This is a genomic window from Fructilactobacillus sp. X2R5C2, assembly GCF_059901375.1.
In genome coordinates this window covers 288,358-346,028 of the sequence record NZ_JBWXUX010000002.1, presented here as the reverse complement: position 1 = coordinate 346,028, position 57,671 = coordinate 288,358, and the positions used below count along the sequence as shown (strand labels likewise).

The 57,671-nt window shown below is 36.2% G+C and carries 60 protein-coding genes, 2 tRNA genes and 2 other annotated features (2 of these 64 only partly in view); of the genes, 50 read left to right on the top strand and 12 right to left on the bottom strand.

What is annotated here, in order from left to right:
* Positions 1-1,402, top strand: partial view of an MDR family MFS transporter gene (locus AC6UD2_RS04315; protein WP_010021719.1) — the 3' portion only. 68 nt of this gene lie to the left of the window's left edge; only the last 1,402 of its 1,470 coding nucleotides appear in the window; its start codon lies beyond the left edge, outside the window; its stop codon occupies positions 1,400-1,402.
* Here the strand turns inward: AC6UD2_RS04315 and mnmM are convergent.
* On the bottom strand, positions 1,399-1,974 hold the full coding sequence (gene mnmM / locus AC6UD2_RS04310) for a tRNA 5-(aminomethyl)-2-thiouridylate-methyltransferase MnmM (RefSeq protein ID WP_500698131.1): 576 nt from the start codon (positions 1,972-1,974) through the stop codon (positions 1,399-1,401). The two genes, AC6UD2_RS04315 and mnmM, sit on opposite strands and share 4 nt — an antisense overlap.
* Before the next feature lie 87 nt (positions 1,975-2,061).
* Positions 2,062-2,255 (top strand) — a binding site (T-box leader).
* 55 nt (positions 2,256-2,310) lie between these two features.
* Here mnmM and leuS point away from each other — a divergent pair.
* Both leuS and AC6UD2_RS04300 read left to right on the top strand, forming a co-directional pair.
* Positions 2,311-4,728, top strand: a complete 2,418-nt coding sequence (gene leuS / locus AC6UD2_RS04305) for a leucine--tRNA ligase (protein ID WP_500698130.1) — start codon at positions 2,311-2,313, stop codon at positions 4,726-4,728.
* 82 nt (positions 4,729-4,810) lie between these two features.
* Positions 4,811-6,493, top strand: coding sequence for a putative polysaccharide biosynthesis protein (locus AC6UD2_RS04300; RefSeq protein ID WP_191978914.1), 1,683 nt, complete (start codon positions 4,811-4,813; stop codon positions 6,491-6,493).
* A gap of 51 nt (positions 6,494-6,544) precedes the next feature.
* Here AC6UD2_RS04300 and AC6UD2_RS04295 read toward each other — a convergent pair whose 3' ends face one another.
* A complete protein-coding gene (locus AC6UD2_RS04295) occupies positions 6,545-7,369 on the bottom strand; it encodes an NAD(P)H-hydrate dehydratase (RefSeq protein WP_500698129.1) in 825 nt (274 codons plus the stop codon).
* 111 nt (positions 7,370-7,480) lie between these two features.
* Here AC6UD2_RS04295 and pepV point away from each other — a divergent pair, with 111 nt between their 5' ends.
* Positions 7,481-8,884 (top strand): dipeptidase PepV, encoded by a 1,404-nt coding sequence (pepV, locus tag AC6UD2_RS04290; RefSeq protein ID WP_500698128.1) that lies wholly within the window; start codon positions 7,481-7,483, stop codon positions 8,882-8,884.
* 40 nt (positions 8,885-8,924) lie between these two features.
* Here pepV and AC6UD2_RS04285 read toward each other — a convergent pair whose 3' ends face one another.
* Complete coding sequence (locus AC6UD2_RS04285) at positions 8,925-9,557, bottom strand: deoxynucleoside kinase (RefSeq protein WP_500698127.1); 633 nt, start codon at positions 9,555-9,557, stop codon at positions 8,925-8,927.
* Positions 9,558-9,744: 187 nt separating this feature from the next.
* Here AC6UD2_RS04285 and AC6UD2_RS04280 point away from each other — a divergent pair, with 187 nt between their 5' ends.
* The 3 genes from AC6UD2_RS04280 to AC6UD2_RS04270 are packed head-to-tail and all read left to right on the top strand — an operon-like array spanning position 9,745 to position 11,542.
* Positions 9,745-10,401 (top strand): CPBP family glutamic-type intramembrane protease, encoded by a 657-nt coding sequence (locus tag AC6UD2_RS04280; protein WP_500698126.1) that lies wholly within the window; start codon positions 9,745-9,747, stop codon positions 10,399-10,401.
* 11 nt (positions 10,402-10,412) lie between these two features.
* The gene (locus AC6UD2_RS04275) at positions 10,413-11,042 is read left to right on the top strand and encodes a hypothetical protein (protein ID WP_500698125.1); all 630 of its coding nucleotides are present in this window, start codon (positions 10,413-10,415) and stop codon (positions 11,040-11,042) included.
* On the top strand, positions 11,042-11,542 hold the full coding sequence (locus AC6UD2_RS04270) for a phosphatidylglycerophosphatase A family protein (RefSeq protein ID WP_010021706.1): 501 nt from the start codon (positions 11,042-11,044) through the stop codon (positions 11,540-11,542). The genes AC6UD2_RS04275 and AC6UD2_RS04270 overlap by 1 nt, the downstream gene beginning before the upstream one ends.
* Before the next feature lie 33 nt (positions 11,543-11,575).
* On the opposite strand, the gene AC6UD2_RS04265 is transcribed toward AC6UD2_RS04270, so the two are convergent.
* Positions 11,576-11,803, bottom strand: a complete 228-nt coding sequence (locus AC6UD2_RS04265; RefSeq protein ID WP_500698124.1) for an SH3 domain-containing protein — start codon at positions 11,801-11,803, stop codon at positions 11,576-11,578.
* 565 nt (positions 11,804-12,368) lie between these two features.
* Between AC6UD2_RS04265 and AC6UD2_RS04260 the strand changes: the two genes are divergently transcribed.
* The 3 genes from AC6UD2_RS04260 (at position 12,369) to AC6UD2_RS04250 (ending at position 14,213) form a co-directional block, all read left to right on the top strand.
* Positions 12,369-12,605 carry a hypothetical protein gene (locus AC6UD2_RS04260; protein ID WP_039143860.1) on the top strand — a complete coding sequence of 79 codons (237 nt, stop codon included), beginning with the start codon at positions 12,369-12,371 and terminating at the stop codon, positions 12,603-12,605.
* 316 nt (positions 12,606-12,921) lie between these two features.
* On the top strand, positions 12,922-13,080 hold the full coding sequence (locus AC6UD2_RS04255) for a hypothetical protein (RefSeq protein WP_500698123.1): 159 nt from the start codon (positions 12,922-12,924) through the stop codon (positions 13,078-13,080).
* Between the two features lie 287 nt (positions 13,081-13,367).
* The gene (locus AC6UD2_RS04250; RefSeq protein WP_500698122.1) at positions 13,368-14,213 is read left to right on the top strand and encodes a glycosyltransferase family 8 protein; all 846 of its coding nucleotides are present in this window, start codon (positions 13,368-13,370) and stop codon (positions 14,211-14,213) included.
* Positions 14,214-14,510: 297 nt separating this feature from the next.
* On the opposite strand, the gene AC6UD2_RS04245 is transcribed toward AC6UD2_RS04250, so the two are convergent.
* A tRNA-Leu gene (locus AC6UD2_RS04245) sits at positions 14,511-14,594 on the bottom strand.
* 131 nt (positions 14,595-14,725) lie between these two features.
* On the opposite strand from AC6UD2_RS04245, the gene AC6UD2_RS04240 reads away from it, so the two are divergent.
* The 4 genes from AC6UD2_RS04240 to AC6UD2_RS04225 all read left to right on the top strand — a co-directional run bounded on the left by AC6UD2_RS04240 (position 14,726) and on the right by AC6UD2_RS04225 (position 18,912).
* A complete protein-coding gene (locus AC6UD2_RS04240) occupies positions 14,726-15,184 on the top strand; it encodes a MarR family winged helix-turn-helix transcriptional regulator (RefSeq protein WP_010021627.1) in 459 nt (152 codons plus the stop codon).
* A 207-nt stretch (positions 15,185-15,391) separates the two neighbouring features.
* A complete protein-coding gene (locus AC6UD2_RS04235) occupies positions 15,392-16,939 on the top strand; it encodes a UDP-N-acetylmuramoyl-L-alanyl-D-glutamate--2,6-diaminopimelate ligase (protein ID WP_500698121.1) in 1,548 nt (515 codons plus the stop codon).
* On the top strand, positions 16,929-18,185 hold the full coding sequence (locus tag AC6UD2_RS04230) for a carboxylate--amine ligase (protein WP_500698120.1): 1,257 nt from the start codon (positions 16,929-16,931) through the stop codon (positions 18,183-18,185). Before AC6UD2_RS04235 ends, AC6UD2_RS04230 begins: the two co-directional genes overlap by 11 nt.
* 4 nt (positions 18,186-18,189) lie before the next feature.
* A complete protein-coding gene (locus AC6UD2_RS04225) occupies positions 18,190-18,912 on the top strand; it encodes an aspartate/glutamate racemase family protein (RefSeq protein WP_500698119.1) in 723 nt (240 codons plus the stop codon).
* Between the two features lie 15 nt (positions 18,913-18,927).
* Here AC6UD2_RS04225 and AC6UD2_RS04220 read toward each other — a convergent pair whose 3' ends face one another.
* Complete coding sequence (locus AC6UD2_RS04220) at positions 18,928-19,263, bottom strand: DUF1516 family protein (protein WP_010021621.1); 336 nt, start codon at positions 19,261-19,263, stop codon at positions 18,928-18,930.
* Between the two features lie 92 nt (positions 19,264-19,355).
* Here AC6UD2_RS04220 and AC6UD2_RS04215 point away from each other — a divergent pair.
* From AC6UD2_RS04215 to AC6UD2_RS04185, 7 genes are all read left to right on the top strand, one after another.
* Positions 19,356-19,426, top strand: a tRNA-Gly gene (locus AC6UD2_RS04215).
* 223 nt (positions 19,427-19,649) lie between these two features.
* Positions 19,650-21,341: an arginine--tRNA ligase gene (argS, locus tag AC6UD2_RS04210; RefSeq protein ID WP_500698118.1), complete on the top strand. Its 1,692-nt coding sequence runs from the start codon at positions 19,650-19,652 to the stop codon at positions 21,339-21,341.
* Positions 21,342-21,445: 104 nt separating this feature from the next.
* The gene (locus tag AC6UD2_RS04205) at positions 21,446-23,563 is read left to right on the top strand and encodes a transglycosylase domain-containing protein (RefSeq protein WP_500698117.1); all 2,118 of its coding nucleotides are present in this window, start codon (positions 21,446-21,448) and stop codon (positions 23,561-23,563) included.
* Between the two features lie 53 nt (positions 23,564-23,616).
* Positions 23,617-23,964 (top strand): YlbF family regulator, encoded by a 348-nt coding sequence (locus tag AC6UD2_RS04200; RefSeq protein WP_010021616.1) that lies wholly within the window; start codon positions 23,617-23,619, stop codon positions 23,962-23,964.
* 59 nt (positions 23,965-24,023) lie between these two features.
* Positions 24,024-25,235 (top strand): metallophosphoesterase family protein, encoded by a 1,212-nt coding sequence (locus tag AC6UD2_RS04195; RefSeq protein ID WP_500698116.1) that lies wholly within the window; start codon positions 24,024-24,026, stop codon positions 25,233-25,235.
* Positions 25,225-27,789 (top strand): AAA family ATPase, encoded by a 2,565-nt coding sequence (locus AC6UD2_RS04190; protein ID WP_500698115.1) that lies wholly within the window; start codon positions 25,225-25,227, stop codon positions 27,787-27,789. Before AC6UD2_RS04195 ends, AC6UD2_RS04190 begins: the two co-directional genes overlap by 11 nt.
* 15 nt (positions 27,790-27,804) lie before the next feature.
* Complete coding sequence (locus AC6UD2_RS04185; RefSeq protein WP_500698114.1) at positions 27,805-28,764, top strand: 3'-5' exoribonuclease YhaM family protein; 960 nt, start codon at positions 27,805-27,807, stop codon at positions 28,762-28,764.
* Positions 28,765-28,798: 34 nt separating this feature from the next.
* On the opposite strand, the gene AC6UD2_RS04180 is transcribed toward AC6UD2_RS04185, so the two are convergent.
* From AC6UD2_RS04180 to AC6UD2_RS04170, 3 genes are all read right to left on the bottom strand, one after another.
* Positions 28,799-29,683 carry a peptidylprolyl isomerase gene (locus AC6UD2_RS04180; protein ID WP_010021610.1) on the bottom strand — a complete coding sequence of 295 codons (885 nt, stop codon included), beginning with the start codon at positions 29,681-29,683 and terminating at the stop codon, positions 28,799-28,801.
* A gap of 119 nt (positions 29,684-29,802) precedes the next feature.
* Positions 29,803-30,099 carry a hypothetical protein gene (locus AC6UD2_RS04175; protein ID WP_500698113.1) on the bottom strand — a complete coding sequence of 99 codons (297 nt, stop codon included), beginning with the start codon at positions 30,097-30,099 and terminating at the stop codon, positions 29,803-29,805.
* Between the two features lie 3 nt (positions 30,100-30,102).
* Complete coding sequence (locus AC6UD2_RS04170; RefSeq protein WP_039143884.1) at positions 30,103-30,543, bottom strand: HIT family protein; 441 nt, start codon at positions 30,541-30,543, stop codon at positions 30,103-30,105.
* 120 nt (positions 30,544-30,663) lie between these two features.
* On the opposite strand from AC6UD2_RS04170, the gene AC6UD2_RS04165 reads away from it, so the two are divergent.
* Genes AC6UD2_RS04165 through trmB form a run of 3 tightly spaced genes read left to right on the top strand, consistent with a single transcriptional unit; the run spans position 30,664 to position 33,259 of the window.
* Positions 30,664-31,401 carry an ABC transporter ATP-binding protein gene (locus AC6UD2_RS04165; RefSeq protein ID WP_500698112.1) on the top strand — a complete coding sequence of 246 codons (738 nt, stop codon included), beginning with the start codon at positions 30,664-30,666 and terminating at the stop codon, positions 31,399-31,401.
* Entirely contained in the window at positions 31,394-32,608 is a 1,215-nt protein-coding gene (locus AC6UD2_RS04160) for an ABC transporter permease (protein ID WP_500698111.1), read from the top strand. Before AC6UD2_RS04165 ends, AC6UD2_RS04160 begins: the two co-directional genes overlap by 8 nt.
* A gap of 9 nt (positions 32,609-32,617) precedes the next feature.
* On the top strand, positions 32,618-33,259 hold the full coding sequence (trmB, locus tag AC6UD2_RS04155; protein WP_039143890.1) for a tRNA (guanosine(46)-N7)-methyltransferase TrmB: 642 nt from the start codon (positions 32,618-32,620) through the stop codon (positions 33,257-33,259).
* Here the strand turns inward: trmB and AC6UD2_RS04150 are convergent.
* Positions 33,256-33,624 (bottom strand): hypothetical protein, encoded by a 369-nt coding sequence (locus tag AC6UD2_RS04150; protein WP_147299363.1) that lies wholly within the window; start codon positions 33,622-33,624, stop codon positions 33,256-33,258. The genes trmB and AC6UD2_RS04150 overlap by 4 nt on opposite strands.
* A gap of 45 nt (positions 33,625-33,669) precedes the next feature.
* Between AC6UD2_RS04150 and AC6UD2_RS04145 the strand changes: the two genes are divergently transcribed.
* The 25 genes from AC6UD2_RS04145 (at position 33,670) to rpmF (ending at position 56,032) form a co-directional block, all read left to right on the top strand.
* Complete coding sequence (locus AC6UD2_RS04145) at positions 33,670-33,993, top strand: thioredoxin family protein (protein WP_010021602.1); 324 nt, start codon at positions 33,670-33,672, stop codon at positions 33,991-33,993.
* 18 nt (positions 33,994-34,011) lie between these two features.
* Positions 34,012-34,650, top strand: a complete 639-nt coding sequence (gene ytpR / locus AC6UD2_RS04140; protein WP_500698110.1) for a YtpR family tRNA-binding protein — start codon at positions 34,012-34,014, stop codon at positions 34,648-34,650.
* A 44-nt stretch (positions 34,651-34,694) separates the two neighbouring features.
* Positions 34,695-37,022: a DNA translocase FtsK gene (locus tag AC6UD2_RS04135; RefSeq protein ID WP_500698109.1), complete on the top strand. Its 2,328-nt coding sequence runs from the start codon at positions 34,695-34,697 to the stop codon at positions 37,020-37,022.
* Positions 37,023-37,100: 78 nt separating this feature from the next.
* Entirely contained in the window at positions 37,101-38,432 is a 1,332-nt protein-coding gene (gene murC / locus AC6UD2_RS04130) for a UDP-N-acetylmuramate--L-alanine ligase (protein ID WP_029327102.1), read from the top strand.
* A 13-nt stretch (positions 38,433-38,445) separates the two neighbouring features.
* On the top strand, positions 38,446-39,147 hold the full coding sequence (locus AC6UD2_RS04125; protein WP_010021598.1) for a Bax inhibitor-1/YccA family protein: 702 nt from the start codon (positions 38,446-38,448) through the stop codon (positions 39,145-39,147).
* A gap of 95 nt (positions 39,148-39,242) precedes the next feature.
* Positions 39,243-41,906, top strand: a complete 2,664-nt coding sequence (gene polA, locus AC6UD2_RS04120) for a DNA polymerase I (RefSeq protein ID WP_500698108.1) — start codon at positions 39,243-39,245, stop codon at positions 41,904-41,906.
* Positions 41,907-41,918: 12 nt separating this feature from the next.
* Positions 41,919-42,761: a DNA-formamidopyrimidine glycosylase gene (gene mutM, locus AC6UD2_RS04115; protein WP_039143902.1), complete on the top strand. Its 843-nt coding sequence runs from the start codon at positions 41,919-41,921 to the stop codon at positions 42,759-42,761.
* Positions 42,754-43,344 carry a dephospho-CoA kinase gene (gene coaE, locus AC6UD2_RS04110; protein WP_500698107.1) on the top strand — a complete coding sequence of 197 codons (591 nt, stop codon included), beginning with the start codon at positions 42,754-42,756 and terminating at the stop codon, positions 43,342-43,344. Before mutM ends, coaE begins: the two co-directional genes overlap by 8 nt.
* Positions 43,345-43,361: 17 nt before the next feature.
* Positions 43,362-43,853 carry a transcriptional regulator NrdR gene (gene nrdR / locus AC6UD2_RS04105; protein WP_010021591.1) on the top strand — a complete coding sequence of 164 codons (492 nt, stop codon included), beginning with the start codon at positions 43,362-43,364 and terminating at the stop codon, positions 43,851-43,853.
* Positions 43,850-45,193, top strand: coding sequence for a DnaD domain protein (locus tag AC6UD2_RS04100; protein ID WP_500698106.1), 1,344 nt, complete (start codon positions 43,850-43,852; stop codon positions 45,191-45,193). The genes nrdR and AC6UD2_RS04100 overlap by 4 nt, the downstream gene beginning before the upstream one ends.
* Before the next feature lie 2 nt (positions 45,194-45,195).
* On the top strand, positions 45,196-46,122 hold the full coding sequence (gene dnaI / locus AC6UD2_RS04095) for a primosomal protein DnaI (protein ID WP_500698105.1): 927 nt from the start codon (positions 45,196-45,198) through the stop codon (positions 46,120-46,122).
* Positions 46,123-46,382: 260 nt separating this feature from the next.
* A complete protein-coding gene (thrS, locus tag AC6UD2_RS04090; RefSeq protein WP_040472242.1) occupies positions 46,383-48,362 on the top strand; it encodes a threonine--tRNA ligase in 1,980 nt (659 codons plus the stop codon).
* 17 nt (positions 48,363-48,379) lie between these two features.
* Positions 48,380-48,504 (top strand) — a sequence feature (ribosomal protein L20 leader region).
* A gap of 38 nt (positions 48,505-48,542) precedes the next feature.
* The gene (gene infC, locus AC6UD2_RS04085) at positions 48,543-49,049 is read left to right on the top strand and encodes a translation initiation factor IF-3 (RefSeq protein WP_010021584.1); all 507 of its coding nucleotides are present in this window, start codon (positions 48,543-48,545) and stop codon (positions 49,047-49,049) included.
* 41 nt (positions 49,050-49,090) lie between these two features.
* The gene (rpmI, locus tag AC6UD2_RS04080; RefSeq protein ID WP_010021583.1) at positions 49,091-49,285 is read left to right on the top strand and encodes a 50S ribosomal protein L35; all 195 of its coding nucleotides are present in this window, start codon (positions 49,091-49,093) and stop codon (positions 49,283-49,285) included.
* Between the two features lie 34 nt (positions 49,286-49,319).
* Positions 49,320-49,676, top strand: coding sequence for a 50S ribosomal protein L20 (gene rplT / locus AC6UD2_RS04075; RefSeq protein WP_010021582.1), 357 nt, complete (start codon positions 49,320-49,322; stop codon positions 49,674-49,676).
* 102 nt (positions 49,677-49,778) lie between these two features.
* On the top strand, positions 49,779-50,324 hold the full coding sequence (locus AC6UD2_RS04070; RefSeq protein WP_328284172.1) for a YqeG family HAD IIIA-type phosphatase: 546 nt from the start codon (positions 49,779-49,781) through the stop codon (positions 50,322-50,324).
* The gene (yqeH, locus tag AC6UD2_RS04065; protein ID WP_500698104.1) at positions 50,324-51,442 is read left to right on the top strand and encodes a ribosome biogenesis GTPase YqeH; all 1,119 of its coding nucleotides are present in this window, start codon (positions 50,324-50,326) and stop codon (positions 51,440-51,442) included. The genes AC6UD2_RS04070 and yqeH overlap by 1 nt, the downstream gene beginning before the upstream one ends.
* A 12-nt stretch (positions 51,443-51,454) precedes the next feature.
* Positions 51,455-51,766 carry a ribosome assembly RNA-binding protein YhbY gene (gene yhbY / locus AC6UD2_RS04060; protein ID WP_500698149.1) on the top strand — a complete coding sequence of 104 codons (312 nt, stop codon included), beginning with the start codon at positions 51,455-51,457 and terminating at the stop codon, positions 51,764-51,766.
* An 11-nt stretch (positions 51,767-51,777) separates the two neighbouring features.
* Entirely contained in the window at positions 51,778-52,347 is a 570-nt protein-coding gene (locus tag AC6UD2_RS04055) for a nicotinate-nucleotide adenylyltransferase (RefSeq protein WP_500698103.1), read from the top strand.
* Positions 52,340-52,939 (top strand): bis(5'-nucleosyl)-tetraphosphatase (symmetrical) YqeK, encoded by a 600-nt coding sequence (gene yqeK, locus AC6UD2_RS04050; protein WP_500698102.1) that lies wholly within the window; start codon positions 52,340-52,342, stop codon positions 52,937-52,939. Before AC6UD2_RS04055 ends, yqeK begins: the two co-directional genes overlap by 8 nt.
* Positions 52,940-52,950: 11 nt before the next feature.
* Positions 52,951-53,310, top strand: coding sequence for a ribosome silencing factor (rsfS, locus tag AC6UD2_RS04045; protein WP_039143918.1), 360 nt, complete (start codon positions 52,951-52,953; stop codon positions 53,308-53,310).
* Position 53,311: 1 nt separating this feature from the next.
* On the top strand, positions 53,312-54,049 hold the full coding sequence (locus AC6UD2_RS04040) for a class I SAM-dependent DNA methyltransferase (protein ID WP_500698101.1): 738 nt from the start codon (positions 53,312-53,314) through the stop codon (positions 54,047-54,049).
* Positions 54,050-54,051: 2 nt separating this feature from the next.
* Positions 54,052-55,173 (top strand): nucleotidyltransferase, encoded by a 1,122-nt coding sequence (locus AC6UD2_RS04035; RefSeq protein WP_500698100.1) that lies wholly within the window; start codon positions 54,052-54,054, stop codon positions 55,171-55,173.
* 82 nt (positions 55,174-55,255) lie between these two features.
* On the top strand, positions 55,256-55,810 hold the full coding sequence (locus AC6UD2_RS04030; RefSeq protein WP_039143925.1) for a YceD family protein: 555 nt from the start codon (positions 55,256-55,258) through the stop codon (positions 55,808-55,810).
* 42 nt (positions 55,811-55,852) lie between these two features.
* On the top strand, positions 55,853-56,032 hold the full coding sequence (rpmF, locus tag AC6UD2_RS04025) for a 50S ribosomal protein L32 (RefSeq protein ID WP_010021570.1): 180 nt from the start codon (positions 55,853-55,855) through the stop codon (positions 56,030-56,032).
* 86 nt (positions 56,033-56,118) lie between these two features.
* Here the strand turns inward: rpmF and yidC are convergent, their stop codons facing one another.
* Together yidC and AC6UD2_RS04015 are read right to left on the bottom strand one after the other, a co-directional pair.
* On the bottom strand, positions 56,119-57,084 hold the full coding sequence (yidC, locus tag AC6UD2_RS04020; protein ID WP_500698099.1) for a membrane protein insertase YidC: 966 nt from the start codon (positions 57,082-57,084) through the stop codon (positions 56,119-56,121).
* 70 nt (positions 57,085-57,154) lie between these two features.
* Entirely contained in the window at positions 57,155-57,439 is a 285-nt protein-coding gene (locus AC6UD2_RS04015) for an acylphosphatase (RefSeq protein WP_010021567.1), read from the bottom strand.
* A gap of 85 nt (positions 57,440-57,524) precedes the next feature.
* Here AC6UD2_RS04015 and AC6UD2_RS04010 point away from each other — a divergent pair, with 85 nt between their 5' ends.
* Positions 57,525-57,671, top strand: the 5' portion of a protein-coding gene (locus tag AC6UD2_RS04010) for a TrmH family RNA methyltransferase (RefSeq protein WP_010021566.1). Its footprint extends 621 nt past the window's final position; the window shows 147 of its 768 coding nt (coding positions 1-147); the start codon lies at positions 57,525-57,527; its stop codon lies beyond the right edge, outside the window.

The following is a 57,671-nucleotide window of genomic DNA, read 5'->3' as shown; positions in this document are numbered from 1 at the left end:
TGAGGGAACCATTGTATCGACCGCTATGCCTACGATTGTTGGGGATCTTCACGGAGTTTCATTAATGAACTGGGTTTTTTCAATTTTTCTATTGACAAACTCAATTGCAACTCCTATTTATGGTAAGTTAGCTGATCAGTTAGGTCGTAAATCAGTCTTTATCTTTGGACTTGTAGTTTTTGTTATTGGGTCCATGCTGTCGGGAATGTCCAATAGTATGGGGACTTTGATTTTGTGGCGTGCGGTTCAAGGAGTTGGTGCTGGTGTGATTATGCCGGTTTCATTTACCATTATTGCTGACATGTATTCTTTTGAAAAGCGAGCTCAGATCGTTGGATTGAATGGTTCAGCATGGGGGATTGCTTCCGTGGTTGCACCATTACTTGGTGGTTTTTTAGTTGATAATCTATCATGGCACTGGGTCTTTTTCATTAATGTTCCCATTGGAATTTTAACGATTGTTTTAATTGCACTATTTTTGCATGAACCAAAACGGAAAATTGAAAGTAAAATGGATCTCCCGGGAGTGGTTTTAATTGCCGTGCTCTTATTTTCAATAATGTATATGTTTCAAGTTTTGAGTGAAGCTCCAATTAATTGGGCCATGGTAATTGGATGTCTAATTGTTGCCCTGGTGAGCGGTTTCTTATTTTATAAACAAGAAAAGCGCGCTGCTGATCCCTTGATCCCAATTCAAATGTTTAAAAGTCGGACTTTTGTCACGCAAAATTTAATTGCTGCTTTGATTAGTGGGTTTATTTTTGGTTATGAGGTCTATCTTCCAGATTGGACACAAGGAATTTTAGGATTGAAAGCCACCATGGCCGGCTTTGCCATCACGCCAAGTTCGGTTCTCTGGTTAATTGGTTCTTTTGTATCAGGGAAGATGATTTTGAAGTACCGGCCACAACAAATTATGAATTTTAGTTTATCCTTTATTTTAGTTGGGGCTATTTGTATGGTATTTTTACCAATTACTACGCCATTCTGGATTTTCTTTGTTCTATCGGCTGTCCTAGGAACTGGATTTGGAATTACCATTACGACATCAACCGTTACGGTTCAAAATGAAGTGCCACCAGAACACGTGGGAGTAGCGTCGTCATTTAATACATTGAGTAGAACACTAGGCCAGACGATCATGATCTCTATCTTTGGGATTGTGATGAATACTTCTATGGCGAAGGGTGTAAGTAACCATCCGGGAACTAGTTTAAAAATGATGAATACTTTAATTAATCCTCAGACGGCGGTAAATCTTTCTGAAAAAGTACTGCCTGTTCTTCATGAGATTCTTTATACAGCGATTCATAACATCTTTATTTTGGCCCTATTATTGGTTATTCTATCGTATGTTGTTAACTGGTTTGATCATAAAAAAATGCAAAAGAAAACGAACTAAGATGACTTAGTTCGTTTTTGAATTGCAATTAATATTGGTGGATCATTAATTTGATTGATAAACTGATATTTCAAGACGTTGTATTGATGTTGATCAAGGTTACCTGCAAAGTCTAAGACCTGATTTTTTTCTTCTTTACCACCAGGATGTCCATAGTATAAAACTAAAATAATAATGCCATTTGGGGTTAAATTATTTAGAATGGCCGAAACGGCTTTTAGAGTTGTTGCCGGTTTAGTTATGATGGTTTTATTTCCAGTGGGTAAGTATCCCAGGTTAAAGATAGCGGCAGAAATTGGTTGATCATTAATGTACTTCTTTACGTTTTCGTGTCCGTCATGAATAACTTCACACTGATGTTGAACCTCATTTTCGTTTATTCGATGGTTAGTGGCATCAATGGCACTTTGCTGAATGTCAAAGCTAAAGACTTTTCCCTTTTGACCAACAAGTTGGGCTAAAAAGAGGGTGTCATGTCCCAATCCGGCGGTTCCGTCAATGATATTATCACCAGGATTAACCGCTTTTTTAAGTAGGGTATGACTAAAATTTAACGCTGATTGTAGTTTCATTGTAAACACCTCAATCATCATTATATCAGGAATCAAGATTGGCTTGTTTTTTTATAGAAAATTTGGTAGAGTTTATTTATTCATATATTAATATTGTTGAGATGAACTATTAGATTGATTTCATTTTTCAGAAACCAAGTGGGTGATGTAAACTTGGATTTGAAATAATTGAACTTATCATCGAATTTTAACCGAATTAAAAGTTAAACGTTTTCCGCGTTATGGAATCAAGAGTCTCTTATGAGAAATTTAGGTGGTACCGCGGAATCCTCGTCCTATAGAATTGTGTTTCTATAGGCTTTTTTTATGGCAATTTTTACTAAGGAGTGAACTTTAATGGCTTACGATCATTCAAAGATTGAAAAGAAATGGCAAAAATACTGGGAAGATCATCAAACCTTTAAAACCAGTGATAAACAAGAAAAAGATAAATACTATGTTTTAGATATGTTTCCTTATCCATCTGGTCAAGGACTTCATGTTGGTCATCCGGAGGGATATACGGCAACTGATATCATGGCCCGTTTTAAACGGATGCAGGGCAAAAACGTGTTGCATCCAATTGGTTGGGATGCTTTTGGCTTACCAGCTGAGCAATATGCCTTGAAGACAGGACATAATCCGCGGGACTTCACTAAGAAAAACATTGAGAATTTTAAACGACAAATTAAATCATTAGGATTTTCTTATGATTGGGATCGGGAAGTGAATACTTCTGACCCTAGCTATTATAAGTGGACTCAATGGATTTTTGAACAACTATATAAGATGGGACTTGCCTATGAAGACGAGATTGAAGTTAATTGGGCACCTGACTTTATGGGTGGAACTGTCGTTTCAAATGAAGAAGTTGTCAACGGGAAAACCGAACGGGGTGGTTATGACGTTTACAGAAAGCCCATGAAGCAATGGGTTTTAAAGATTACCGCGTACGCCGATCGCTTACTTGATGATCTTGATGATTTAGACTGGCCTGAAAGTATTAAACAAATGCAGCGGAACTGGATTGGTCGTTCGGTAGGAGCCAGCATTTCATTTGATGTCAATGAAGAAGATCAGAAGATCGAAGTGTTCACCACTCGACCGGACACAATTTATGGAGTATCCTATTTAGTTCTGTCCCCAGAAAATCCAATCGTTGATCAGATCATGACGCCAGAGCAGAAATCTGAAGTTGAGAATTATCGGGCCAAGATTGCTTCTAAGTCTGATTTGGAACGGACTGATTTAAATAAGGATAAATCAGGAGTATTTACTGGTGCATACGCTATTAATCCCGTTAACGGAAAAAGAATTCCAATCTGGATTGGGGACTATGTTCTTCCAAGTTATGGAACTGGAGCAGTAATGGCGGTTCCGGCACACGATCAACGTGATTTTGATTTTGCTAAAAAATTCGATTTGCCAATCGTTCCAGTTATTGAAGGTGGCGACGTTAGTGAGGCAGCTTACACTGGTGATGGAGTTCACATTAATTCTGGTTTTCTTGACGGGATGGATAAAAAACAAGCCATTGACAAAATTATCGAATGGTTAAAAGACCATCATGCTGGAAACAAGAAGGTTAATTATCGTTTACGTGACTGGATCTTTAGTCGTCAACGTTATTGGGGTGAACCCATTCCAGTAATTCATTGGGATGATGGCACTACCTCACTTGTTCCAGAAGATCAGCTTCCATTAAGATTACCTAAGACTGCTGACATTCAACCATCTGGAACTGGTGAAAGTCCACTTGCTAACCTGACAGACTGGGTTAACGTTACCGATAAAAATGGACGTCACGGAAGGCGAGAAACTAACACGATGCCACAATGGGCAGGAAGTTCTTGGTATTACTTAAGATACGTTGATCCTCATAATGATAAGATGATTGCCGATCCAGAAAAACTTAAGTACTGGCTTCCAATTGATTTATACGTTGGTGGGGCTGAACATGCAGTTTTGCACTTACTCTACGCTCGTTTCTGGCATAAGGTACTTTATGATTTAGGGGTCGTTCCTACTAAAGAACCATTTCAGAAATTAGTTAACCAGGGAATGATTTTAGGGACTAATCACGAAAAGATGTCTAAATCTAAAGGCAATGTGGTTAACCCAGATGACATTGTTAAACAGTATGGGGCAGACACATTGCGATTATATGAAATGTTCATGGGCCCACTTTCTGAATCTAAACCATGGAATACGGATGGAATTGTTGGAGCTAATCGATGGATCAAACGAATTTGGCGTCTTTACATGAATGATGATAATACGCTTAGTGATGTGATTGTTGATGATAATGATGGAAGCCTAGATAAGATTTATAACCAAACCGTTAAGAAAGTTACTGACGATTTTGAAAACATGCGTTTTAACGTTGCCATTTCACAAATGATGGTTTTCATTAATGAAGCGTATAAAGCTAACAAATTACCCAAGAAGTATGCGGAAGGCTTTATTAAACTGCTTTCACCAATCACTCCTCACGTGGCTGAAGAATTGTGGCAACAATTGGGTCATGATCGCTCAATTGAACTTTCACAATGGCCAGAAGTTGATGAAAGTAAACTGCAAGAAGATCAAGTTGAACTAGTTGTTCAGGTCAATGGTAAAGTGCGTGGTCATATTAAAGTGAGCGTCGATGCTGGCAAAGATGAGACCGAACAAATTGCTTTAGATGATGAAAACGTTAAATCATTCCTTGATGGGAAGACGGTTAGAAAAGTGATCGTTGTTCCAAAGAAAATCGTTAATATTGTTGCAAAGTAAAAAGGTTATTCATTGAAAATTTGATATTATTTTTTGAAATGTTTAAAATTTATATTTGTAACGTGAAAGTAGGGGAAAATTTGTGAACAACGAGTTTGAACAAGATGAATTAGAAAAAGATGAAATTGAAGATAGTGAAAAATCTCAAGGTAAGATGGTTAAAGGATCAGCTTGGATGACCATTGGTAGCATTCTTTCTCGAATCCTTGGTGCCATTTATATTATTCCTTGGCGTTTGATTTTTGGAGCTTCATTGTTCCCGCTTGCTAATACGTTGTATACCATGGGTTACAATATTTATAGTGAATTTCTGACGATTGCTATTGCTGGAATTCCCTCAGCTGTTGCCAAAGAAGTTGCGCATTACAATGCTCTAAATGAGTATGGAGTGAGTGCCAAGCTTTATAAAAAGGGAATTACGCTTTCGGTTGTGACCGGAGTTGTTTGTGCTCTTTTGATTTATTTTTGTGCGCCTATCTTAGCTGGTAGTGGTGGAAAAAATGCCATTCCAGTTATTCGTTCATTGGCATGGGCAATTTTAATCATTCCAGCCATGAGTTTGACCCGTGGATACTTTCAAGGGTTCCAACAGATGGCTCCTTCTGCCATGTCTCAATTTGTTGAGCAATTAGGACGTGTCATTTATATGTTGGCCTCCGCCTTTTTCATTATGGTGATTATTCATGGTAGTTGGGTAACGGCCGTTACCCAATCGACGTTTGCGGCCTTTGTTGGTGCAGTCTTTGGTTTTCTGGCTCTTGGCTGGTACTACTGGCGCCGACGTGATCATTTTCAAGGATTGATTGCTTCAAGTGATAATGCCATCAACGTTAAGACTAATGACCTCTATAAGGAGATTATTAGTCAAGCGGTTCCTTTTATCATTCTAGGTTCTGGCATTACTATCTTTCAGTTAATTGATCAATACTCATTCTTTAACATTATGCATTGGGCAACTAATTACACTAATACTAATCTTCAATATATCTATGCAATTTTTGCTGCCAACGCTAATAAATTAATTATGATTGTGGTGTCGTTAGCATCTGCTTTAGCAATTACCGTAGTGCCATTGTTATCAGAAGCCCGCACTAAGGGTGATAATCACTCGATTAGTAAACAACTTAGTAATGCGTTGATTTTGTTTGAATTTGTGATGTTCCCAGCAGCATTAGGAATGGCTGCCATTGCTGGACCGATTAACCGAACTTTTTACGGGACGGCTAATATGGATCTTGGGGCAGACGTTTTAACATTTTCCGCCATTGTTTCGATCAGTCTTGGACTATTTACCGTTGTAACCGCATTAATGCAAGGAATTTCGGAGAACAAACGTGCTGTTAAATACTTTGTGGTAGGGACCATCATTAAATTAGTTACTCAAGTTCCGCTTGTATACTTTTTCGGTGCATTTGGTGCTTTGATGGCTACTGCAGTTGGATTTACAATTGCTAATTATCTGATTATTCATTCTCTTAAACGTGAATTCGGATTGGAAATAGATGATATTAAAACTAACTCAGTTAAAATTTTAACGTTTGCACTAATCACATATCTGGTGGCTTTGATTGTTGTATACGGAGCTAACTTTGGACTTGGATTGATATTTAATTACAATAGTTCACTGATTAGTTTGTTTGTTTCTGTTTTAGCAACAGCAGCTGGTGGCTTTGTGTACTTATTCTTAGTACTAAGGAGCCGGGTTGCGGATCGAGTTTTAGGAAATAAAATGAAGAGTGTTAGAAGATTATTACACATTCGATAAAATTAAAAAATGACAGGATTTAAATCCTGTCATTTTTTATTATGATTAATTTCATGCTTCGTGTTCATGCATAAATTGGGGAAGTCTCTTTGAAATCTGATGAGGAAGGACAACATACTGTGTATTTGCCAATTCGTCAGCAATGGCACTATGAGAATAAACCGCGGCTAAAACCGCGTCAACTTCGTTATCAAATTGGGCTACAAATCCACCGATAATTCCAGCAAGGGTATCACCCATACCACCAGTTGCTTGAGCAGGCGTTCCAGTCGTATTTTGATAGACTTCATCGGGAGTGTAAACTTCAGTTCGATCGGATTTGAGAACGACAATTCCACCGATCTTGTCACGAGCGGCCTTATTACGTTCTTCGGTTTGATCTGCCATCTTAATTTCTGAAAGACGCTGCCATTCCATCTGATGTGGCGTAAAAATTAATTTAGCATCTGGAAGTTTGAGGCCGCGTTCAGCAACCATGGTAATGGCTGACCCATCGATTAGTAAAATTTGATCTGGAGTAACAGTATCAAAGACGGTTTCCATGATTTCGCAACTATGATCATCAGTTCCAAGACCAGAACCAATCGTAATGACCTTCATTGATTTAATTAATTGAACCATTTGATCAGTATCGTTATAATCTGCAAACATGGCTTCTGGTAGCCAAGCGTGAAGAGAACTTTGATTGGTGGGATCTGTGATAGTGGTAGTGAGTCCAGCGCCTGAGTAAACTGCTCCAAGTGAGCTCATGATAATTGCACCACCAAAGTTTTCATTACCACCAACTAGAGCAATTTTGCCGTAAGTTCCCTTAAAACTATTTTTAGGACGGATTCGAATGGTTTTAGTTAAGATTGATTTGTCAATTTTTTTCATTTTATTCACCTCGTTTGCATTATATCATTCAGAGATTGAATGTTGGTTAAACGAGTTGCTGCTTTCTTGATTATGTTAAAATAAGAAATAATGACGTAGGAGGATTTTAACATGGCAATTGACTGGAAAAGTAAAGCACAAGATTATAAAAATGATTATTTAAATGATTTAAAAAAATTAGTTTCAATTGATAGTTCTAGAGATCTCGACAACGCAACGGATGAGTTCCCGTTAGGACCAGGTCCAGCACATGCACTACAACAATTTCTTGAATTTGGTGATCGAGATGGCTTTACCACCAAGAACATTGATAATGTAGTTGGTTACATTGAATATGGTTCTGGAGATGAAACCATGGCAATTTTGTCACATGCAGACGAAATGCCTGGTGGAGCTGGTTGGGATACTAATCCATTTGAGTTGAAAATCGATGGAGATAATGCAATTGGACGAGGTGTCTCTGATGATAAGGGGCCTGGACTTGCAGCTTACTATGGACTTAAAATGCTTAAGGATGAGGGAATTGAACCTCAAGTGAAGATTCGTTTGATTATTGGAACTGATGAAGAATGTGATTGGACTGGTATGAAACGTTACTTTGAAGTCGAGCCAACTCCTTCGTTTGGCTTTTCACCGGATGCAGAGTTCCCTTTAATCAATGGTGAAAAAGGGAATGTTACCCTTGAAACTCATTTTGATTCCAATCAAAGTGATGGAGATAATACTCTGATTAACTTTAAAGCTGGATTACGTGAAAACATGGTTCCGCGAGATGCTGAAGCTGAGGTTACGGCGGCCAATGTATCTAATATGGCAGATCAGTTTGAGCAATACTTAGATAAAGTCCCAGTTACTGGAAGTTATGAAATTGAGGGTGACAACATCAAACTAACCGTCGTTGGTAAAGCTGCTCATGGGATGGAACCTAAGAATGGAATCAATGCCGGGACTTATTTGGCAGATTTTCTGGTGGATTACAGTTTTGATACTAGCGGTGCCAACATTATTAATTTCATTGATGAAAAGCTTCATGATGATTCTCGGGCCCATAAACTCGGACTTAATTTTACGGATGATGTAATGGGTGAATTAACCATGAATGTTGGATTAATGAACTTTAGTCACAAAGACGGAGGAATGGTCAACACTAATTTCAGGTATCCTAAGGGAATTACTACTGATACAATCCTAGCTAAGATGCAGGATGCGGCAGATCGTTTCAATGGAACAACTAAGCAAATTTCACAAATGGATCCCCACTTTGTTGATGAAAAGGATCCAATTGTTAAGAAATTAATGGGAATCTATCGAGAACAAACCGATCAGGATGATGCTCAACCAGAAGTTGTTGGTGGTGGAACGTATGCCCGAATGATGAAGCGTGGCGTAGCATTTGGGGCACTTTTCCCTGGAGCTGAAGATACAATGCATCAGGCTAATGAGTATTCGCCAGTTAATGATTTGATTCTGGCAATGTCCATTTATGGTCAATCAATTTATGAATTATCTAAGTAAGATACAAAAAGAACCTCGATCAAAATGATCGAGGTTCTTTTTATCTGATGGTTTTTAATTTGTCGTCAATTTGATTCAAAATTATCTTTACGTTTTTGGGATCTTCTAGATCATATTTTTGCAGATCTACTTTCATCTTAGGACTAATGTCATAGTCTGCATACCATTTTTGGTATGCTTTCCACATTTTGTAGTAATATTCTTCCAGGCCAGGATCGTTATCCCACTGTTCGTAATCACGACCACGTTTCTTAATGCGATATAGAATCGTATCAAAATCACTATAAGCATAGACCAACAGATCAGGATTCTTTTTTGGAAGTTCCTTTAATTCGGCCATCATGTTATCTAATAATTTTAAGTACACTTCAAGTTCAACGTCTGAAATGTTTCCTTCGGCGTTGTTTTCTTTGGTAAATAAAGCATCTTCGTAAATTGAACGGTCAAGCACATTATTATCTTGTTTTAATGCCTTCTTAATCATCGAGAACCGTTTATTTAAGAAATAAATCTGAAGTAAAAATCCATACTGCTTTGGATCCTTATAGTAAAGTGGCAAGACAGGATTGTCACCTACTGGCTCATAGAAGGGCTCTGTTCCGTAATGTGCAGCGATTTTTCCCGTTAAGGTGGTTTTCCCCACACCAATCATTCCAGCTGTAATAATCACCATGCTTAGCTCCTCTTTTAGTTTAATAACGTCTTTTAGTATATCATTTCAAATCTTTAAGGTTAATGATGGATATGAAGTCAAAATTACCCCCTTTGTCTGAGAGATTGGTATTATGGTATTCTATGTAAGTGAGAAAATTTGGAGATGAATTTAATTAATGAAATGGGAAATGAATCTAATTAATTTTTTGAAAAGAGCAGTCATTTTTATTGGTTTAATCCTATTGATTTTTGCCGTCCAAATACCGGTGCAGTTGATTGGGATTAAAAATTATCATGGGATAAAAGCATTTCTTTGGGGTGCCTTTTACCTTGCTCTTTTTTTAGTGATCATTGGTTTGGCATTCTGGGCTTATCGAAGTGTGTACCGTCAGCATAGCCATAAGATTACTTTTCATGATTTAAAAATTATTTTAATGGCAATTTTGAGTTTCTTTATTATTGAAATTGTGCTGCAATTTTTTAATAAATTGATTTTCAATCAAGTTGGTACGAAAAATAATAATGCGATTCTGAGTCTTTTTCAGAGTAATACCACGGTGCTTGTTTTAATGAGCATTTCGGCTGTTTTTTTATCACCAGTTTTAGAAGAGTTAGTATTTAGAGGCTTTTTCATCAATGCTTTTTTTAATCAGAATGCTTTCTGGCTACCAATTGTTCTCAGTGGCCTGCTTTTTTCTTGTGGTCACATGAGTTCAAACGTCATTAGCTTTATGATTTATGCCATCCTAGGGATGATTTTAGCTTACGTATACAAAAAAACGGGGAAAATTGAAGTTTCGATTGGAGTTCATTTTTTAAACAATCTGATCGCAACTGGGTTTATGTTACTTGCTGTACTGTAATGGAGTAAAAAATGAATATATCTGAATTTGCTTATTTTAATCAGTTAAAAAATCAATTGGCCAACACCCATGAAGAATTAGAAGAGCGAAAGCAACATTATTTAAGCTGGGTCACCGATTTGGATCAATTAAAAAATGATTATGATGTTAATACTATTGATGAACTAGCCAGTGTCTTGAACAATGGTGATGACGATCAGAAGACTGATGATATCAAGAATGCCTTAATTAACAATGATGAAAATTATTTATTGAGTAATATGAAAATGTTAAATAATACCGATTTTCAGAAATGTCAGTCGTTAAAAGAACAAGTTCAAGAACTTAATCACGAATTGACGGAAGTTGAAAGATTTTATAAGAATAGTGCTATTCCGATAATTGATAAGATGAAAAAGAGTAAAATGGTAGAAGTTACGGAAATATCAAGTTCAAAAAATAGCAGTGATACGATTCTTCACTTTAACTTTTTATCAGATTTTACTCATTTTCAAGAGTTTTTTAGTAAAGAATTGTATGTCGATAAAATTATCAAGGATCATCTGCGTAAGCAAGAAGTAATTTCTATGATGATTTCCGAGGATAACTATCCAAATGAATATGATATGACCCGAATTGAAGATACGGAGGAAGATAATTAATGGTAGATCGAAGAGATTATAAATATCCTGATACTCAAGCGTATGACTTTGTGGTTAAACGATTGAATGAGCATGGGGTAACAATTAAAGATATCGCAAAAATTGCGGTGGATTTGCAACGAAAATATTCAAATGTTCCTGATTTAGATTATGTATGTGGAATTGTCAATGACATTCTGCATAAAAGGGAAGTTTTAAATAATGCCATGGTGGGACTAGAGCTTGATCGATTAGCTCAAGCAGGCGAGTTAGAAGAACCACTAGAGAGTATCGTCTCACACGACTTGGGAGTGTTTGGAGTTGATGAAACTTTGGCACTTGGAATTGCTTCTATTTATGGAACAATTGGTGTGACTAACTATGGTGAAATTGATACCAATAAAAATGGGATTGTAAAAGAATTGGATACTAATGGTCAGTTGGTTAATACATTTATTGATGATATTGTAGGAGCCCTTGCTGGAGCAGCCGCTGCCAAAATTGCACATGATAATGCTTAAAAAAAGATCCTCACTATTTGGTGAGGATCTTTTTTATTTTGCTTTTTTTACGGCTTTGATGCACTTGGAATCAAATCTAAACTCATCATGAATACTGGTTGACTCACCAACATCATGTTTAACCACCTTTAACCAGTCATCCTGGTTATCACCCATTCCAGTTGGGTTAACAAAGGTAACCTCAACTAAATCACCGACTTCGTAAGGTAAGTCTTTATCATATTCCACTAAATTATATGTTTCGTAAGCTTTTGTTTTCATAGTTTTCCCTCCATGAACTAATTATAGCAAACTATCCAAGAATCTTTTAAAATTACGTCACCATGCAGGAAAAACTAAATAGTTAGATTGCTTCGAATACATGATAATAATTATTATATTATAAGTAAAAATTAGATTGAAAATAAATTTAAATGCTGGTATAAAAGGATTTATAATTATAAGTTATAAAGTTAAAGACGTTATTGTCGTTGCTTTTAATAAAGTTTATAATCTAAAACGAGAAGTAAGCAGTAAGAGTTTCATAGTGAAATATTGAATGTTGAGATTAAACAACGAGACAGTTTAGTTAGAGTTTGTGTAGGAGCTAACTCTAACTAAGATATTACGGGGTGTGAGAAGCCTTTTATATCAGATGTTATGACTCATTAATGGTGAAGACAACCGTTTAGTGGGAGCACTATGTCTTATTAGAAATTTGAATTTAAAACAATTATGCGAATTTATTCGTATATTTCAATATGATGAATACTCTGAAATACCATTAAGGTCACGCTACTTCGTAGTGTGACCTCTTTTTTTATTGTGGGAAAGGAGGTGAGTCATAATGAAGGAGTTTAAGCTAGTAGTTCCAAGTACAGATCGTAGTGTTCAACTTAATGGAAGAACAATTTACTATTACAGTATTGGAAATGAGAACAACTACTCAGTCGTTTTTCCATATGATGCTGAGTATTTGAATTTACCTCATGGTAATATTGTTTTTCGCTCGATCACAGACGACTACTCTGGCAGAGCCACAGATGGTAGTTCGTACCATGCTACTATTCGTCTAAACGACTAGTTATGATGGGGGAGACAGAAGATTATTCTTCTGTCTCTTACATAGACTCCGATAATTTTTATTGATGTGGTAATGATTTAATTAAAGTTTCTGTGGACTAATTAAGATTATGTAAATCCACTAATATAGGTTCAAGAGAACCAAAAAATGAAGAGATAATAATGTTAATTATTATCTCTTTTTGTGTAATTATGATATCTTTTTCACATATCAAGGCATAAATGTTGACTTGGCGGCATTTATGGCATATTTTATAAGTGTAACGAAATATATCAAAGTGGGACGATTCAATGAAAAAGCGATTAAGAGAGCCATAATGATTAGTGTAGGAGTAGCACTTCTTGGCTTTCAGTTAGTTAGCTATTCAGTTGATCATATGGAAACTACATACGCGGCGTCAGTAAACACTAAGGCGTCTATGACATCACAAGCAAAACCAGAATTAGCTAAATTATCGTACGATTATGGCACATAGGTCAGAATGGATTAAACAATTTAGACAAATTTTACGTTACTAAAATGGATAGATTGTCCGCTTTCATGAATGGTGAACGTAACCTTCACCAAATTAAGTTAGGTGATAAGACAATCTTAAAAACTCCAAATACAGTTAGTATGGTAAATGTGTCGTTGTTAGAAACAGATAGAGTAAAACGATTTAATACCTAAATCAAGCGCATTTTTAATCGATAATGCTTGTTTAGGTATACAAAAACATTTTAAGTAATGTTTGCAAATAATTTTTTGAAGGGAATGATGTGTATGATTACAATTGCATCTACTACTGATAACAATATGGCGATTCCGCTTGCGGTTAATTATTCGTCAATATTGAACAATAATAAAGATTCCGACTTTGAATTTTATGTCGTTGATGATCATTTAAGTTCTGATAGCGTTGATTTGTTAAAATCACTAGCCAAAGTCTATGATAATTGTAAGTCGATTAACTTTCTTAAACCCAACACCGCAGCATATAAGGGTGCTAACGTGACATCTCCAGATAGTGCTATTAAAGAAAACACTTATTATCGAATTGAGCTTCCTGAAGAAATTCACAGGCCAAGAATTCTCTATCTGGATGCTGATATGACGTGTGTTGGTAATATTTCAGATCTTTGGAACGCTGATCTAGATGGAAACATTGTTGGAGCAGTGGAAGATTCTGGATACGTTGATCGTTTAAAAGAAATGCATGTTAGTGATGAACCAGGCCAGTATTTTAATGCTGGATTGTTATTAATCGATACCAAAGCTTGGAATGATAATGATACTTCTGAAAAAGTAAGAAAATTGGCACTTGATAAGCCTGAAATGTTGAAGTACCAAGATCAAGATGCTCTTAATGCCATTTTTAATGGCCATTGGAAGAAGCTTGATCCTAAGTATAATTTGCAAAGTCACTTGGTTAAGGGTGAGAGTGGATTAAACCCAATCCCTGAACGTCGAGCAGCTGAAGCAAAGGCACTTAAGAATCCTGTAATTGTTCATTACACTAATTTCGAGAAACCATGGATTATTAAAAATAATCGCCTTCATCCGTTGCGTGATTACTATTATCAAGCAAAGAATAAGTTAATTTATGACTTAGGTGATTATATTAATTAAGATATGTAAGAAGGGCAGACGTTATGTCTGCTCTTTTTTTGTGCAAGCATTAATCAATTAGGTTAAAAGTTTATCTAAGGAATGGACTACTCAAGATGATTTGAATAGATTTTCTGAAATAATCAAAAAGAGATTTGAAGAAAACAACAAAAAAGACGTTACTAATTAATTTTGGTAACGTCTTTATTATGGTCACAAAATGGTCACAATTAATTCATATTTATTACTTTTTATTCCCATCGATATATCCAAAACGTTGATTTAATAGGGAATAGATAGTAGCAAAAAAGCCAAAAATGCCCGAGATGAGATTCGAACTCATACTCAGTAAACTGAACAGCGACCTGAACGCTGCGCGTCTGCCAATTCCGCCACTCGGGCAATTACTACTTTTCAATCATACAATAAAAATATCATAAAATAAACACTTAATTTCTATGTATCCTTGTATTTGTTATTTAGTTGTGTAAAATATAAAATAGTACAAGAGTTTTTAGAAAGAAGAGATTATTATGGTTGAACCACGTAAGATTGAAAGCCAGCTGTGCTTTGGAATCTATAATACAAGTAAAAAGTTTAGTCGGTACTACCAAATCGTCTTATCTCAATTTAATTTAACTTATCCCCAGTACATTACCATGTTGGTACTTTGGGAGCATGCACCAATGACCGTTCGTGAGCTTGGCTCATATCTCGATCTTGATAGTGGAACGTTGACGCCGCTACTAAAACGCCTTGAAAAACAAGGATGGGTTACCAGAACTAGAAGTCATAAAGATGAACGTGTAGTTATCGTTGATACTACCGATTATGCAAAGGAACAACGCGATAAAGTATATGAACACGTCAATCAGTGCTTTTCCGTCTTAGACATGAGTCAAGAAGATATCCAAAAGTGCTTAAAGATGGTTAATGCCGTCGGCGATCGTTTGGATAATGTTAGTGAACAAAAATTAAAAGATGTCGAGTAATTAAAGCATTTCGTTTAGATTAGATTTATCTAATCTGAATGGAATGTTTTTTATTATATTAATTTATGATTTCATTAGTTGTTTTGAATTAGTCATTGGCTTGTTATTTTGGTAGAATTATCTAAGAGTAAATGAATTTAAAATTAAAATCTAAACGAATTGTTTAGATTTCCATTACAAAAATTAATGGGATGGAGCTGAATTTTTTTGTCACTAAGCATTCAAGAAATTAAAAACATTCTTCGCGAACATGATTTGCTGAAGTCAATTAATCAAGTTAGCGATCATAACTTTGATTACGTTAGTTATGATTCGCGAGATATTAAACCCAATACGTTATTCTTTGGAAAAGGGAATTTTAAGCCAGAGTTTGTTACTAAAGCTAAAGATGCTGGTGCAACAGGCATTGTGTGTGAAAAACATTTATCTGAAAGTAATGGAATGAATGAAATCCTGGTTACTAACATTCAAATGGCAATGTCACTAATTTCTGCCGTTTTCTTTAACTATCCACAAGATGATTTGTTTATTATTGCTTTTACAGGTACGAAAGGGAAGACCACCTCGTCTTATTTCACAAGAGATGCCATTGAAAAAGCAACTGGTGATCGAACGGCATTGTTTTCAACCATTAACACGGTAGTGGGCAATAAACCAGATCAAACTTTTAAGTCTCATTTAACTACACCTGAGTCATTAGATGTGTTTAAGAATATGCGGGCAGCTGTCGATAATGGCATGAAATATCTAATTATGGAAGTTTCTTCACAAGCTTACCTTAAGAATCGAGTCTATGGATTAAAATATAATGTAGGAAACTTTCTTAACATTTCACCTGATCATATCGGGGAAAATGAGCATCCCACGTTTGCTAATTATTTACACTGTAAGGAACAACTATTGGTTAATTCCCATACGTGTATCTTAAATGCTGATTCGGATCATTTAGTTGATATTTACTACGCAGCTAAAACTACCACTGATCCGGAAAACATTTATTTATTTGGTAAAAAGGGAACTACGCCACAAATTGAAGTTGATTTGGACTTTGTTTATGAATCAATTTCGGACAGTCTAACCGATAATGATATTCAGTTGAACTCAGTTTCTGAAAAAGCAAAGAAGTTAGGATTGGATGGAAATTATCGAATCGGTATTCCCGGAGATTATAATGAATCGAACGCAACAGCATCAATTATTTCAGCGGGACTTGCCGGATTTAAACGTGGTGACATGATAGACGGATTGGCGAGTGCTCGGATTCCAGGTAGGATGGAGATTTTTAAATCCAAAAATCATGGAAATGTTCACGTCGATTATGCGCATAATTATGCTAGTATGAATGCATTATTAGGATTTTTAAAGCGTCAAGATCCCAATGGAAAAGTGATCGTAGTGGTTGGAAGCCCGGGTAATAAGGGAATTGATCGCAGAAAGGGGTTTGGTAAAGCCCTTACTCAAAATGCTGATGTTGCCTTTTTAACCACTGATGATCCAGCTTATGAAGATCCAATGAAAATTGCAAAAGAAATTGATAACCATATCGATCATGATAAGGTTGATGTTCATTTTGAAATGGACCGTGAAAAGGCTATTAAAGACGCCATTAATTTTGGTAAAACTGGTGATATTATCGTAGTTGCTGGAAAGGGTCGCGATCCTTATCAAAAGATTAACGGTGTTGACACACCTTATCCTACTGATTCAGTTATCGTGGAAGATTACTTGGAGGATTTAAACAGTAATGACAAATGAAAATGTTCCAAATTTCACTCCCGTTCTTTTAGGAAGTGACTTTAATGTATACGGAATGGCACGTTCTTTCTACGAATTATATGGGAAGCGTGTTAAGGCCTACGCTCAGGAACGACTTGCACCTACTAGGTTTACCAAGATTGTGGACCTTACTTTCATACCAGGCTTTAGTGAAGATCCAGTCTGGTTTGAAGAAATGAAAAAATTAAAGCAAAAGTACGCTAGTCATAAAGAACCAGTGATTTTAATTGGTTGTGGTGATGGGTATGCTGAACTAATCTCAAAACACAAAAAGGATTTAGAAGATGTCTTTGTATGTCCATACGTGGATTATTCACTGATAAAACAACTGAATAGTAAAGAAAACTTTTATAAAATGTGTGACAAGTATGGGATGCCATATCCCGGTACCAAGATTATTTCTAAAAATAATTTTGAAAAGGATAACTTTGCTCAACCTTTTGATTATCCGATTGCACTCAAACCAACTAACAGTGTGGAGTGGTTGGACATTCACTTTGAAGGTAGAAAAAAAGCCTTCACCATTAAAAGTGAGGATGAATATCGGGATATTGTTGGAAAGATTTATAATAATGGCTATACTTCGGATTTGATCGTTCAAGATTTTATCCCTGGTGATGACAGTAACATGCGGGTCTTAAACGCCTATGTTGATAAGAATCATCACGTTAAGATGATGTGCTTGGGTCACCCACTTTTGGAAGATCCAGCTCCATCAGCAATTGGTAATTATGTCACGATTATTCCCGACTTTGATCAACGTATTTATGATCAAATTCAAAAGTTTTTGGAATCAATCAATTTCACTGGTTATGCTAATTTTGATATGAAGTATGACGTGCGTGATGATACCTATAAGTTATTTGAAATTAATTTACGTCAGGGTCGAAGTAGCTTTTTTGTGACTCTAAATGGGTATAATTTAGCTCAGTGGGTTGTTCGTGATTACGTGCAGGATAATTTAGCTAATGATCAAACCGTTTATGCGAATAAGGATCCGAAAAATTACTATTTGTGGCTAGGAGTTCCTAATCGCGTCTTTAAAAAATACGCCAAGAAGAATGATGATAAAGAAAAAGCGGAAGAATTGATTCGAAAAGGCCAGTGGGGGACTACGTTCTGGTATAAAAAGGACGAAAACTTTATGCGTTGGCTTCTAATGAAGTGGATGGATCATAATTACGCAAAGAACTTTAAAAAGTATTTTCACATAAATAAGGAATAAGCGAATGAAAAAATTTTTTACAATCATTGGAGGGATGGGTACCCAAGCCACTGAAAGTTATGTGCATTTGTTAAATAAGCGTACCCCAGCTCACAATGATCAAGACTATCTAAACTATATACTAGTTAATCATGCAACTGTCCCTGATCGGACTGCTTATATTACTGATCCAGAAAATAATCCAAGTCCATTACCACCACTTGAAGAAGACATTCAACAGCAAAGTAAATTGGGCCCAGAATTTTTTGCGTTACCATGTAATACTGCTCATTATTTTTATGATCAGTTGCAAAGTGTAACTGATGTTCCTATTTTGCATATGCCAAGGCTGGCAGTAGGTGCTATTGCTAAAAAGTTTCCTCATGCAAGAAAAGTAGGCTTGATTGCCACTAAGGGGACACTTAAAGACAAAGTCTATGATAAAGAAATTGCAGACGCTGGTTACGAAATTGTTCATCCCACCGATGAAATTGCTGATGAAACAATGGATTTGATCTATAATGGTGTTAAAGAGCAAGATTACGTTGACCCTAAATTGTATCATCATATTTTGAACCAAATGGTAAATGAACTTGGTAGTGATGTAGTTATTTTGGGTTGCACAGAAATTTCCGTGGCCGAGGAACGAGCTGGAAACCATGACTATCCGGTAATCGATGCGCAGTCTGAATTAGTTGATGAATCAATCCGTCTTGCCGAAAAAATGCAAAAAAATAAAGCATCCTAACAATGGGATGCTTTTTTATTGGATAAAGAAAAGTAATCCAACAGAAGCCAAAATTGAAATTAACGTTAGTAAAATAATATACGTTTTTAAGTTCCCTTGAATTTTTCTTTGATAGCAAATGTCAATGAAAGAAATGGCCACGATGGTCATGACAAAGCTTAAAAAGACCAGGTAACGGTGTTCATTGAAATGGTTAATGGTGAAGATTACTTCGGCAATCAACAAGAGAATGTAAAAAGCTCGTGTGTAAATGACACCCTTGATGATCTGCTTGTCTTGTTTGCGTGTGATTCCAATTGTTAATGAGATTAATAAAAGAATCCATAAGAAAGTAATTATGTAAATTAACATGATATTTGTCCCTCCAAACAAAGTTTATCATAAGGCACCATGGAAGTTTTGATGACAATTGATATAATTCATGATACAATTATTTATGTATTGCGGGTGTAGTTTAGTGGTAAAATTTAAGCTTCCCAAGCTTACGTCGCGGGTTCGATTCCCGTCACCCGCTTTTGGGAAGCTACCAATGATGAAAGTGTAGTAGCCGTGATGGTTTTAAAGCAAGTCTAAGTTGATGTGAGTTAGACAAACGATGATGGTGAAGGCGTCCTTTCTAGGTATATAAGTTAATAATAAGTGGGTATTTCCAAATAGAGTGGTACCGCGGGTAATCTCGTCTCTTACATTAATTGAATTAGTGTAAGAGACTTTTTTTATTTATGAGGAGGAGAATTATGGATTATAGACAACAAGTTGCTGATGCAGTTGCAGATTCGATTAACAACCAAATTTCAACCAATGATATTTATGGAAAGATTGAAAAACCAAAGACACCTGAGAATGGGGACCTTGCCTTTCCAGCATTTATTTTAGCAAAAGAGTTGCATAAGGCTCCTCAAATGATCGCACAAGATATTGTAAACAATATCGATGGGAGTCAGTTTGATAAAGTAGTTGCTGTTGGTCCCTACGTTAATTTCTTCTTGGACAAAGGGAAAGTAAGTAAACAAGTTATGTCAGATATTTTGACTGACAAGGAACACTATGGTGATAACTATGATGGTAAGGATCAGACGGTTACCATTGATATGTCATCTCCTAACATTGCTAAACCCATGTCAATGGGACACTTACGTTCTACTGTCATTGGTAATTCAATTTCTGAAATTCTAAAGAAAAATGGATATAAGACAGTTAAAGATAATCATCTAGGAGACTGGGGAACCCAATTTGGTAAGCTAATTACGGCCTACCTGAAGTGGGGAAATGAGGATAATGTCAAGTGTGACCCAATTCATTATCTGGTTCAGTACTACGTTAAGTTTCATAAGGAAGATCAAAAAGATCCCGAATTAGACGAAGAAGCACGAGAATGGTTTAAGAAGCTTGAAGATGGTGATCCTGAAGCCACTAAATTGTGGAAATGGTTTAGAGACGTGTCTCTTAAAGCCTTTAATAATACCTATAAGACACTTGGGGTTAGTTTTGATACTTATAACGGTGAATCATTTTATAACGATAAAATGGATGAAGTCGTTGATATTCTTAAAAAGGACGGATTACTTCAGGAATCTCAAGGAGCTCAAGTCGTTGATTTAAGTGATGATAACTTGAATCCTGCCTTGATCCTTAAAAGTGATGGGGCATCCCTTTACATCACCCGGGATATTGCGACCGCGTTATACCGTGAACGGACATATCATCCCGTTATGAATCTCTATGTAGTTGGTTCTGAGCAGACTAATTATTTCCATCAGTTAAAAGCGGTGTTAAAGAAGATGGGAGTAGAAAATGCGGACGGAGTTCATCATATTCCGTTTGGATTAATTACGGTCAATGGTAAGAAACTTTCGACTCGTCGGGGTAACATCATTCTGCTTAATCAAGTTTTGGACGATTCAATTGCAATGGCTAAACAACAAATTGCTGAAAAGAACCCCGACCTGCCAAACAAGGATGAAGTAGCCAAACAAGTTGGTGTCGGTGCTATTATCTTTGGTGACCTTAAGAGTGAACGAATCAATAGTATTGATTTTGTTCTTGAAGATCAATTGAAATTTGAGGGTGAGACTGGGCCATACGTTCAGTATGCTCACGCACGTTCAGAAAGTATTTTAAGAAAATCAGGCAAAAAAGAATTAAATGAGTCAGCTAACGAATTAACTGATGAGGGTGCCTGGGAAGTTATCAAATTGCTTCAAGCTTTTCCAGAGGTAGTTAAGCAAGCTCGCAATGAATTTGAGCCTTCTGATGTTGCGAAGTATTCTCTGAGATTGGCGAAGGCATTTAACAAATACTACGCTCATTCTAAGATTTTGGCTGATGATGATGAACAAGATGCTCGTTTAGACCTAGTAAAAAGTGTAGCAATCGTTTTAAAGGAATCGTTAAGATTGTTGGGGATTGAAGCTCCAGATCAAATGTAATAAAGGGGATGGATGTCAATCGATGTCCATCCTTTATCTTTTAAAATCCATTAATGTCCATGTGGTACAATAGCAATTAATGATAAAAGGAGATTTGGACTTTTATGGATAACAACAGCAAACACAAGTCAATATTTAAAAAGATTTGGGGTTACTTCAGAAGGTTCTGGCGACGATTTCAAATCACAAAATGGATTATTGTAATTGTTTTATTCATTGCCCTAGTTTTAAGTAGTTATTTAACAATTGTGGCAAAAACTTCGCACGTTCGTGATTTACAGTCGAATTTATCAAAATCTACTGTAATTTATGATTCTCATCATCATGAAGCTGGCAAGTTATACGCACAAAAGGGTACTTATGTTCAGATGAATAAAATTTCGCAGAATATTCCCAATGCGATTCTTTCAACGGAAGACCGTAACTTTTATAAAGAACATGGTTATTCAGTGAGTGGCTATGGACGAGCCATTTTACTAGCCGTAAAGAATAAAGTCATGGGTCGAGATTACATTAGCGGTGGTGGAAGTACGCTGTCACAACAATTAGCTAAGAATACATTTCTTTCGCAACAACAAACATTGACCCGAAAATTAAAAGAATTGTTTATCTCCATTGAAATTGAAAATGTTTACTCAAAGAATCAAATTTTAACAATGTATATGAACAATGCGTACTTTGGTAATGGAGTGTATGGGGTGGAAGATGCCTCTAAACGTTACTTTGGTCAATCAGCTCAAGACTTACCGGTTCAGGATGCTGCGGTACTTGCGGGGATGTTATCAAACCCTAGCAATAATCCAATTGATCATCCTGAGGCAGCTCGACAAAGAAGAAACGTCGTCCTTGAGTTGATGGCAAAGAATCATAAGATTACGAATTCAGAGGCTAAGAAGTATCAAGCAATGCCACTGAATACCAGGAATTCTTATCGATCAACCAATGGCTACAAGTATCCGTATTACTTTGATGCGGTAATTAACGAAGCCATTTCGAAGTATGGGTTAACTGAATCTGACATTATGAATCACGGATACAAGATATATACCAATCTTAATCAGCAGCAACAACAAAGTTTTCAAACTGATTTTAAAAATCCTAGTCTTTTTCCTAATGATGCAGCCGACGGAACCAAGGTTCAAGCTGCTTCAGTGGCCTTAAATCCTAAAGATGGCGGAGTTCAGGCCGTGGTTGGTGGACGTGGAAAGACCGTGTTCCGTGGGTATAATCGTGCGACAGATATTAAACGTCAACCTGGTTCAACCATGAAACCACTTGCGGTTTACACGCCGGCGCTCGAAAATGGCTATTACTATGATTCTGAACTTCAAAATGAGAAGAAATCATATGGAGCTAATCATTACACTCCACACAATTATAATGATGTTTACACCGGGAAAGTACCAATGTATCAAGCACTGGCTCAAAGTATGAATGCACCTGCAGTGTGGTTACTAAACAAAATTGGTGTTGATAAGGGTTACGATTCGGTTAAGAAATTCAATTTACCAGTTACAGATAAAGACAAAAACTTAGCCTTAGCACTTGGTGGGCTCTCAAACGGGGTTTCGCCACAGCAAATGGCAGGTGCCTACACTGCCTTCGCGAATAAGGGACGCATTTCACAGCCCTTCTACATTACTAAGATTGTTGATTCGACGGGTAAGACCGTGGTTGATAATGAGCATCCAAGTTCAAAACAAATTATGTCTGAATCGACAGCTCGTCAGATGACCAGTATGATGCTTGGCGTCTTTGATAATGGTACTGGGGTTGACGCCAAACCGAATGGTTATCAAGTTGCTGGTAAAACCGGAAGTACTGAGGCCGATAACACTCCAGATTCTGATGCCACTAAAGATAAATGGATTGTCGGTTATACACCGAACGTGGTTGTGGCAACTTGGGAAGGATTTGATAGTACCAATTCGACTCACCATTTAGAGAATCTAACTGGGACTGACGTTGGGCCACTTTATAAAACCCAAATGCAACAAATTTTACCGTACACTAACAATACTCAGTTTGGGGTTCAAGATGCTCAGACGGTTGCACGTGACGGTGATAACACTAATAATGACAATCATGATTCCAAATTATTTAAGGGAATTACTAATGATACTGGTAAAGTTGTAAAGGGAATTGTTAAAGAAGGAGCCAGTGGAATTAAAAAAGGCGCTGGAGAAGTTATTAGTGGAGCAAAGGCTTTACTAGGACGATAGCTTTACGTATGTTAAAATGTGTATTGTAACAACATTTAAGGAGGTAAGGAATTATGGCAGAAAATGATGTAATGAAAGATGCACAAACTTTACAAGATGCATTAGTAAAGACTGATGAGTTCAAAGAACTCCAAGCAACATATGATGAGTTAAAGAAGGATCAGGATGCCTTCAAGACATTTAAGGACTTTCAAACTAACCAAAATGAATTAAGACAAAAACAAATGGCTGGTCAACAAATTTCGCAAGATGACATGAAAAAAGCTCAAGAACTTGCTAATAAGATGAACAGTCTTGATATCATCAAAAAATTGATGGGTAAAGAAAAAGCAATGGGTAAAGTTATTGATGATGCTAATATGTTAATTACTAAGCCTTTGCGTGATATGTACGAAGCTTAATTAATCATTAATCGGAGCGCCCATTGGTGCTCCGATTTTTTTGTATGGGAGAAATTATAATGAAGTTTATTCATGCTGCAGATTTACATTTGGATAGTCCATTTTTAGGAATAAAAGAGGATACTACTACTCCCAGTGAGTTGTGGAAAATCCTACATAAAGCTCCATTTGATTCTTTTAGGAAAATTGTTGATGATGCTATTGATGAAAATGCTGATTTCGTTTTGCTAGTAGGCGATCTCTTTGATGGGAGTCACCAGAGTGTAAAGGCTATTAGTTTCCTAATTGAACAGTTAAATCGATTAGATGAACATCAGATTCCCGTTCTTCTTTCTTTTGGTAATCACGATTATCAAAGTGAAGGGGCCAAAGATTTCGCCTTTCCCAAAAATGTTTACGTATTTCCTAAAGAGGTAACAACTCATACTTTAACGCTTAAGGACGGTAAAACCGTCGCGGTTACGGGCTTTAGTTATGCGACTCGTAATATTGTAAACGACATGATTTCTGAATTTCCAGAACGTTCCGATGCGGATTACCAGATTGGAATGGTCCATGGAGCGATTAAAAGTGGCACAGATTCACAGTATGCGCCATTTACTATTAACGAAATGGAAAATTTAGGATATGATTATTGGGCACTGGGACATATTCATAAACGGCAACAACTAGATGATCATCCCTTAATTGAATATCCTGGAAACATTCAAGGGCGTCATAAAAATGAAGCTGGTGAAAAGGGATATCTTCTTGTCACTGATGGTACTGATGGCAACTTACAAGTGCATTTTGAGCCTACTTGTCCCATGGTGTGGTCAGCATTAACAATGAAATTAGATGGTAATGAGACTGAAGAAGGAATTGTTAATCGTATTATTGACAACATTGAGTCACAAAATTTTTCGAAGCTTCATTTGTTGGATGTAAAATTAAATTTTGTTGATGATGGAACAATCTCATCAGATGATTTACTAGATCGAATTAAAGAAAAGTTGCAGTATGATTTTGAAAATCTTCATGCCTGGGTCTATGAAATTGATGTGGTTGAAAATGCGGAAATGAAGTTTAATGATCTTGACCAAGAATTTTGGGATGAGACTAAGCATGAAGTATATAATGATGAAAATATTAAGAGTTTAGCCAAGAAATTATTTAAGCACTCTTATATTCGCGATAATTTTTCAAGTGATGATGCCATTATCAAGTTACTTGATGAGAGTATGAATTTAATTACTAATAAAACGAAGGGAAACGTGGAAGATGAGGATTAAAAAAGTTGAAGTATCTGGCTTTGGAAAACTTCATAATCTAACACTTGATTTTCATGAATTTCAAGTGATTTATGGGAGAAACGAAGCTGGAAAAACAACCCTCTTGAATTTCATTAAAGATGTTTTATTTGGCTTTCGAGATAGTCGGAGTAAACGGGATTTTACCCCGAAGGATGATTATAAGATGGGTGGTCGTTTAATTGTCGAGCAAGACGGAACGACCTACATTATTCAGAGAAATGAAGGAAAAAACGGCGGAAAACTGACGATTTTCGATGAAGATGAAAATCAGTTACCGGATGGAATCTTGGATCGGATTTTAGGACCGATTAATCGTGATTCTTATGATAATTTGTTTTATTTTGGAAACGTCAGTTTAAATGATATTTCTCGCTTAAATAAAGAAGAACTTTCTAAACGAATTCAGCGTGTCGGAGTAGTTGGAATTGACAGTTGGATCGATTTAGAGAATGAAAACCAAGAAAATGGTGGGAAGATTTATAAGCCAACTGGTAAAAAGCCGGAGTTAAATCAATTACTAGTTGAAAGGGAAAGATTAAACGCCAAGGTTCATGAAGCAAGTAATGAATACCCAAAATATCGTGAACTAACGATTCAAGCAAAGAAGGATGAAGCAAAGAAGCGTCAAAATCGAATTCATCGTAATGAGTTATCTCAGCAACTGAGTCTGGTTGATCAAGATTTATCTAGTTGGGATAAATATGATCAACTAAAACACCTTCAAAACGATGACTTGGATATCAAACAAGGCTTTGCGGAAAGTGATTTTGAAAAGTTTCAGGATATCCAAAATAAGCTTGCTAATATTCAATCTGAAGTTCAGGATGATGAGCAAAAAATTGATCGATTTAAAAGTCAACATCGTGAATCAAATGACGATTTACAATTTTATAATGATAATGCTGATTTAATTCGGAGTTTAGAAATAGAACTTGATGGTCAAATTCAACAAGTAAGCCGGATTGAAAGACTGGATCATGATATTAAAAGTGCTCAGGTCCGTTTGTCTGAGGATGAACCTGATGCGGGTGGCAGCGAAAGTGTTCCATTTGATGATGATGAAATTGATCAAATCAATCATCTTATGAATGAATATCAAGATGTCAAAGAACAAATGGATTATTATGCCCAATCTAGCTCCACTACTGGTAATGGAGATAATACTTTATCACTAGTTGTGGGTGCTACTGGTCTAGTACTTATTGGGATCGGAATCTTTATGGGTGGATTAGCCATTCCGATTTTAGTTGTAATTGGGTTATTATGCATGGGTTTTGGCCTTTATCGTTATGTGCAGAAATCCAAACAACCAGTTGAAAATAAGGATGAAAAAAATAATTACTTTCAGACTAAGCTGGAGCAAATTGACCAAATGCTAGATCAGATGGGGGAGAAACATCATATTGAAAATATCCCTTATAATCAGTGGAATGACTCCCTGCAAAAGGCAATGAGACGACGTGATTCGGATCGTGATCATTTACGTGATTTTGTGCAATCCCAAAAGACTATGAATGAGAGGGTAGAAAGTTATCTAGATCGATGGAATTTTGCGGCAAGTAGAACGGGTTTGAGTGATTATGATAGCGAAATGGTGTCTTTAAACAAAATTAAACAGTTTCTTTCAAACGTTAGGGACCAAAAAAGAAAGTCTGAACAAATTAATCATGAGCTCAGTTATTTAACGTCAAATGCTGATACCCATCGAGCACAAATGAAGGATGTTAATGGTAGGTTGAATCGTTTCTTAAGAGAACGTGATGTTACAAACGGTACTGAATTCAAGAAAGAGTATGATGAGCAACGAAATACAAATGAGAAAAGCAAACGAAAAGAGGAGTTAGAATACTCACTGGATCAAGCTCTTATTGAAAGACTGCAAAAGTATGACAATATTGATCAATTGAAGAATGTTAGGCATGATCTTCAGGAACAAATCGATCAACTGGATTCTGATTTTGCTGACCAATCAGACCAGGTTGCTCAATTAAACGTTCAGATTAAAAATATGGAAAGGGATGGAACACTCGATTCATTAACTCAGGAGTTAGCAAGCATGGATACTAAGGTTAACGAGTTAGTTGAGAAATGGCTAGTTTACCGATTAACCAACCAGTGGATTGAAAAAGTTCTTGATGCTGCAAGTAGTGGGCGAATTCCAAAGGTCAGAAAAGATGCTGCTAAGTTCTTTAAGACCTTAACCGATGGTCATTACAAGAAGATTGATTACAATAAGAAGAGTATTTCAGTCCTAAGTGATGATGGTATCAAATTTAAAGTGGAAGAGTTGTCAAAGGGAACGATGCAACAGTTGTATCTCTCACTTGTTTTTGCGTTAACATTAGCATTTAGTGATGAATATCCGATGCCAATTATGATTGATGATGGGTTTGTTGACTTTGATCATTTTCGAACCGATAAAGCCATCGGCCTGATGAGAGAACTAGCTAAAAGCACACAGGTAGTTTATTTTACGGCCGATGATCGAATTAGAAGTGACGTAAATGATGAGAACTTAATTGAATTAAAATAGTGGAGGTGGAGTCAAATGAGCAAAAAATTAAAAGAATATCAATTGGATGAAGACATCGATGCTTTTGTATTGATCAAATCAGCCGATGCTCGAATTGCGAAAAACGGGAAACAATTTATTTCCTTTGTATTTGAAGATAATTCGGGAGAAATTGGTGGAAAATTGTGGGGTGCTAGTAACGATGATGTAAAAGCATTCAAATCTGGACAGGTTGTTCATATTAATGGGAAACGGGAAGCTTATCAAGGAAGTCCCCAGATTAAGATTAATCATATTCGTCAAACTGAAACTGGTGAACCCAATGATCCCAGTAGTTTTATGCAGCATGCTCAGATGACTCGTTCCGAAATGGAAGAATACATTAGTCAAACTATTTTTGAAATCATTAATCCAACGTGGAATCGAATTGTTCGAACCCTACTTAAAAAACATCAAGATGAGTTTTTCACTTATCCAGCAGCTAAAACTAATCATCATGCTTATGCTGGTGGATTGGCGTTTCATACGATTTCGATTTTAAAATTAGCTAAAGGAGTTGCTAAATTATATCCGCAGGTAAATCCATCGCTTCTTTATGCGGGAGCAATCTTGCATGATTTAGGCAAAACAACCGAGTTATCTGGCCCAGTGGCCACATCTTATACTAGTGAGGGAGACTTACTGGGACATATTAGTATTATTGATGGTGAAATTGTCGAGGCAGCCGATCAGTTAAAGATTAATCAACATTCTGAAGATTTACTTCTTTTGAGACACATGGTTTTATCGCATCATGGTATCAAAGAATATGGATCACCAGTGACGCCAGAACTATTGGAAGCTCAAATTTTACACGATTTAGATGATTTGGATGCTTCCATTAACATGATTACTGGTGCTTTAAACGACACAGAATCTGGATCGTTTAGCAAACGAATTTTTGGAATGGATCGAAATAAATTCTATAAACCTGAGAGTAAAGAAAAAGGTGAGTAACTTAAGTTACTCACCTTTTTCTATTTAAATTATCTTATTTCATTGCCTTAGGGGTTGAAGTGTAATCAGCCAAGATATTTTGTAAGTCTTTATCTTGGATCTTTACATCACCATCTTTAAGGACTTTAGATACAACCGCGTGTAGAACAGTATTATCACTCATACGTTCAGTAGCAAGTTGATCCTTTAATTCAGCCTTGTGATCCTCGTATTTACCCTTAGAAGGATGATTTACCATTTGAATTACTTGGTAACCAGCTTTAGTCTTTACGGGTTCCTTAGTGTACTCGCCATTCTTAAGCTTGAAGGCCGCATTCTTGAAGTTATTATCAAGACTGGTATCAGTGTTATCGAATGGAGCCATTTTGCCACCGTCTTTCTTGTTGGCATCAGTTGAGTATTTCTTAGCTAAATCAGAGAACTTTTGACCATTTTCTAAGCCAGAAATTACTTTCTCAGCATCACCCTGATTCTTAGTGGTGATTTCATTAACCGTTACCTTAGGTTGATATTTCTTGAATTGGTTTTGAAGATCCTTATCGGAGAAACTAGTGTTAGCAATCACAGCTTGTTTCAATAATAGGTTATCCTTGATTTGTTCCTTCAGGCTCTTTTCGGTTAATCCTTGTTGACTTAGAAGGGTCTTAAATTGGGAACCATACTGTGACTTGTATTGATTAAATTGGTCATCAACCTGTGATGATTTAACTTTGTCACCATATTCTTTATTAAGAACTTTGTTCAAAATCATAGTTTGAAGAACGGTTTTACCCTGTGGGGTTTTCTTCATACTATTGTAATATTGACTTTCGGTGATTTTACCACCACTTGTAGTAGCCACTGTCTTACTACTACCACAGGCAACTAGTGAAACACTCAAAAGTAATGCTGCAGCTCCAACGAGCCATTTCTTCTTCATATATTAGCACATCCATTTCTTCAAAATATTGGGCACACAAGGACTTTATGTACACCATTCATTCTTAATATAACATACATTAGTGACAAGTTAAGATTGATCAAATAATTTAATTGAAACTAAAAATTATTTAACTGATCAGAGAGGTGGTTAACCCGCGGCTTTAATTGAAACTTAGCTTGTTCTAGGTCCCTATCTAAGCTTTTCATTACAGGCTGAGCATTTTCTAATGCATGATTAAATCGATTCAAATTTTTTTGAACCGCTGAAGCGGAATTGAAGATGTTTTTCCAGTCATCCAAAGTAACGTTATCTTTGGGATTAGAGTCACCCTTTTTTTTAAGCATTAATAAGCCAGTGATGGTAATCCCGGTTAAAACTCCTGCAGCAACCAACGTAACGGTGGTTTTTTTCATAAATTATTCCTCCAATTGTTTAGTAATTGAGTCAGCAATTTTTTGGTATTTATTTTTGTCATATTGTTTTGAATTATCAGAAAAGTTAATGGAAAAGGTATCGTTCTTTGTGTAACGCGGAATTAAATGGAAATGAGCATGGGGAACCGATTGATAAGCAATTTTTCCGTTGTCATTAACAATGTTCATTCCCTTAATATTAGGATTGGAATCTTTGATTGCACGTGCAATCTCAGGGACTTTGGAAAATACTTTGCCAGCTGTTTCAGCATCGAAATGAAAAATATCTTGAATATGTTTTTTAGGAATAACTAAAGTATGTCCAGGAGTGGTTTGTGAGATGTCTAAAAATGCTAAAATTTCATCATCTTCATAAACTTTATAACTTGGAATCTCACCCTTAACAATTTTACAAAAAACACAGTTTGGATCGTAATCAGTCATATAAATTTCTCCCTTCAATTTAATCCAATTATACACTAACATCACCTGTATAATAAGTGCCACCAAGCAATATGGTATACTAATTATAATAATGATAAGAATAAGAAATGAAGGTTAATTATGAGCTTGCAAGTAGAAGACTTAACTGGTGGGTATTCTAGCGTGCCGGTTTTAAAAAATGAGACGTTCGATGTTAAGGATGGGGAACTAGTTTCTCTTATTGGATTAAATGGAGCTGGAAAATCAACTACAATTAATCATATTATTGGATTAATGAAACCATTTTCAGGGACCATTAAAGTTAATGGATTGCAAATTAGTAAGGATACTGAAAAGTATAAACAACAGATTGCTTACATTCCTGAGATGCCGGTTTTATACCAAGATTTAACTCTAAAAGAACACATTGATACAACCATTATGGCTTATAACTTAGATCAAAAGGAAGCATGGGATCAGGCCAATGAGTTACTTAAAATGTTTCGACTTGATAAACGACTTGATTGGTTCCCAGCTAACTTTTCTAAAGGAATGAGACAAAAGGTAATGATCGTATGCGCTTTTATCACGAATGCGTCATTATATGTAATTGATGAGCCGTTTCTAGGGCTTGATCCACTTGCTGTTGATGATCTTTTGCGCTTGATTGAAAAAAAGAAAAAAGCTGGTGCAAGTATTTTGATGTCAACTCATGTTCTTGATACTGCTGAAAAATACTGTGATCGCTTTGTGTTGATCAGTAAGGGTGAGATTCAGACTGAGGGAACAATGGATCAGATTAGGGAAAAATATCCTGATGCTGGGAAGTCACTTTCAGATATTTATCTATCTTTAGCAAGGGATGGTAAAAATGAATAAGATTTTTCAAAAACGCTTAAGCAATCATTTGATTGAAATGACCAAATATCTTAAGTATGTATTTAACGATTTCTTTGTGATTGCTCTCATGTTTTTTGTTGGTGGACTTGGTTATGCTTACTCTGGATTCTTAAAGCAATTATCTGGCAATTTATGGTGGGAACGTCCCGTTGCTATCGTTGTTTTATTGATTGGATTGCAACTTGGTGGATTAGCAACTCTGGTCAAGTCCGCAGATAAAGTCTTTATGGCTCCCAAAGAATACCAGTTTCATAGCTATTTTAGTGGAGCTTTTATTTATAGCCTCGTAATGGGGATGATAATTGACTTAATCACCTGGTTTGTTTTGATGCCATTTTTAAGTGTTTCAATCGGATGGGGAATTTCTCAGTTAATTGGACTTTTATTGATCATCTTATTACTAAAAACTGGATGGATGGCATATCAAGTCGTTAAGTTGTATTTTCAATTGAATCATCATGTGGTAATGGCTTTTGTCACCGAATGGGTTCTTCCCTTGATTATTTTGGTTTTGGCACTGTATTTTAATGTCTGGGCAGCAGCTCTTTTAGCGTTGCTCATTACTGCATCCTTATTATATGCAGCTAGCTTGACTAAAAATGAACTTTTAAATTGGAACTATACCATTGATCATGAAGACGCCCGAATGAATCGAATTTATCATTTTTATAGTCTCTTCACTGAAGTCCCTGAATTATCCGGGCGAATTCATCGCAGAAAATATTTGGATCCAGTATTTAAGCTATTAAAAAGGGATCAAGGACATTTATATTCCAACTTATATTTGCGGTCATTATTACGAGATAGTGGGCCAGGATCTCTTTATTTTCGGTTGGTAATTATTGCTTTAATTTTGGTATTGATTATCCCAAATCAAATTATTGGAGCGTTAATGACCGTTATCTTCGTATACTTGGTTGGTTTCCAATTGATTCCATTCTACGAGCACTTTGATAGTAATGTATTTACTCATATTTACCCAGTTAATCAAAAGCGACAGCTCCAAAATTTTCGGGCAATTGTGCAACTTTTACTGTTGTTTGAATGTTTTGTCCTATTAATTGCGATGTTAATGGCCCGAATTACCATTCCAATTATTTTGATTACAATGGTTGTTTGGTTGATTGAGGGATATGTTTTGACGGTTCCATACTTAAACAAGAAAGCAAAACAAATTAGAAATTGAGGTTAAATAATGAGAGTTAGAAATAAACCATGGGCAAATCAATTTATTTTGGACCATCCTGAATCAATTGTGGATGATCCGGAGAAATACATTGGTAAATGGGAAAGTCGATTTCCTAATGATGCGCCAATTTACGTTGAAATTGGCTGTGGCAAGGGTAAGTTTATTACCGAAATGGCAGAAAAAAATCCCAACATTAATTTCATTGGGATTGAAATTCAAAAGTCAGTAATTGCCATGACTTTAAAGAAGGTTGTAAATGACCACTTAAGTAATGTACAGCTGATTCACACTGATGGTGGCTTAGTTAATACCTTTTTTAAAAAGGGTGAGATTGCAAAAATTTTCTTAAACTTTTCTGATCCATGGCCTAAAAAACGGCATACCAAACGTCGATTAACCTCGCCACATTTTCTGCAAAGTTATCAAGATGTTCTACCAGATCGGGCTGAATTAGAATTTAAAACAGATAATCGAGGATTGTTTGAATATTCTTTGGTTAGTTTAAATAATTTTGGGATGAAGTTTGAAACGGTAAACCTTAACTTGCACGATAGTGATGCAGTGAAAGATAACGTCGAAACTGAATATGAAGAAAAATTTAAAGAAAAAGGCCCAATCTATAAGATTGTGGCCCAATTCGTTGACTAATTAATTGATTCAGTATTCAAAAGTTTGATGTTATTGATCTCATCGTTAGCTAGATCGAATGTAAATCCATAGGATTTGATATTATTATTATCATCATCTAGTAGGTTGATACCACCGATAAACTGACCATCCTCATTTTGATTGAAATCAATCCAATACCCATAAAGTTCACTGTTATCAAATTTCTTAGTAAGAGTATCGGATAAATGACGTCTAACCTTATCTTGATCACGTTCTTGTTTGTGTCGAATCAGTGAGTACAATGTTGCCCCAGCAATAGCTGTCCCGGTAATGAAAGCTAATTTATGTTTTACGATCATAAAAGCATCCCTTCGATTTGATTTGTTTAATTTATTATATAACATTTTTAATCTTAGTGGGTTATAATATTAATGTTTAGGAGGGATACTATGGAACAATTACCAGTAATGAATCTTGAAGAATTAAAGCAAAAAATCAAGAACGGAAAATACATTTTGTTTTTCTCGGCCACATGGTGTCCGGATTGCACATTTATCAAGCCTGCTATGCCAGAAATTGTAAAAGATTTTCCAAACTACAAATTTATTGCCGTTGATCGTGATGACAATCTTGACTTAGCTAAAGAAATGAACATTTTTGGTATTCCAAGTTTTGTTGCGTTTGATAATGGTGTTGAAACAGGAAGATTAGTTAATAAGGATCGTAAGACTAAAGCACAAGTTGAAGACTTTATTAAATCTCTTCCACAATAAACTCGGGAGTGATTAAATTTGATGATTGCAAGTTATAATCCAACTCAGATGGGTGACGTTTTAATTATCGTTCTGGGCGAAGGATCAGATCCACAGAGTGTGTCTGAATCAGACAATGTTGTTCAAATTAAGGATAATGCTGGAGAAGTAGTTGGTTATAATATTTTTGATGCCAGCGAAGTCCTTGATGATTTGAAATCTAAAGACGGTCAGGTTGAGCTTTCAACTGCGGACGTAAAAAAATTAAATAACAAATTAAATCAAGCGGGATTTAAAGAAAAATTACCGCTTAAAAGTGATCCTAAATTTATCGTTGGGTATGTTGAAAAAATGGAGGATCACCCCAAATCTGATCATTTGCATGTAACCCAGACAAGAGTGCAAAATGATAAAGTACTTCAATTAGTGAGTGGATCACCTAACATGCAGCAAGGAATTAAAGTTGTAGTAGCTGAAGTTGGTGCCATGATGCCAAATGGACAAATTATTTGGCCTGGTGAACTTCGGGGAGTAAAAAGCGATGGGATGATTTGTTCTGGAAGAGAACTAAGAATTCCTAATGCTCCGGATCGACCTGGAGCACTTATCTTGCCAGATTCTTACCAAGTTGGGGAACCATTTGATTTTGAGAAGGCAAAAAATCTTTTTAACGAATAGTTTCTATTCGTTTTTTTATACATAATTCTTTAAGGGTGAGTAAATTGGAACATTATGATGGACCAGCATTTTATCGTAAGTATTTTAATGGGAAAGTTCCCTTTAAAAATAGCGATAGAAAAATTAATGATTTGCAAAAGTCAACCAAGCAACCGAATAAAAAAGTCATTCATAATGATGATTCTGATGTTAAACAGAATCATTTTAGTTCTCGTTATCAACCCAAGTATCGGAGTAATTTCCAACTACGATTCAAGGATGATAAAAAGCACTATGTTGAATCACGGAATTCTTTAGTTGAAAGAACTAAGGAGTTTACTCCACGTTCACGTGCTCAAAATGATAATTTTTACTCAATTAATCACTCCATTAGTAAACCATATGAGGATGCTGCAGTTGAATTGGAAAAGAGCGATGATGATTTTGTTCTTTATTTGGATCCTAAAGATCCGGGTGCAATCCCGAATGATGACCTAAATGTTTGGGATAACGACACACAGCCAATCATGAAGGATAATGTAAATAATAATGAAAACATTGTGGATAACTCAGAGGCTGTGGATAACTCAGAAAATGATAAAGAAAGTCCTGATGGTGACAGGGAACTTGGCCATTCACTTGCTGATATTTTTAAAGAGGAAAGTGGATTGGCAGCTAACTTGGCATTATTTAGTGATGGCAAGGATGAAGGTTCTAAGTTAAAGTCAAATGAATCGGCATCCAAGTCTCATCACGATAATGTAAATGATGAATCGAGAAAAGAAATTAATCAGCCAAATAATGTCCAACTTCAAAATGATGATACTGATCAACCAAATGAGGTTCGACTTCAACATGATGATCTTGATCATCATGTTGAAGAGAAAACAAAACCAGTTGAGGAACATGGTAATTCAGTTATCGAAAACCCAAACGATCAAAATGACCATTTAGTGGAGCCTAATCAGGGAAGGGCAGAATATCAATTTCCTAAAAAGGATCTGTTAAATCCACCAGTTTCTTCTTCTGATGATGGGTTAAGTGAATGGATTGAAAAACAAGTCCAAACGCTAGATGATACTTTAAAGGCGTTTGGGGTTCATGGTCATGTGGTTGATTGGACGGATGGTCCAACGGTAACTCAGTTCCAAGTAAAGTTAGAGTTGGGAGTTAAAGTCAGTAAGATCACCAATCTTACTGATGATTTAAAGATGGCGTTAGCTGCAAAAGACATTCGAATTGAAGCACCAATTCCTGGAAAGTCAACGGTTGGAATTGAAATTCCAAACCCCAAGCCAAGACCAGTAATGTTGTCTGAAATTTTGAATTCAAGTTCTTTCTCTGATAGTCAATCACTTTTAGAAGTTGCACTTGGAATGAGTATTGGTGGAGTATCCAAGACTGCTGACATTCAGAAAATGCCACATGCTTTGATTGCTGGAGCAACTGGTTCTGGAAAAAGTGTGTTTATAAACAGTTTGTTGGTTTCCTTATTGTATCGAAACTCTCCACGTGATTTAAGAATGATTTTGATTGATCCTAAAGCGGTGGAATTAGCACCTTATAATGGAATTCCACATCTTTTGACACCAGTTGTTTCTGATCCAAAAGAAGCCTCGGCAGCCCTTAAATGGGTTACTGAAGAAATGGATAATCGTTACGAACGATTGGCGGCTGCCGGGGTAAGAAATCTTACGCAATATAACCAACAGGCCCACAAGAGTGGACGCGATGCTGATAAGATGCCTCAAATTCTGGTTGTAATTGATGAGCTGGCTGATTTAATGATGGTTGCATCAAATGAAGTTCAGGATTATATTGTAAGAATTACACAGAAAGCCCGAGCTGCTGGGATCCATTTGATTGTTGCTACTCAACGACCAAGTGTGGACATTGTTACTGGAACGATTAAAAATAACATTCCTACTAGAATTGCATTTATGGTATCTAGTCAGGTTGATTCAAGAACCATTATTGATCAAAGTGGGGCAGAACGACTACTTGGTAAGGGTGATATGCTTTATCTTGGTAGTGGGGCCAGTCAGCCAGTCCGACTTCAAAGTGCATTTGTGACGAATCAAGAAGTTGAGAGAGTATGTGCACAAGTACGGAGTCAGGAAACACCAAAATATGAATTTCAACCTAAATCATTACTAAAAAGTGCCGAACAAGCTCAACAACACGATGATTTATGGAAATCAGTCTTAAAGTACATTGCCAAAGAAGATGGAATTTCTACTTCTAAGTTGCAACGAGTCTTTTCAATCGGATATAATCGAGCAGCTAGTATTATTGATGATCTGGAACAAAATAACTTCATTTCAGGTGAGCATGGTTCGAAGCCGCGGGATGTTTATTTAAATGAGAAAGAACTTGCTAAATTGAATATCTAAATTCTTAGATTTTCGTTACTTTAATTGGTATGATTAAATCAGACAATAAAAAGGGGAATTCCAACTAAAATGACTAATATTAATAAAAATACCACTTATTTTTTTGTGGGAATTAAAGGTACCGGAATGAGTGCAATGGCACTGATTCTGCATGATCGTGGCTGCAAAGTCATGGGATCTGACATTGAGAAATATACATTTACCCAGCAGGGACTAGAAAATGCTGGAATTAAGATTGAACCATTTAATCCTGATAATATCAAAAAGGGAATGACCATTATTAAGGGTAATTCTTTCCCTGATACTCATCCTGAGATTGAGAGAGCCGAAGAATTAGGATTAAAAATTTATAGTTATCCAGATTTTCTTGAAGAATTAATTGAAGGTTACACGAGTATTGGGGTTTGTGGAGCCCATGGTAAAACCAGTACAACTGGGTTACTATCTCACGTACTTGGTGGCATTGCTCCAACTGACTTTTTGATTGGTGATGGATCTGGTAAGGGAACTCCTGATGCTCGTTTCTTTGTTTATGAAGCTGATGAGTATCGCCGACATTTTCTAGCTACTTATCCAGATTATGCAATTATGACTAACATTGATTTTGATCATCCTGATTATTACACCGGGATTGAAGATGTGTTTGATGCATTTCAAACGTTTGCAAATCAAGTGAAGAAAGCTATTTTTGCTTGGGGCGATGATAAGAACTTAAGAAAGCTAAAGGCGTCGGTTCCCATTTATTACTATGGAACTAGTGATGATGATGATTTTCAGGCTGTTGACATCAAGAGAACAACTGCCGGATCAACTTTTAACGTTAAGTATAATGGAAAAGATCTCGGAGAATTTAGTATTCCATTGTATGGTGAACATAACGTCTTGAATTCATTAGCCGTAATCGCAGTTGCTTACTTTGAAGACGTTAACTTAGATGAAATTAGACGAGAACTTCAGACCTTTAAGGGAGTTAAGCGTCGTTTCTCTCAGATTAAAGTTGGCGATATGACGATCATTGATGATTATGCTCACCATCCATCTGAGATTAAAGCTACTTTGGATGCTGCAAGACAGGAATATCCAAATAAGGAAATTATTGCTGTTTTTCAACCCCATACTTTTAGTCGTACCATTGCATACCTTGATGATTTTGCTAAAACTTTGAGTAAAGCTGATAAAGTTTACGTTACTAAAATTTATAGTTCGCCTAGAGAAAAGTCTGGACACGTTAAAAGTGAGGACTTAGTCAATAAGATTACCAAAGATGGTGGCCTGATTGAGGAAGAAAATATGTCTCCTCTGTTGCAATATCACGATGCCGTGGTAATATTTATGGGTGCTGGAGATATTCAAAAATATGAGAGGGCGTATGAAGAATTATTAAGTCACTTGAGCAAGAAGGTTAATTAAAGGAGAATAAAAAATGAATAATTTTGATGGAGAAAGTGGTCGTCGAATGGTTGGAGACAACGCAGGACTCAACGCGTTTTTTACCAAAGTATACGGGATTATGGGAATTGCAGTGTTGATTTCTGCTATTTCTGCATATTTAAGTAGTGTTTTTATGCCAAACATTAGTAGTGGAGCTTCTGGCTTAGTCATATTAGTAGTTTGGTTTATTATTTCATTTGTGATTTCAGGATTTGCTCAAAGCAATCCGACGTTAAGTTTTATTGGTTTATTAGTCTTCTCGGTTCTAACTGGTTTTTCGCTTAGTTACATTTTCATTGCCTTCAACCTAGGAACCATTGGTGCAGCATTAGTATCCAGCGCAAGTATCTTCTTAGTGATGAGTGCAATTGGATTTACCACCCATAAGGATTTAACTAAGTTGAGTACTCAATTATTTGCCGCTTTGATTGCTTTAATCATTGCGATGGTAATTAATTTGTTCTTGAGAAATCCTTGGATTGAATTATTTATTTCAGCAATTGGAATCATTATCTTTACTGCTTTGAGTGCTACTGATACTCAAAACTTAAAGAAAATGTACAATCAATATGCTGGTGAAATTAATGTCAATGGGCTAGCAATTTCAGGAGCACTTCAGTTATATCTTGATTTTCTTAACTTATTTACTTTCCTTCTCGAAATCTTTGGCATTTTTGGAAATAATCGAGATTAACATAAAAAACATGACCGAACGGGTCATGTTTTTTTTCGCAGTTGAATTGATTATAAGTGTTAAAATAATAGTAATTAATTCTAAAGGAGAATTTTATGGCAGACAAGAAATTATTATTAATTGACGGGAACTCTTTAACGTATAAAGCATTCTTTGCGTTATTTACTTCATTGGAGCGTTTTACCAACGAAGATGGCTTGCATACCACTGCCATTTATGGCTTTAACCGAATGCTAGACGATATTTTAAAGGATGTTCAACCTACGTCAGCCCTTGCTGCTTTTGATGCAGGAAAGACAACCTTTAGAACCAAAATGTATGAAGATTATAAGGCTGGACGCGCCAAAATGCCCGATGAATTGCGAGAACAGTTTCCATTTGTTATGGACTTACTGCATGATCGTGGTATTAAAACCTATGAACTAAAAAATTATGAAGCTGACGATATTATTGGAACCCTTGCTGAAGAAGCCTCGAAAAGGGGTTATCATGTCACTATCATAACTGGTGATCGTGATCTTACTCAACTTTGTTCGGATAAAGTGACCGTTGCGATTTCCAAGAAGGGTGTTAGTGAAATTGAGAAGTATACTCCCGCATTTGTAAAAGAGACGATGGGAATTACCCCGGAACAAATTATTGATGTCAAGGGACTTCAAGGTGATAATTCGGATAACTATCCTGGAGTTGAAAAGGTTGGCCCTAAGACCGCTGTAAAATTAATTCAGCAATTTGGAAGTATTGAGAACCTTTATGAGCACATTGATAAGGTTTCTGGTAAAAAATTAAAAGAACATCTAATTAGGGACAAAGATCAGGCTTTGCTTTCGAAAAAATTAGCTACTATTGATCGTGATGCACCACTCACAATTTCATTGTCAGATTTGAAATATGATGGGGCTGATAATGACAAATTAGTTGATTTTTATAAAAAAATGAATATGAAATCATTTTTACGAGAAATGGAAGGTGCTAGTAATCAGGATGCTGAAAAGCTTCCAGACGTTAAATATACTGTATTAACTAAGGATAATTTGGATGAATTAGACCAGCTATCTGGAGAAATTGTGTTTAACATTGAAATGCTGGAGGAAAATTATCACGTGGCACCCTTTGCAGGTTTTGTTATTGGTAATCAGAACCACTGGTATGTAAGTCGTGATATTGATCTCTTAGATGATCCCAAAATAAAAAACATTTTAGAGAATAAAAACATTAAAAAGAATGTTTTTGACGCCAAAGCTCAGATTGTGGCTGCAAATCGGGAGAACATAAAGTTAAATAGTGTTGATTTTGATATGTTGCTTGCATCGTACCTGTTGAACACCTTGGATAACAGTAATGATCTCGCTAAGGTGGCTAATCGTCATAATTACTATGGGGTTAAGCCGGATAGTGAAGTTTATGGAACCGGGAAGAAAAAAGAAATTCCGGCTGATGATCATGTCTTTTTTACTCACATTGTTAGAAAAGCATTGGCAATTGATGAATTAAAGGATAAAATGATTGACGATCTGAAAAAGCACAATCAATTGGATCTTTATCGCAACATGGAAGTTCCTTTATCTTATGTCCTAAGCGAGATGGAAATTGAGGGAATTACCGTTGATGTTGATACTTTAGAAGCACTTAAAAGTAAGTTTACCGAGCATCTTTCTGAAATTGAACAGGCTATTTATCAAGAAGCCGGTGAAGAGTTTAACATCGGCTCGCCAAAACAATTGGGTGAGATTCTGTTTGATAAACTAAAACTACCAGTAGTTAAAAAAACTAAGACCGGGTATTCAACTTCAGTTGATGTCTTAGAAAAACTGGCTGGATTAAATCCAATTATCGATAATGTGTTAGCTTACAGACAGCTTTCAAAACTAATTTCAACCTATATTGATGGAATTAAGAAGGATATTTATTCCCGCGATCATAAGGTTCATACCCGTTATTTGCAAACGTTAACTCAGACTGGTCGATTATCATCGGTTGATCCAAACTTGCAAAACATCCCCGTTCGAACTGAGGAAGGCCGCAAAATTCGAGAAGCATTTGTTCCACGTCACAAGGATTGGGAGCTCTTTTCATCTGATTATTCTCAAGTTGAACTAAGAGTTTTAGCGGCCATTTCTGGGGATAAGAATATGCAGGAAGCGTTTAAAAATGGTGAAGATATTCATGCCGCTACTGCACGAAGGATTTTTGAACTACCAAGTAATGAGGATGTAACTTCAGAGCTTAGAAGACAGGCTAAAGCCGTAAACTTTGGAATTGTGTATGGAATTAGTGCTTATGGACTGGCTAAGAATACTGGGATTTCCAGAAAACGGGCTCAGGAATTCATTGATAAGTATTTTAGGGAATATCCAGGTGTTAAAAAGTATACCGAAGATAGTGTAAAGTTTGCTGAGGATCATGGTTACGCGGAGACCATCATGAAGCGTCGCCGTTATTTGCCAGACATTAACTCTAAACAATTTCAGAAGCGTTCATTTGCTGAAAGAACCGCAATGAATTCCCCAATTCAGGGAAGTGCTGCTGATATTGTTAAGGTTGCGATGATTAGGATGCAAAGGGAATTAAAAAAGCGTGGTTTAAAAGCTACGATGTTACTTCAAATTCATGATGAATTAATTTTTGAAGCACCAAAGGATGAAATTCCAGTGTTGGAAAAATTAGTTCCAGGTATTATGGATTCAGCAGTTGATTTAGATGTACCATTAAAGGTTGAAAGTCATTATGGTCCAAATTGGTATGATATTAAAAAATAATGGGGTGTAGGGATGCCTGAGTTACCTGAGGTTGAAACAATCAGAAGAGGTTTAACCAATCTTGTACAAGGTACAACAATTGTATCTGTGGATGCTTTGTATCCAAAAATGTTGAATATGCCAGCTAAGGAATTTGAAAACATGTTAGCTGGAAAAGAAATTCTACAGATTGATCGAAGAGGAAAGTATCTTTTAATTCGCTTAAGCGATGATTATACGTTAGTTTCTCATTTGCGAATGGAAGGGAAATATGACGTTGTTCCTGAGGGAACTGAGAACCAAAAACACACTTACGTTGTTTTTCATTTAAATGATGAACGTGAATTGCGGTATAACGATACAAGAAAATTCGGTAAAATGAATTTAGTTAAGGATTCTCAAGTTTATGACTTGTCGGGATTGAATAAAATTGGCCCTGAGCCGACTGAAGAAGATTTAACGTTTGACTATTTAAAAAAACAGTTGCATAAATCACATCGAAAAATCAAAGCTTTTTTGTTAGATCAATCTAATATTGCTGGGATTGGAAATATTTATGCTGATGAAACACTGTGGTTGTCAAAAATTCATCCCGAACAAGCTACTAATTATTTAAGTGATCAAGAGATTGAGACCCTAAGAGAAAATATTATTAAAGAAATTCAGTTGGCAATCAAAGGTCATGGGACCACGGTTTTTACCTATAAAAATGCTTTTGGTGAGGAAGGTAGCTTTCAAAATCATCTTCATGTTTATGGTAAGAAGGGGCAACCATGCGAACGATGTGGAACTCCCATCGAAAAAATCAAAGTTGCTCAGAGAGGAACCAGCTTTTGTCCATACTGTCAAAGAGTTCATGGTGATTTGAGTGAGTAAAGTAATTGGGTTAACGGGTGGAATTGCAACTGGAAAATCGGCAGCCAGTGATGATTTAATTGCACTGGGAATTCCTACGCTTGATTTAGATGCAGTTACACATGAATTAGAACAGAATAACCATGATTTAATTCAACAAATTTACGAATTGTTTGGCCCTGCATCAATTAGTAATGGCCAAGTTAACCGAAAGGTTTTGGGTAAAATGGTGTTTACAGATCATGATAAAATGAAGCAATTGGTTCAGATCGTTAATCCATTTGTCTTTCGGACTGTCAAAGAGGAACTAAATCAGTTACAAGATCGTCATTTAGTAATTTTAAATGCGCCAACTCTTTTTGAAAATGGTTTTCAAACCCTGACGGATGGTAATCTTATGGTTACGTGTGATCCTATGATTCAAATAAGACGGTTAATGAAAAGAAATAACGTTTCGATTAGTCAAGCAAGTAAAATGATTGGTTCGCAATGGTCACAGTCGATTAAGTCCCAATTATCGGATTGGTGTATTGATAATTCAGGAACTCCAGCTCAGTTGAAATCATTGGTTAAGGATTGGTACACATTAGTAAGTGATGTGTAGTTAATGAAGGTGAAAAAATGCAATGTCCACGATGCCATCATATTGGTTCAAAAGTTTTAGAAAGTCGTCGTGTTAAAGATGGCGAAAGTATTCGTCGGCGAAGAGAGTGCGAAGAATGCGGATTTCGCTTCACTACTTTTGAAATCATTGAATCCACGCCACTGTTAGTTGTAAAAAAGAATGGTGACCGGGAAGAATTCAATCGCTCTAAAATTTTAAGAGGAATCGTAAGATCTTCCGAAAAGCGACCAGTTTCTATGGAACAGATGAATCACATTGTTGATAAAGTTGAAAAAATTGCCTATGACGCTGATGATGGTAGTCATGAGGTTTCAAGCCAGACAATTGGTGAGGGTGTTATGAAGGGATTAAAAGAGGTTGACGAGATTGCCTATATTCGCTTTGCAAGTGTTTATCGACAGTTTAAAGATATGTCTGTCTTTTATAACAAACTCAAAGAATTGATGGATGATGAAGAAGAGAATAACGAGGATAAGAATAAAGAATGATCAACGGAATTAATCCTAAAAGTGACTTTGAAGTTTATCGAAAACGACCAATTAGTAACGTTGAACACTATTATATTGACTTGTTGTACATGCCAATCATTGGGAAAAATGCGTATGCTTTATACAAATTTTTATGGTTAGTTGATGATAGTCGGCACGTTAACTTTGAATTGATGTCTGATTTGGGAATTGATGCCAAGGAACTTCAGAATGCATTGATGAAGCTTGAAGGTGCTGGATTACTTAAAACATACCTGGATCATTCTGACGAAATGGGATTATACAAGTATGATCTTGTTACTCCCTTGGAGCCTGATTTGTTTTTTAATGATAGTTTGCTTAGTCTACTATTATTAGAAATGGTGGGCGAAGATCGTTATTTACAACTATCGGATCAGATGTTACCGAAACAATTTGACTTTAGTGATTTAGATGATCAAACTCATAATTTTTTACAGGTATTTTCCGTTAATAATAATCAGGTAAATAACCAACCCGATGTGATTAAAAAGGTCAAAAATAAGACCAGTCAAGTTGAAGATCAATCCAATGACAAACTCCAAAATGATCAATTTGATTTTAAGTTATTATTGAATATTTTAGATAACTCCTTTGTTGAAACCGAGAGTATTAAGAAGTATGAAACGTTATTAAGTAACACCAATCGTTTATACGGAATTAGTGAAATTGAGATGGCCCAATACGTTGAAAAAGCTAGTAATTTAGTTAATAATCGCTTTGATCCCAAAAAGTTTAAGATTTTAGTTTCAAGAAGAAGTCAAATGAACGTTAAGAATTCAAACGATGGATCTAACCAAACTTCTGAAGTGGTTAAGGGTAAATCAGATTTATCATCTCAAGAACAACAGTTGGCGCAAATTGCGGAGACTTCCGCTCCGGTTGATTTTCTTGATTCTTTAAAGAATGAGAAGGGTGGATTCACGACTTCTGCGGAAGAACGAATTTTATCGGAATTAGTTAATCGTAATACGTTAAGTAATGGTGCCATTAACATGCTTGTTTATCATATTTTAATTGATGAGGAGAAACCAACTATCAATAAAAATTTGATTGATACCATTGCTAATGATTGGTCACAAAGAAAAATTAATGGTGCTGCGGCAGCAATTAATGACATTAAGCATCATCAGGAAAATCAAGTTCAGAGTAAAGGTAATAGAAAAAGAAACTATAGAAAACATGGAAACGTCAGAGAAACTCTTCCTGATTGGGCAAAGCCAGGAAAAGCAAAGCAAAGTGATAAGCAACTTTCTGATGAACAACGAAAACGAATTTCGGAAAAATTAAAGTCATTGAATAAAAAGTCAGGAGATGAATAAACATGAAAAATGTTAGTGATGAAATGAATGAGTTGATGAAAAAGAAAAATCTCAATCAGAATTACCAACAATTAATGAATTCTGTTTATTCTAATCCTGACGTAAAACAATTTTTAAAAGAACACCAAAAAGAGCTTAGTGATGACGTAGTGAAACGGTCGGCTTCTAAATTGTATGAGTTTGTAAATGAAAAGAAGAAATTAAAAGATGGTAATGAAAACTTTGCTAAGGGTTATCAACCCACGTTAGTTTTAAGTGATCATCTAATTGATGTTTCTTATCGACCAACTCAAGCATTGATTAATAAGCAGAAGCAGGAACAATTTGCTTCTCGAATTAAATCCATTTCAATGCCAAAGGGAATCAAGGAAGCAAGTCTTAGTAATTATGATCAAACGGCTGATCGGGCTGAGGCACTTGAGAAATCCCTTGACTTTATTGAATCATATGAGGACAATCCCAAGCAATTTCAGCAGGCATTGTACTTGTATGGTCCATTTGGAGTTGGGAAGACCTATCTACTTGGAGCAATTGCTAACCGATTAGCATCAGATGGCTTTAGTACTGTTCTGATTCACTTTCCTAGCTTTGCAGTGGAAATTAAAAATGCAATTGGAAATAATCAAGTTGGTGGAAAACTTGATGAAATTAAAACCGCGCCGATTTTGATGATTGATGATATTGGGGCGGACTCGATGTCATCTTGGATTCGGGATGATATCCTTGGCGTAATTTTAGAATATCGAATGCAAAATGAACTTCCGACTTTTTTCAGTTCTAATTTTTCGATGGATCAATTGGAAGAAGAGCATCTAAAAATCAATTCGCAGGGTGATGACGAACCCTTGAAGGCCAAGCGTTTGATGGAACGGATAAAATTTTTATCAAGGCCAGTCGAATTAAACGGCAGAAACCGACGGAATAAATAAGGATTATTCTTGACATGAAACAAGTCGTTGTTTAGACTGATAGTTGTTAAGGATATGAGTAATTACAAGATTCACAGAGAGGATAGGTTTTCTGGAAACTATCTGTTTGGAGTAATTGACTTACCGCCTTTATTTAATGACATTAATAATAGGTTTTAAACGAGATGTCCAGTTTATGGACGAATTTGGGTGGAACCGCGCTAAATGGCGTCCCTAGTATTTATTTACTAGGGACTTTTTTTATGAAAGGAATGAATAGAATGGCTAAATTATCATTTGAATTTCCAGATGGCAACAAGAAGGAATTTGATTCTGGTGTAACTGCTGAAGACATTGCTAAGTCAATTTCAGTTAGTTTGGCTAAAAAAGCCGTGGCTGCTAAATTGGATGGTAAAATGATCGATCTAATGCAACCCTTAGACCAAGGTGGCAAGATTGATATTATTACCTCTGGTTCGGATGAAAGTCTTCAAATTTTACGACAAGGTGCTGCTCAGTTGCTAGAGACAGCGGTAAAAGAGAAGTATCATGATATCAGAATTGGTGAAATTTCTGCTGATAAGGATGGTTTCTTTGTTGACACTGATAAGGAAGATCGTCAGGTTAGTTCAGATGAACTTGAAGAATTAGCTTCTAAAATGAAAAAAATCATCAAAAACAATGCAACCGTTAACAGAGTTTACTTAAGTAAAGATGATGCATTAAAAGAAGTTGATGGCGATCCTTACCAAGCTAAATTAATTGCTAAAATTGATTCAGATAACATTCTTTTTTATAGCATTGATGGTGTCAAAACATTGGCACAGGGTGTTGTTGCTCCAAGTCTAAAAGATCTTAAGCACTTTAAGCTATTGTCAGTTGCTGGTGCTTACTGGGAAGGTAAGTCATCAAACCCAATGCTTCAACGAATTTATGGAACAGCTTTCTTTAAAGCAGATGCCTTGGATGAGGATTTAAAGCACCGTAAAGAAGCTAAGGAACGTGATCATCGTGTGATTGGGAATAACCTTGATCTGTTCTTTGTTGATCCTAAGGTTGGTGCAGGACTTCCTTATTGGATGCCAAAGGGTGCTACGATTCGTCGAACCATCGAACGTTATATTACTGACAAGGAAATTGCACATGGTTACCAACATGTTTACACTCCAGTCCTAGCTAATCTTGACTTGTACAAGCAGTCTGGTCACTGGGATCATTATCGAGATGACATGTTCCCACCAATGAAGATGGATGATGACGAAATGCTTGAGCTTCGTCCAATGAATTGTCCATCACATATTCAAATTTATAACCACCATATTCGTTCATATAAGGAACTACCATTACGAATTGCTGAATTAGGAATGATGCATCGATACGAAAAATCTGGTGCTCTTAGTGGTTTACAACGAGTTCGTGAAATGACTTTGAATGATGGTCACACTTTTGTTGCTCCAGATCAAATCCAAGAAGAATTTAAAAAGATCTTGAATTTGATGATGGAAGTTTACCATGACTTTGATATTAATAATTATACTTTCAGATTGAGTTATCGTGATCCTAAGAACACTAAAAAGTACTTTGATGATGATGCAATGTGGAATAAGGCACAAACAATGTTAAAGGGTGCTATGGACGATTTAGGCCTGGATTATGTTGAAGCGGAAGGTGAAGCGGCCTTTTATGGTCCAAAACTTGACGTTCAAACTAAGACGGCTCTTGGAAATGAAGAAACTTTATCTACCATTCAGTTAGACTTCATGTTGCCAGAACGATTTGATCTTCACTATGTTGGAGAAGATGGGAAGGAACATCGTCCTGTTATGATTCATAGAGGGATTGTTTCAACAATGGAAAGATTTACAGCTTATCTAATTGAGATGTATAAGGGGGCCTTTCCAACTTGGCTTGCACCTGATCAGATTCAGATCATCCCGGTCAGTGATGATAAGCACGGTGATTATGCACGTAAGTTAAACGAAAAATTCCGTGCCTTAAAATTGCGTTCCAACGTTGACGAACGTGGTGAAAAGATGGGCTATCTAATTAGAGATGCACAAACTAAGAAGATTCCATATACAATTGTTGTTGGTGATGATGAGATTAAGAACAATACGGTCTCAGTTCGTAAATATGGTGAAGATAATAGTAGAGATATGTCGATCGATGACTTTATCTCTGAAGTTCTTCATGATATTGCTACCTATTCTAGAAACGATGACGATGATTCTAAATCAAAGTCTGTTGACAAAGTTAAATAAAATTGGTACGATAATGTAGTCAAAAGCAGAAGCTTCCCGCTTCTCGCCTGAGTGATTTTGATCGCTGGGCAATCTACGAATGAAAGTCCTAATATTTTTAGGTGTAGCGGGTGCTTTGTGGCATCCGCTATTTTTCTGCTTAAAATTACTTGGAGGTGAATTACCATAGCAAGAGATAAGATGGTTAACGAGGGCATCCATGCCCGTGAATTGAGATTAATCGGTGCTAATGGAGATCAATTAGGAATTAAATCTACTAAGGAAGCTTTAGCAATTGCTGAAGAGGCTAATTTGGATTTAGTTGTAGTTGCTCCTAAGGCTAAACCACCCGTAGCTAAAATAATTGATTACGGGAAGTATCGTTTTGATCGTCAAAAGAAAGAGCGTGAAGCTCGTAAGCGTCAAAAGACGGTTAGCGTTAAAGAAATTAGATTAAGTCCTACAATTGATAGTAATGATTTTAATACTAAGCTCAAGAATGCAAAGAAGTTCTTAACAAAGGGCGAACGTGTTCGTGTTTCTATTAGATTTAAGGGACGTGCCATTACTCATAAAAGTATTGGAAGAGATGTTCTTAATAAGATGGCTGAGGCTACTTCTGATGTTGCCGATGTTACTCAACGAGCAAAGATGGATGGCCGAAGTATGTTCTTAATGCTTGCACCAAGTAAGAATGAAAAGAAATAATTCAGTGAGCTGAGTTATGAATCGATGAGGAGGAATATAATATGCCAAAATTGAAATCAAATCGTGCTGCTGCTAAACGTTTCAGAAAGACTGCTAATGGTGGCCTAAAGAGTGGTCATGCCTACACTAGTCACCGTTTCCACGGTAAAACTAAGAAGCAACGTAGACACTTACGTGGAACACGTATGATGGCTAAGTCAAACTTGAAGACTTACAAAGAATTACTACAAAAATAAGCGAATAATATAGTTTGTATAGGGGGATTTTAATATGCCACGAGTAAAAGGTGGAACTACCACACGTAATCGTCGTAAACGTGTTCTTAAATTAGCTAAAGGATATCGCGGTGCTAAGCATCGTTTGTTCAAAACTGCTAAAGATCAAGTAATGAAGTCACAAGAGTATGCCTTTCGTGACCGTCGTGCCAACAAGGGTAACTTCAGAAAAATTTGGATTGCTAGAATCAATGCCGCTACTAGAAACAACGGTTTGAGTTACAGTAAATTCATGCATGGATTGAAGCTTGCTAACATTGATATGAACAGAAAAATGTTGGCTGATTTAGCAGTTAACGATGCGGATGCTTTCTCTGCACTAGCTGAAAAAGCCAAAGCAGCATTAAAATAAGCTAAAAAACTTTCACCGCTTTTGTTTGGTGGAAGTTTTTTTATCGGATTGGGATGCTCCCAATCTATACATAAATGATTTAAAATAGAAACATCAATTCTTATTTACAGAGAGGTTTATATGCTATCATTATTCAAACCAACTTGGATGGTTAATAATATTTATCAAATTTCCCCAGAAAAACTTAAAAGTTATGGGATTAGTGCGATTTTAACTGATTTAGATAACACTCTAATTCCATGGAACAATCCTGAGGGGACCGTTCAGTTACATGAATGGTTAGAACGAATTCGTGATTATGGGATCAGAGTAATCGTTGTTTCTAATAATAATCGCGAACGGATTGAAAAAGCGTTGAATAGTCTTCAATTACCATTTGTAGCCCGAGCTTTAAAGCCACTAACTTTTGGTATTTTACGGGCTCTTAAAACGTATCATTTAAAGCGCAGTCAAGTTGTGATGGTTGGTGATCAGATTTTAACGGATATTTGGGCAGCTAATAATACTAGAATTCGAAGTATCTTAGTAAAGCCCTTGGTTACTTCAGATGCATGGAATACGCGTATTAATCGCTTTTTTGAGGCCTTTGTTTACACTAAATTGATGCGCAAGTATGATGATTTGAAGTGGAAGGATGATATTGATTAATGAATAACGATGAAAGTAAGGAACCCCTATATTGTATCGGATGTGGAGCAGAGATTCAGGATACTGATCCAGATGCCGTTGGTTATACCCCAACTTCTGCTATTAAGAAGGGAATCGATTCCGGGAAATTGTATTGTCAACGCTGCTTTAAATTGCGTCACTACAATCAAATTGAACCGAGTCGTGTTTCTAACGATGAATTTTTAAAATTATTGAGTAAAATTAGTGAAACTAATTCACTGGTAGTATATGTAGTGGATGTTTTTGATGTTGATGGAAGTATGATTCCTGGAATTCAACGTTTTGTGGGCAAAAACCCAATCATTCTAGTTGGTAATAAGTCTGACTTACTTCCATCGTCTTTTAACCATAATAAAGTTAAGGATTGGTTGCGGCAGATGGCCAATAAAAACGGGATTCGCCCGATTGATATTGAATTGGTTTCGGCTAAAACCAATCAGTCTGTGGATGATTTACTAAAGGCAATTTCCAAGCATCAAAAAGGTCGTAATGTCTACGTTGTAGGTGTGACGAATGTCGGAAAATCAACTTTAATTAATCAGATCATTCAACAAAGTACCGGCGAGAAACAGGTTATTACGACTTCTAAGTTTCCTGGTACGACACTTGATTTAATTAAAATTCCTTTAGAAGATGGAAAGGAACTAATTGATACGCCAGGAGTAATTCATGAGGGACAAATGGCGCATTACTTAGGTTCTAAAGATTTAAAGTATGTTTCACCACAGAAAAGAATTAAGCCCAAAACTTATCAATTAGATCCAAGACAAACACTATTTTTAGGTGCAATTGGACGGTTTGACTTTATTTCTGGTGAACGCCACGGCTTTACGGTTTATGCTGATAATAATTTAATGATTCACAGAACTAAATTAGAAAATGCAGATGAATTTTTTGATAAACACGCTGGGGAACTTTTAACCCCACCTACTGGAAAAGATAACGTGGTAGAGTTACAAAGGCATGAATTTAAAGTTACTGATAGAAGTGACTTAGTAATTGAAGGATTAGGATGGATTACCGTACCAAAGGGATCAACGGTAGCGGGATATGCACCTAAGGGTGTTTCAGTGTTGATTAGGAAAGCAATGTTTTAGGAGTATTTAATGATGGATTTAAAGGGAAAACAAAAACGATTTTTGAGATCAAAGGCCAATCATATGCGTCCTATTTTTTCGGTTGGCAAGAATGGATTAGACCAAACGTGGTTGGATGAAGTAAAAAACGCGGTGGATAATCGTGAATTAATTAAGATTAACATTCAACAAACTGCCGATGTTGACGTTAAGGACGTAAAACAATTTATTGAAGAAAACTCTGACATTCAAATTGTTCAGACCATCGGAAAGACTCTCTTATTATTTAAGGAGTCTAGTAAAGAAAGTTCACGTAAGTTATCAGTTGAAGTATCTGATTTATAGGAGATTGATAAATGCGTAAAAGGATTGGAATCTTAGGGGGAACTTTTAATCCGATTCACTATGGACATTTAATTATGGCTGAGCAAGCGTTGACGCAATTAAACCTTGATTCCGTGTTGTTTATGCCAGATTATCGTCCTCCGCACGTTGATCATAAAACGGCCATCGACGCTCAAGATCGGGTGAATATGATTAACTTGGCGATTAAAAATAATTCTAAATTTCAGATTGAATTGATTGAAATAAAGCGAAGGGGAAAAAGTTACAGTTATGATACCATAAGTGAATTAAAGCAGTTGCATCCAAACGTTGACTATTACTTTATTGTTGGTGGTGATATGGTGGAATATCTGCCAAAGTGGTATCGAATTGATGATTTGATAAAAATGGTTAAATTTGTGGGAGTTAATCGTCCAGGAAATTCCAAAGGAACTGATTATCCCGTTACTTGGATTAATTCTCCTGAGGTTGCAATTTCATCGTCGCTCATTCGGTCAAATATCAAAAATGGAAGTAGCGTTCGATATTTATTGCCAGACGAGGTTTTACATTATATTGAGGAGCATCATTTATATGAATAAGGAAAAATTAGATTATCAAAAGTATTCTAAGTATAACCGAGACCAAATTATTGCCAAATTAAAGGACACATTAAAAGACAAACGGTTTCAACATTGTTTAAGAGTTGAAGACACGGCCATTGATTTAGCAAAAAGATTTGATGTTGATCCTACACTTGCTGGACTTAGCGGTTTGGTTCATGATTACGCTAAACAGCGTCCTGATTCAGAGTTCATCGATATTATTAAATCGCACCATTTAAATCCCGAATTGCTTAACTATGGCAGATCAATTTGGCATGGTTATGTTGGTTATTTGATCGTTGAGTCTGAACTTGGAATTCATGACAATCGGATTCTTAACGCCATTAAATATCATACAATTGGATCTCCATATATGGATAAGATTGCACAAATTACCTATATGGCTGATTACATTGAACCTGGTCGTGAATTTGATGGGGTAGATGAAGCTCGGAAAATTACCCGCCAAAACCTATGGGATGGTGTGAAATACCAAACTAAGAGTACCATTTCATATTTGGCAAATAATGGAAAAGCAATTTATCCTGGAGCAATTTCAACTTTTAATGTGATTGTTGCTGGAAAGTAGTAGGAGATATTATGAATAATATGAAAGTTTTACAAGGGATTGTTGAGACAGCTGACAGCAAACGAGCTCACGATATCGTTGTTCTAGATATTGAAAAGTTGTCGTTGGTTGGACGTTACTTTGTCATTATGGATGCGCCAAGTGCCCGTCAAGTAAAGGCCATTGCCAATGATATTATTGATAAATTGGATGAAGAAAACGTAGAAGTACTTCGTGTTGAAGGATTGAATAGTGGTGCGTGGGTCTTAATTGATTTGGGTGACATCATTGTTCACATCTTTAAGAGTGAACAACGAGCCTTTTACAATTTAGAAAAATTGTGGTCTGATGCACCTAATGTTGATGTTACCGATTGGATAAGTGAAGACTAGCATGATTTATGGGGAATTTGCATCATTTTATGATGAACTATTCGACAATGAATTATATAAAAAGTGGTGTAATTTTGTAGTGAGTAATGTTCCTAAAAGTGCTCGGATCTTGGATTTAGCTTGTGGAACTGGACGACTATTAGTTCAATTGAAAAATGCCGGTTATCAAGTTGCTGGCGCTGATTTATCTGATGACATGTTAGCGATTGCGAATGATCACTTGAATGAAAATGGAATTTTTGATGTTGAGTTGATTAACGCTAACATGCTTGAGCTAGATGGATTACTAAAGTATGGGGCAATTACGTGTTTTGATGATTCAATTTGTTACTTAGCAAACATTGATCAAGTTATGCAGATGTTTGCTCAGGTGAGAAACCATTTAAGTAGCAATGGTAAGTTTTTATTTGACGTAATTACACCTTATCAGACTGATATTGTTTATCCCGGCTACATGTTTAATACTAATGATGGTGACCATGCTTTTATGTGGAATACTTTTATTGGTAAGGTTCCACATTCGGTCGAGCACGATCTATCATTTTTTGATTACAATCATGAGCTTGATGCTTTTGATGAATATAATGAGACCCATAAGGAACGAACTTATTCACTGGTTGAATATCAGGACGCTTTAAAGTCTGCTGGATTTAATAATGTTCAGGTCAGCAGTGATTTTGGTAATGATGAAGTTCATGATGATACGACGCGATGGTTCTTTGTATGTAGCGAGGAATAATAATGATGAAAGCGATGGGGATAATATCGGAATATGACCCGTTTCATAATGGGCATCTTTATCAGTTACAACAGGCTAAACAATTGACTCATCCAGATGCTACCATTGTCTTTATGAGTGGTAATTGGACCCAGAGAGGGGAACCTGCGATCTATGATAAATGGGTGAGAGCTCAAATGGCCCTAGAAAATGGAGCAGATCTGGTGATTGAGCTTCCAATCGTGGATGCTGTTCAACCTGCTAGTATTTTTGCTCAGCGAGCGGTTAATCTTGTAAGTAGTATGGAGTGTTCATATTTATCCTTTGGTAGTGAACACAGTGATTGGGATTTTATGAAATTAGCAACTGTCACCATTGGGAAATCTAATGAATTTCATGATTATCGCTATACTTATCCTGAATTATTTCGGCGTACTGTTAAAAAACAGAGTGGGATTGACCTTAATCAGCCAAATGATACGTTGGCATTTTGGTATGCTAAGGCTAATCGGCAATTGAGTTGCCCGCTAAAGCTCATTCCAATTAAACGTTATGCAAGCGGACATAATAGTGATAAGCTAGCGGGTAAGATTGCTAGTGGCAAAGCGATTCGTTCCGCAATTCGTTCTCATGATGATTCCTATCAAAAATTTATTCCTCGTTCCTCAGTTCATATTGAAACTGAAAAGCCTCTTTTCTGGTCAGATTTTTGGCCTTATCTGAGGTATGAATTAACCCAAAGTAGTTTGTCTGATCTAGGACGGATTTATCAAATGAGGGAGGGGCTCGAGTATCGGTTAAAACAAGCTGCCATAAAAGATCAAACTTATGATTCTTTTATTACTGATATTAAAACTAAACGATACACGTACACACGCCTCCAAAGATTGTTGGTCTACACGTTGTTTCAAATGACAGAAGCAGAAATGGCGAATCCTAGGCAAGCCATCCGTGTCTTGGGAATGAATCAGAATGGTCGAAACTATTTGAATCAGGTTAAAAAGACGGTTAGATTTCCAATTGTTGACCGAATTGGAAAAGATGCCTTTAATAAGACGTTAGAGATAGAATGTCATTCAGGAATTTTATATGGAATGTTGAATGGTAGAGTTCAGGATAAGTTCACTCATCCCATTATGATTTAGGCGATTGTGCTATCAAGCACAGAGCCTTGACAATAAAAATTATGGTATGTATAATTAATCGTGTTGCATTGGAGGTTTAATTATGAAGTGGTCATTTGAAAAGCTCCTTGGATATAAGAGAGAACCGTTTACGACTCATGAAACGGTGGATTTAAAAGATGATTTGATTCATCGATATCCAGAAACAATTCTAGACTCCACTCCCTTTGAAGTTACTGCTAAAGCAACTCCCGATAATGGGGACATCATTATTGATGCAGACGTAAAGGGAAGTGTGACAGTTCCTTCTTCACGATCGTTGACACCAGTTAAGTTACCCATGGATTTTCACATTAGTGAGATTTATGTATTAACTGAGACGGCACTTAATCGATATGACAATGAAGAAGTTGTATTAATTGTTGGTGATAGCGGCCTGATTGATTTTGATAAGGCCGTTGCTGACAATGTAATTGTAAACATTCCAATGCAGGTTCTTTCACCTGAGGAACAAAATGGCAAAGGGATGCCTAAAGGGAATGACTGGGAAGTTATTTCTGAAGACGATTTTAATCGTCAGGAGAAAGAAGATAAAAATGTTGATCCACGTCTTGCAAAATTAAAGGATTTCAAACCTTCAGACGATGACAAGACTTAAAAATTCACTAGTGGAAATCAAATTAAGAGGAGGTTGTGAATAATGGCTGTACCAAAGAGAAAGACTTCTAAAGCAAGAAGAAACATGCGTCGTTCGCATGACAGTTTATCAGTTCCTGGCATGAGTCCATGTCCTAACTGTGGTGAACTACGTAAATCACATTTTGTATGCCCTAACTGTGGCTACTATGATGGCAAAGAAGTAGTTGCCAAAAAAGGTTAATTAAAAAAGAACTTCAAAAACACCATGGGTTTTTGAAGTTCTTTTTTTGTATAAAAAAACCGACAAATTTTTGTCGGTTCTCTGAGTTATTCATCGTGATGATGTTGTTGCTTTCCAGCATTTCGTTTTCGGTTATTTTCGTGTTCTTCTTCAACTTCAGTTTTAGCAGAACTTTTATGGTTATTAGAAGTGGTGTTTGAATCTGGCTCGCTACCAGTCTCGATTTCTTCTTCTAATTCTTTTGGAATAACAACTTTGGGTGGGTTTTGTTTTGCCTTTTCATTAATTTGCTTCCTGATTCGAGGACGGGAGAGGTTAATAATAAAGGTTTGAACACAAGCAAACAATCCACCAATAAAGAAGTAAATTCCTAGTCCAGCAGGGGATGATAAGGTAACAAATAAGATCATAATTGGACTAATTAACATCATAATAGCCATTTGCTTTTTTTGCTCTTTGGGAATTCCCACGGTGGAAAGATAACCTTGAAGAGCATATGCTACAAATGAGAGAATTGCCAATATAATACTAGATTGTCCCAGCTTAATTCCCATGAAAACGGTGTGGGAGACTTCGGGTGAGTAACGAATGGCAGCATATAAGGCAGCAAAAACGGGCAATTGAATCAAGAGTGGCAAACATCCAATCCCACCGGTCATGCTAATGCCATTATCCTTATAAAGTTGCATCATTTGTTGATTCAAGGCAACTTGTTGTTCCTGAGTGGTGGCTTTCTTTAAAAGTTGCTGAATTTTAGTCATTTGTGGTTTGACCAAATTCATCTTTTCTTGCTGAATCGTCGACTTCTTCATCTGACTAATCATCATTGGGAGAAGGAGAGTTCTAACGATTACAGTAATGGCAATCAATGCCCAACCATAACCACCAACATATTGAGCCAACCAGTCCATAACATGTTGTCCTGGAATTGCTAGATAATGATAAACAAATCCAAATGGACGACCCTTAGAATCCGTTCTTACACATCCAGTTAGAAATATTCCAACCATAGCAATAAAACCGAAAAGGCCCAGTTTCTTAATTTTTTTCATTTAGTTAACTCCTAACTTTTAAGTGACATGTTACATATTAACCTAATCGGCGTATTTCATCAATTTCAAGTTATATTTTAATTGTAAATGAACGAGGATGTTGGTTAAGTTTAACCGGTTGTACCTTTACGTTTTGAATTTGAGCAAAGCTATTAGGCGAAGTTTTGATCTCATTGATAAATTTATCGAGATTTTGTTTAGAGCCACTTGCAATAATTAAAACATTTCCATTTGCCATATTTTTAACACTGCCACTGATTGAGTAATGTTCAGCAATTTCCTTGGTACTATATCTAAATCCGACTCCCTGCACGAGTCCTGATACAGTTATTTTGACCGATTGATTGTTTAACAAATTAATCTCCTTAAAAGCTTAAGCTATGACTGTGATATGATGAAGACAACTATCTCAATTCTAATTCATTTGAAAGGGAATATAAATGGAAAGAATTAATTCTAAACAAAATCAAACCATTAAAGAAATCAAAAAATTGCACACGCATAAGGGTCGCCAGAAGAGTGGTGAATACTTAATTGAAAGTTGGCACTTGGTGCAAGAAGCCATTAATTATCTTAATTTAAATCAA

Bases quoted from the DNA above. Each gene is read 5' to 3' on its own strand.
- mnmM (WP_500698131.1), bottom strand. From the start codon at position 1,974: ATGAAACTACAATCAGCGTTAAATTTTAGTCATACCCTACTTAAAAAA.
- leuS (WP_500698130.1), top strand. From the start codon at position 2,311: ATGGCTTACGATCATTCAAAGATTGAAAAGAAATGGCAAAAATACTGG.
- AC6UD2_RS04295 (WP_500698129.1), bottom strand. From the start codon at position 7,369: ATGAAAAAAATTGACAAATCAATCTTAACTAAAACCATTCGAATCCGT.
- pepV (WP_500698128.1), top strand. From the start codon at position 7,481: ATGGCAATTGACTGGAAAAGTAAAGCACAAGATTATAAAAATGATTAT.
- AC6UD2_RS04285 (WP_500698127.1), bottom strand. From the start codon at position 9,557: ATGGTGATTATTACAGCTGGAATGATTGGTGTGGGGAAAACCACCTTA.
- AC6UD2_RS04275 (WP_500698125.1), top strand. From the start codon at position 10,413: ATGAATATATCTGAATTTGCTTATTTTAATCAGTTAAAAAATCAATTG.
- AC6UD2_RS04270 (WP_010021706.1), top strand. From the start codon at position 11,042: ATGGTAGATCGAAGAGATTATAAATATCCTGATACTCAAGCGTATGAC.
- AC6UD2_RS04265 (WP_500698124.1), bottom strand. From the start codon at position 11,803: ATGAAAACAAAAGCTTACGAAACATATAATTTAGTGGAATATGATAAA.
- AC6UD2_RS04260 (WP_039143860.1), top strand. From the start codon at position 12,369: ATGAAGGAGTTTAAGCTAGTAGTTCCAAGTACAGATCGTAGTGTTCAA.
- AC6UD2_RS04255 (WP_500698123.1), top strand. From the start codon at position 12,922: ATGATTAGTGTAGGAGTAGCACTTCTTGGCTTTCAGTTAGTTAGCTAT.
- AC6UD2_RS04250 (WP_500698122.1), top strand. From the start codon at position 13,368: ATGATTACAATTGCATCTACTACTGATAACAATATGGCGATTCCGCTT.
- AC6UD2_RS04240 (WP_010021627.1), top strand. From the start codon at position 14,726: ATGGTTGAACCACGTAAGATTGAAAGCCAGCTGTGCTTTGGAATCTAT.
- AC6UD2_RS04230 (WP_500698120.1), top strand. From the start codon at position 16,929: ATGACAAATGAAAATGTTCCAAATTTCACTCCCGTTCTTTTAGGAAGT.
- AC6UD2_RS04225 (WP_500698119.1), top strand. From the start codon at position 18,190: ATGAAAAAATTTTTTACAATCATTGGAGGGATGGGTACCCAAGCCACT.
- AC6UD2_RS04220 (WP_010021621.1), bottom strand. From the start codon at position 19,263: ATGTTAATTTACATAATTACTTTCTTATGGATTCTTTTATTAATCTCA.
- argS (WP_500698118.1), top strand. From the start codon at position 19,650: ATGGATTATAGACAACAAGTTGCTGATGCAGTTGCAGATTCGATTAAC.
- AC6UD2_RS04205 (WP_500698117.1), top strand. From the start codon at position 21,446: ATGGATAACAACAGCAAACACAAGTCAATATTTAAAAAGATTTGGGGT.
- AC6UD2_RS04200 (WP_010021616.1), top strand. From the start codon at position 23,617: ATGGCAGAAAATGATGTAATGAAAGATGCACAAACTTTACAAGATGCA.
- AC6UD2_RS04195 (WP_500698116.1), top strand. From the start codon at position 24,024: ATGAAGTTTATTCATGCTGCAGATTTACATTTGGATAGTCCATTTTTA.
- AC6UD2_RS04190 (WP_500698115.1), top strand. From the start codon at position 25,225: ATGAGGATTAAAAAAGTTGAAGTATCTGGCTTTGGAAAACTTCATAAT.
- AC6UD2_RS04185 (WP_500698114.1), top strand. From the start codon at position 27,805: ATGAGCAAAAAATTAAAAGAATATCAATTGGATGAAGACATCGATGCT.
- AC6UD2_RS04180 (WP_010021610.1), bottom strand. From the start codon at position 29,683: ATGAAGAAGAAATGGCTCGTTGGAGCTGCAGCATTACTTTTGAGTGTT.
- AC6UD2_RS04175 (WP_500698113.1), bottom strand. From the start codon at position 30,099: ATGAAAAAAACCACCGTTACGTTGGTTGCTGCAGGAGTTTTAACCGGG.
- AC6UD2_RS04170 (WP_039143884.1), bottom strand. From the start codon at position 30,543: ATGACTGATTACGATCCAAACTGTGTTTTTTGTAAAATTGTTAAGGGT.
- AC6UD2_RS04165 (WP_500698112.1), top strand. From the start codon at position 30,664: ATGAGCTTGCAAGTAGAAGACTTAACTGGTGGGTATTCTAGCGTGCCG.
- AC6UD2_RS04160 (WP_500698111.1), top strand. From the start codon at position 31,394: ATGAATAAGATTTTTCAAAAACGCTTAAGCAATCATTTGATTGAAATG.
- trmB (WP_039143890.1), top strand. From the start codon at position 32,618: ATGAGAGTTAGAAATAAACCATGGGCAAATCAATTTATTTTGGACCAT.
- AC6UD2_RS04150 (WP_147299363.1), bottom strand. From the start codon at position 33,624: ATGTTATATAATAAATTAAACAAATCAAATCGAAGGGATGCTTTTATG.
- AC6UD2_RS04145 (WP_010021602.1), top strand. From the start codon at position 33,670: ATGGAACAATTACCAGTAATGAATCTTGAAGAATTAAAGCAAAAAATC.
- AC6UD2_RS04125 (WP_010021598.1), top strand. From the start codon at position 38,446: ATGAATAATTTTGATGGAGAAAGTGGTCGTCGAATGGTTGGAGACAAC.
- polA (WP_500698108.1), top strand. From the start codon at position 39,243: ATGGCAGACAAGAAATTATTATTAATTGACGGGAACTCTTTAACGTAT.
- mutM (WP_039143902.1), top strand. From the start codon at position 41,919: ATGCCTGAGTTACCTGAGGTTGAAACAATCAGAAGAGGTTTAACCAAT.
- nrdR (WP_010021591.1), top strand. From the start codon at position 43,362: ATGCAATGTCCACGATGCCATCATATTGGTTCAAAAGTTTTAGAAAGT.
- AC6UD2_RS04100 (WP_500698106.1), top strand. From the start codon at position 43,850: ATGATCAACGGAATTAATCCTAAAAGTGACTTTGAAGTTTATCGAAAA.
- dnaI (WP_500698105.1), top strand. From the start codon at position 45,196: ATGAAAAATGTTAGTGATGAAATGAATGAGTTGATGAAAAAGAAAAAT.
- thrS (WP_040472242.1), top strand. From the start codon at position 46,383: ATGGCTAAATTATCATTTGAATTTCCAGATGGCAACAAGAAGGAATTT.
- infC (WP_010021584.1), top strand. From the start codon at position 48,543: ATGGTTAACGAGGGCATCCATGCCCGTGAATTGAGATTAATCGGTGCT.
- rpmI (WP_010021583.1), top strand. From the start codon at position 49,091: ATGCCAAAATTGAAATCAAATCGTGCTGCTGCTAAACGTTTCAGAAAG.
- rplT (WP_010021582.1), top strand. From the start codon at position 49,320: ATGCCACGAGTAAAAGGTGGAACTACCACACGTAATCGTCGTAAACGT.
- yqeH (WP_500698104.1), top strand. From the start codon at position 50,324: ATGAATAACGATGAAAGTAAGGAACCCCTATATTGTATCGGATGTGGA.
- yhbY (WP_500698149.1), top strand. From the start codon at position 51,455: ATGGATTTAAAGGGAAAACAAAAACGATTTTTGAGATCAAAGGCCAAT.
- AC6UD2_RS04055 (WP_500698103.1), top strand. From the start codon at position 51,778: ATGCGTAAAAGGATTGGAATCTTAGGGGGAACTTTTAATCCGATTCAC.
- yqeK (WP_500698102.1), top strand. From the start codon at position 52,340: ATGAATAAGGAAAAATTAGATTATCAAAAGTATTCTAAGTATAACCGA.
- rsfS (WP_039143918.1), top strand. From the start codon at position 52,951: ATGAATAATATGAAAGTTTTACAAGGGATTGTTGAGACAGCTGACAGC.
- AC6UD2_RS04040 (WP_500698101.1), top strand. From the start codon at position 53,312: ATGATTTATGGGGAATTTGCATCATTTTATGATGAACTATTCGACAAT.
- AC6UD2_RS04035 (WP_500698100.1), top strand. From the start codon at position 54,052: ATGATGAAAGCGATGGGGATAATATCGGAATATGACCCGTTTCATAAT.
- AC6UD2_RS04030 (WP_039143925.1), top strand. From the start codon at position 55,256: ATGAAGTGGTCATTTGAAAAGCTCCTTGGATATAAGAGAGAACCGTTT.
- rpmF (WP_010021570.1), top strand. From the start codon at position 55,853: ATGGCTGTACCAAAGAGAAAGACTTCTAAAGCAAGAAGAAACATGCGT.
- yidC (WP_500698099.1), bottom strand. From the start codon at position 57,084: ATGAAAAAAATTAAGAAACTGGGCCTTTTCGGTTTTATTGCTATGGTT.